This is a genomic window from Aliiglaciecola sp. NS0011-25 (assembly GCF_040370605.1).
In the GTDB taxonomy this organism is placed as follows: Bacteria; Pseudomonadota; Gammaproteobacteria; order Enterobacterales; family Alteromonadaceae; genus Aliiglaciecola; species Aliiglaciecola lipolytica_A.
In genome coordinates this window covers 57,672-115,342 of the sequence record NZ_BAABWR010000003.1, presented here as the reverse complement: position 1 = coordinate 115,342, position 57,671 = coordinate 57,672, and the positions used below count along the sequence as shown (strand labels likewise).

Genomic DNA, 57,671 nt, shown 5'->3' with positions numbered 1-57,671 from the left:
TCTTATTGCAAGATTTACCCTTAAAAAAGGCAGCAGCACTTACAGCTCAGCATTTCGGTGTTAAAAAGAATGCACTTTATCAGTACGGTTTAACCTTGAATGAGTAAAGTGAAGGCGTTTTTTTCAACGCTAATAATCATTTTCCTTGGGACTAATTTATCCTTATCTATTAGTGTCTATGGGCAGTCAGCGACCCAGTTAGAAAAACCTGCTGGAAACGAGCAAGGCGCTTGGTACGCTGATAGTCGCGGGATTATGGGCACCAACATCCATACCGAAATTTGGGCCGCCTCCCCAGAGCTAGGACATGCAGCTGTGGATGCGGTAATGCAAGAAATGCAGCGTATAAATCAATTAATGAGCCCTTATATCGATAGCAGCGAATTGTCGAAAGTGAACCGCTTAGCGGCGAACACTCCAGTAGCTGTTTCTAAAGAAATGTTTGAATTATTGCAGTTATCTTATGGGCTTTCAGAGGAAACTGATGGGGCGTTTGACATTACTTTCGCCAGCGTGGGCTATTTGTATAACTATCGGCAAAAACAACGGCCCGATGCGCAGACAATAAAAACCTTGTTGGATGCTATTAATTTTCGTCACTTGCAGCTAGACCCACATAAACAAACTGTTAAGTTTGCGCACCCTAAAGTCAAAATAGATTTGGGGGGGATTGCCAAGGGCCACGCAGTTGATAATGCATTATCTATTTTAAAAAATATGGGTATTGAGCATGCTTTAGTAACAGCCGGCGGCGATACGGGGCTGCTAGGCGATCGCAATGGCCGTCCTTGGAAAGTGGGTATTCGTGACCCTCGAAATCGGCAAAAACAAGCAGTGGTTTTGCCTCTTGAAAATATCGCAATGTCCACCTCTGGTGATTATGAAAGATATTTTGAAGAGGATGGGAAACGCTATCATCACATTCTTTCTCCGCAAAGTGGGGAATCCATCTATGAAGTGCAGAGTGTGACTATCATAGGCCCCAGAAGCACGTTGAACGATGGTTTATCCACTGCTGTGTTTGTATTAGGCGTCAAAAAAGGCATAGATTTAATCAATCACACTCGCGGCTATGAAGCGATTATTTTAGATAATCAGCGACGTCTACATTATTCCCAATCATTTGAAGCCGTTAATGTTGCGAATTGATTCTGGGGTTTTTCTAGTCGTACTAGGTACTATTTTATTCTCCAGCAAAGCAATTATGATCAAATACCTCTATCAGCTGGGTATAGGTCCATTGGAGCTGCAAACACTGCGCATGTTGTTTGTCTTACCGTTTTATTTACTTATCCTAATGTGGTCGTTAAAACAAACGGGGTGGGGAACACTCAGTGCTAAGGAATTATTAGCTTGCTGTGCCGCGGGCGTTGCTTGTTATCATTTAGGCAGTTATTTTGATTTGCTGGGATTGCAATATATTACCGCCGGGTTAGAAAGAATCATTCTATTTTGTTATCCCGCAGTGGCCATCTTATTTGGTTGGTGGTTTTTAAATGAAAAGCCGGTCACTAAAATTTGGTTAGCATTAATCTTATCTTATGCTGGAATTTTGGTGTTTTTCTATGCCGACCTCTCGTTTGGTGGAGAAAACATTTACTGGGGTAGCTTTCTGGTTTTTCTTGCGAGTATTTTAACTGCTTGGTACTTAGTGGCTACCCAGCGTTTTTCTCGACAGATTGGTAGTCAGCGCTTTGTTTGCCTGGCTATGATATCTGCTTGTATTACACTGCTCATACATTCTTATGCCGCAGGTGTGGGAGATTTGTTGCACTACTCAACTGAGCTCTATATGGGGGGGGTAATTGTGGCGATCTTTATGACCTTGATTCCATCTTTTATGATCAGTGCTGGGGTTAAAAGAATAGGGGCAAGTAAAGCGTCTATCGTTGGCGCAGTGGGGCCTTTATTTACGATTATATTATCTAACCAGCTTTTGGATGAACCTGTCACCTCTTTGCATATCACCGGTTTGGTGTTGGTAATATTAGGAATGCGGCAACTCCAAACCTAATTGCCGCTGGTAATTCCCGTGTTAAAACCGAATAACGATCAAGATAGGCGGTTTCTAAAATCTTCGTAGTTAAATTGGCGAATCAGCTCGAATTCCCCTGTGTTACGAATAATGCCAATTGCTGGGTGCTCGACGCCATTAAAGAATGTTGTTTTCACCATGGTGTAATGGATCATATCTTCAAAAATAACCCGCTCGCCTATCGCTAACTTGTGGTCGAAGCTATAGGTGTCGATAACATCACCTGCTAAACATGAGTTGCCACCTAGTTTATAATCGAAGGCTTTTTCTCCTGGCTCGCCAGCGCCTGTTACAGCAGGGCGATAAGGCATCTCTAATACATCTGGCATATGACCCGTTGCGGAAATATCCAAAATCGCAATTTGTCCTTCATTTTCGACAATATCCACAACTTCGGAAACCAAACTACCGGTTTGCCAAGCTACAGCCGAACCTGGTTCAAGAATTATATGAATATGTGGATGTCGTTGTTTAAACTGCACCAAGGTGTCAATGAGATGCTCAAGGTTATAACCTTGTTTGGTCATCAAGTGACCCCCACCGAGGTTTAACCATTGAATATCAGGTAGCCATTTTGCAAAACGTTTTTCCACTGCTAGCAACGTCCGCTCGGTGGCATAAGAGTCGCATTCACACAAATTGTGTACGTGAAACCCGTCTATGCCAGTTAAGTCTGCACCTTCCAAGTCGGCTACACGAATCCCTAAACGGGAGCCTGGTGCGCTAGGGTCGTACAATTCTGTTTCAGCTTCGCGGTGTTCTGGATTTACCCGTATTCCTGCTGAAATACCTTTAGCCAAAACTTGCTCTTTATAGCGTTGCCACTGAGTTAAACTATTGAATGAAATGTGATTCACTAAATTCAATAATTCATCCATGTCTGCCGGTTTATAAGCCGGCGAGAACGCATGGACTTCTTTACCCATTTCAAACTTGGCAAGCTTGGCTTCCCAAACTGAACTGGCGGTACAACCTTTTAAATATTTACCTACAAGATCAAAGGTTGACCACATAGCAAAACCTTTAAGAGCGAGAATAATATCGACCTCAGCTTCTCGCTGTACTCGTTCCATTATCTGCAAATTGCGTTCGAGTTTAGACTCTTCACACACATAACAAGGAGAAGGAATAGCGGGGTTTAACATTATATCGCTCAAGGTTTTGCTCCCAATTAGCGTTTAAAAGGACTTTGTTCGCACTCAATCACGTGCCAAGGTAGCCCATGTTGATTAAGCATGTCCATGAACGGGTCTGGATCAAATTGTTCCATATTCCAAACACCTTCACCTTTCCAAGTACCGTTTAACATAAGCGCTGCACCAATCATCGCTGGCACACCTGTTGTGTAAGAAACGGCTTGTGCGCCAACCTCTTCAAAACAGGCTGCGTGGTCACAGTTGTTGTAGATAAAGATGGTTTTTTCTTTACCGTCTTTAATACCTGTGATGTATGTGCCTATGCAGGTCATACCGGTATAACCTTCGGCAAGTGAACCTGGGTTTGGCAATACAGCTTTTAAGAATTCAAGAGGCACAATTTTTTGGCCTTGGAAGTCAATTGGCTCAATGCTTGTCATGCCTATACCTTCAAGCACGTTCAAGTGGTTTAAGTAAGCATCACCAAATGTCATCCAAAAACGTGCACGTTTCAAGGTTGGAAAATGTTTTACAATAGATTCCAATTCTTCGTGAAACATTAAATAAGAGGCTCTAACCCCAATATTTTGGTAATCAAGGTCTTCTCTGACACTTAATGGATCTGTTTCTTTCCATTGGCCATTTTCCCAAAAACGTCCTCGTTGAGTTATTTCGCGAATATTGATTTCTGGGTTGAAGTTAGTTGCAAAGGCTTGACCATGGTCGCCGCCATTACAATCGACAATATCCAGATAATGAATTTCATCAAAATAATGTTTAGCAGCGTAAGCGGTATAAACGTTAGTCACACCAGGATCGAAGCCACTACCTAAAAGCGCCATGATGCCTTTATCTTTAAATCGATCTTGATACGCCCACTGCCATGAATACTCAAATTTAGCTTCATCTTTAGGCTCGTAGTTGGCAGTATCTAAGTAGTTTGTTCCGGTAGCAAGACAGGCATCCATAATCGGCAGGTCTTGATAAGGTAGGGCTAGGTTGATAAGCAAATCAGGTTTAACTTTGTTGATCAAAGCTTCAACTTCTGCGGCATTATCAGCATCAACAGCATAAACTGCTTTCACACGGTCTGCGCCCACTTCAGCTTGTAAAGCTTCGCATTTGGACACGGTTCTGCTGGCCAAATAGATTTCATCGAAATGCTCTGGCATACGGGCACATTTTTTTATGGTTACTGCAGCAACGCCGCCAGCACCGATGATCAAAACACGAGACATATTAGCTTCCTTTTATCCAAGCTGAAAATTTTGCGCATGCTAACATTGCTAGCTAAAGACGCAATAGGCGAATGCAAAAATATAGACACTTTATTGATGTAATCCAAGTAGCTTATGCAACCTGTGAGGTATTTTTGTGGTAAATCCGCCACCATTGATATTGGCCGATACAAGCCATCACTAAGAAACATAAATAAAGTACGGATGTTGGATACAAATCTTTCTGCCAATAAACCCAAATGGCAACCACATCAACCACAATCCAAAAACTCCAGTTATACAGCTTTTTATGGGACATCAACCATTGAGCAACTAAACTTACACAGGTGGTAAATGCATCAAAGTAAGGTAGGCTTGCATCGGTATTGTTGGCCATAACCCATCCCCATAACAGCGTTGCAATAATCGCCAATGTCGCGATTTGCAAATAGTATCTTTGGCTTCCATGATCGACAATCACATGACCGCCGTCATCTAAATTTTTAGACCAAATCCAATATCCATATATTTGAAAGCCAACATAGATGAGATGCAGGATCATGTCGGAGTACAGTTTTACATCGTAAAAAATATAACTGTACAAACTAACCTGAATCAGGCCGAAGAAAAAACACCAAATACTGCGTTTTATGATCAGAAAGACGCATAAAAAACCGCTGACAGTCGCTATCCACTCAATCGGTGACGCGCCTGCAAAACCCGCTAGCCATTCAGTCCACTGCATGCTTATTCCTTTTTGTCATAATATTCGCTAGAGCTCGTTTCCCTTGAAGTCCGCCGGTATGCAGAGCGAGGATTTTAGATCCTGCAGGAAAATGGTTGCTCTCTACCAATTGGCGTAATCCCCAAAATAACTTACCTGAATAAATGGGTTCGATTGGGATATTATTATCTTGTTCAAATTGCTCACAAAAAGCGATAAGTTCTGGCGTCTTTTTGGCATAGCCACCAAAGTGAAAATCGGAATTAAGTTGCCAATCTGTCGATGCTTTTTGGCCATTCAATTGTTTCTTACTCTCATTCGGCAAAAACTGGTTCACTAATTCGTGTAAATAGTCATGTCCTTTTAACACACCTATGCCTAACACCCTGGTTTTGCTGTTTTGAGTTGCTTGGATTAACCCTGCCATAGTGCCACCACTGGCAACCGGCGCAACTATCAGATCAAATTCTTGGGTCAATTCTGTAACGATAGACGCAACGCCGCTCAAGGCTTGGTGTTGTGAACCACCTTCTGGAATTATCAATGAATTGGGATGGTTTTGGCGCAGGACTTCAAGGTAAGTATTGTCGGTGCGCTTCGCATAGGTGATTTTGTTGACCCACTCCAATTGTGCACCCCAACGTTCAAGGTCGTTGAGCATGGGCGTCATATTTTGTGAATAATCCCCTCTGATGACGGCTAACAAAGGGATATTTAACTTTTGGCAGCAAAAACCTAAAGCATGTAAATGATTAGAATGGCCACCTCCAAAACTGATAATTTTTGCTGGTGGTGAATGCGCAGCACTGAACAATGTTTGGCTGAGCTTGCGCCATTTATTACCCGAAATAATTGGGTGGATTAAATCGTCCCGTTTAATCCAAACTTCGACTCCATGATCATTTTTCCAGTTTAACCTAAGCTGCTGTTCTGCAGAGGGGAGCTGGATTCCAAGCTCTTGAGTTAATTTGCTAGCAGTCACTGAGGCTATATTCCCTTGCGGTTTACTGGCGTTTGAAACGCAATTCTGAGCTATAGGGCGTAAAATGTTGCACTGTCCCTGTTGCAGCTTTGTTTTGTGCTTCAATCCAATATTTTGCAGTCATCAAGTCTGGATGTAATTTTTTAAGGAGATCTTTTAAGTGGCGTTTTCCGACAATGAAATGTTCAAATTGTTCTGGAAAAACATCTTCTGGAGAAACTGACAGTGTGTCCATCGCAAAAGGGTCGTCTGATTTAGGAAGTTCTCTAAACGTACGTTGATTCATCAAACAAATTTCATCGTAATCATAGAAAATCACGCGGCCATGACGGGTAACCCCAAAGTTCTTATGCAACATATCGCCAGGAAATATATTGGCGGCGGCGATTTGTTTAATGCACAATCCCAAATCATTGATAGCATTGTAAATTTTTGTTTCATCGGTTTCAGTTTGCAAAAAAATATTTAAAGGAGTCATCTTACGTTCTATGTAGACGTGTTTGATGATAACTTCGTCTTCCTTAATTTCTATATTTTTACCTGCAACGGCTTGCAACTCTTCTAGTAAAGCCGGCTCCATTCGGTGTTTCGGCAGTCGGAAGTTAACGTATTCATGGGTATCTGCCATGCGTCCTACACGATCTGTGGTTTTGACCAAACGGTAGCATTCTCTGACTTGTTCGCGAGTGACTCTCTTACTCTCTGGAAATTCATCTTTTATAATTTTAAAGACTACTCCGTAAGACGGTAAATGGAACACTGCCATTACTAATCCGCGAATCCCAGGGGCAATGCTAAATTGGTCGTCGGTATTCTCTAAGTGCTGTAGAAAATTGCGATAAAAGACGGTTTTACCGTGTTTATAATGACCAATTGACATATACAGTTCGAAATTCTTTTTGTTAGGCATTAACTCTTGTAGAAAAGCTACTATTTCAGCTGGATACAAGGTATCTGCCATAAAGTAGGCGCGGGCAAAACCAAAGATGACGCTCAAGTCTTTATTACTGGTTAGCAAAGCATCTATCTGAAGTTCATTTTTCTCATTGATCAATAAAGCGATAACGAAGGGAAGGGTTTCATCGGGCATACAAATTCGACCGATCAAATAAGCGGCCTTTCCGCGAAAAAACACCGGCTTTAATATCTCTACCGTATGTACCGAGGCCAGTTGAGCTTTGTCTAACCGTGCTCTAAGTGCTTGATCAAGTTGCTCGATATCACTTTGTTTATTTTCATAGGGAATAGAAAATCGGTACATGGCTAAAATCGCTTCCATCATCGAGCCGACAGTGCCGCTAGTATCAAAGCTATTGACTACTTTATGTTTATCTTGCCCAGGGATATAACACCGACTAGGCAAGACGAACATAATCTCTTCATCAATTTTATTGTGTTTATACAGTCTACCGATCACCGAATTATAAAAGGTTTCGGCCAATTCATATTGGGGATGTTGCTCTAATTGAAGGGCGAAAAGGTTTTTAACTTGATGCCAGAATTGATGGGTCTGTTGGCGTGGGTTAATCAATGCATAAAGCTCAGAAATAGTATCAGCTAAACTTTGTTCATAAATAGATATGCGTTCTTTTACCGCAAGCTGGGTGGCTTGCCATTGAGCTTGCTCGAAACGTTGTTTTGCCCCAGAGGTGATTCTACAAAACCAACGGTAGTTTTTTTCAAAACCATAAAGTATCTGATAGGCCACTTTTTCTTGAATGCTTGGCATAGCTTCTGTCACAGTATAAATTTGATTAAAGTGTTATTGAAACACAAAACTATCTAATAATAAGTAAAAAAGTGAGGTGCTGAACTTTGCTGTGTTAATTTGTGATGATTCAGCTATAGGACGCAAATAGTGCAACGGAGTTTTCGTTATTGTTTTATCTGGTGATATTCAACCTGAAATGTAGGCGAAAGTAGCAAAACTCGGCTCCATTGAGTTTATCGAAAAACCGCCGGATAAAAACAAACCTCAAGAGGTGCTTTATACGTGTAGGCGTTACTAAATTGTCTTTGTTATTAAACTTCGATTTATTCTATGATTTTTCCAAACTTTTAAGTAAAGATTTGATTTGGAATACATGCTCGTCAACTTCATCATGCTCTTTTAGCGCGGCTTCGAGTTCATACACATAATCACGATTTAATCCGCTGGGCCCAGATGAATTGAATATTTGTTTTGCAATGTATTCAATACTCGCTTCACCTAAATAGGCTGCATTATCAGGGCTAGCAATGTAAATTAATCCATTTACGATCCGGTTATTTGATAAATGAATAGGGATTTCATGGCGCAGGTAGCCATTTTTCTCGCGATGATCTAATTGTTCAAAAACTTCATGGTTTACTTTAAAGGCCCTACCAAAACATCGCTCCCCTTGAACGGGAGTTAGTGTGAGTACTCTTCCAGGGCTTTCAGGTGTGCCACGGTGATCATGACTTCCTTGCCAAAAACGCCGCGCATATCCATTAATGTACGCATATTCACTGGCTATATAATCAAAGTCTACCTTGTATATGAGAGAGCCATAGCCGAATAGCCAGATTTCATCATAGTCAGCTAGATTCTGACGTTGTTTGTTAATTGCTTGGGTATCGAAAGCCATCTAAAAATACTATTCTGTTACTGTAATCTCGAAATTACCCCACACTTTACACCAGATTTTTAGTAAAAGAATCCAATCTAGACCGTACTATTTTTTCTGATTCCAATAGGCGCTAGCGTACAACTTATTTTTATCATACTGACAGTGTTCATTTAGATGAGCCTTCAATTGCCTGACAATGCTAGCCTCTGCTGCGATAAAAATAGCAGTGTCGCGCAGCTCTCTAGGCTGTGATGATAATGCTGATAAAAAGTCTTTAGTTAACTTATCAGGGGTAATAAACCAGTTAATTTTAATGCCTTCGGGGGCGTCTAACGCCTGTTTATCTGATAATTCAGGTACTTGAATCCATGCCTTGCCTTGCGCGTTCTTAGGCAATTGTTCTAATGTGCCAGCGATAGCGGGCAGGGCGGTTATATCACCAAAGAATAGATGATTAGCGGCATTTAAATCTGGATGTTTTGTGTCTCCCGGCCCTGCAATCCCTAGATAATCACCAGGCTTGGCATTAGCCGCCCAATTGCTGGCTAAACCTTGGTGATCATGGACTGCAAAATCTAATGTTAATTGAGAATTTACGCTATCAAAGTCACGCACAGTATAGGAACGCATCCATTTTTTAAAACCGATATACATACCTAGTTTAGGCATCTTTTGCGGTGAATTGGGATTCGGAAAGATTGCTTTCACATGCGCGCTTTTTTTATCGTTAGGAAAATCTACAAGTTCGTCTCCAGCTAACACGATGCGTCTCATGTGGGGAGACAAATCAATCACCGATTTCACTGTTGTCATACGCATTCTTGGACCCATGGTTTGCTCCTTTATAAATTGATAATTAAATAGATGATTCAGCTAAAAAGCGCTGAAGTTTAGGACGAATCACAAATACCATTAAGCAAGCAAAAGCTAGCCCTACTGGCAGTGCGTATAAGAAGCTTGTGATGATTAGGCTGCTGTACTGAGCGAAAGTCACATAATCATGATTGAGCAATGTTGTGATAACCGCCATTAATGACTCCATTGTGATGGCCATCAAAATCCCGTGTAACAGCTTTTTTTGTATATTCGTAAGAGCTGAAAAAAACTGCTCCACCAATTTGTTCATTGCTAAAAAAATAACGCCACCGGCAGGTAGCATCACTGCAATGGCAAACATAAATGAATTAATCCATGTGACTAAAAAATTTTGTGTTGGCTGTAAATTTGCGTATGTCATAATAGCGGTAATTGAAGCAACTAAAGTGCTGACAATAGTTAAAATCACCAATACATTTTTTAACTTAATTTGCATTTCTATACCTAATAAAATAAAGTTGATAAAGTCTACTATATTGATTTTGGTTGATATTGTCAACTATGTTGTTGGCAATGACATTCAGGTGGAAAACTAATGGAATTAAATGAAGCGCTTTTTAGCCTTTTACATACTGTGCGCAATACTATTATTGAGCAGGTTAAACAATTAGATTCAGACTTATCCCCCATGCATTTGAAGTCATTAAAGGTGATTTCAAAGATTGATGACTGCACGGGACAAAAGTTGGCCACCTTTATGGTCCGCGATAAAGCACAGATAAATCGTTTGATTAAAGAACTAGTGAATCAGGAATTGGTGATCAAAAGCTGTAATGAAAATGATGGTCGTAGTCAAATTTTATCGTTATCTAGCCGCGGTAAAAAATTCATCGACAAATTTAATAAAATCGAAAAACAAGTGTTTGACACTATGCTCAAAGATATTGAACCTGACGAAGTAGCGAACTTTATTGAGCTGGCTAAAAAGTTTAAAAGTAACTTAAAATAAATGAAGTTAAGCCAAGTCCGCATAGAACAAGACGCAGGAATGCAAAGATAATTGTCAGAATGCAAAAGGCCAGCAAATTTGAAGTGACCCCATTAAGTTGGACTCATTTCTAAGCGGCAATCAAGGCCTGATTTCGATATTGTATCGGACTAAGGCCTTTCAAATTAGCAAAGGTGTCGTTAGATTAACTTTTCAAACGACGACGGCTTGCACCTATACCTGCAAATCTATTTGAGTGTTAGGCAAATGCTCGTCAGTGCGGCATTGTTCGAAGCTGAAGTGCTATTCGGTTACTTAATATAATAATGGATACCATGCCTCCCTAAACCAGCTTCCTTGTTATTAACAAGATTGCCAAACGAATAAAGCAAAGTGATGGTAATCATTTATCAGATTATACATTTATTGTTACCTGCGAACTCGCAGGTAACAATGGCTAGAATGTAAATTCGCGCTTATTTGATGGATTTTGCGATTCTTACTAAAGAAACATCGCAATCGGCATAGTTAGCGACGCCATTAGCGGTAGAACCGATTAATGCTTGAATGCCTTTTTTAGAATGAGTTCCTAGCATAATCAAGTCTGCTTTTCTTTTGATGGCTTCATTGCATATCAATTCATAAGGTTTACCTACCTTAATAATGCGATTCTTTTTAGGAATATTGAAGTCTGCACATAATTCTTCAATTTTTGGCGATATTTTGTCCTTCAATTCTTTCTGGTAATCCTTGGGCAATAACTTGTAGGGTAATACATGCATAACAATTAATTTGCTGCCGTAAAGACCTGCCATCTCAGCTGCTTTGGCTAATACGAGTTTTCCTTCTGTGGATGCTTCGATAGCACATAGGATAGTTTTATACATAATTGCTCCTTATTTGTTATCAATGTGAAGTCTTTCTAGTTCCTTATATTACTCACAATATAACTGTAAATATATGATGTAAATCAATATTAGCTAGTATTTGGGGCAGTGCTTAGAATACAACTAAAATTCGTTCAACGATAAATACCCATTGCTGGAGAAGAGAGCCATAACGCTTCTCATCTACAGCGGACTGTACGAGGCTAATATGAATGCTGTGATTGTTCCAAATCTGGATTAAATATTAGGGTGGGTTATTTATTTGACCAAATATGGGAGAAAAGCCCTATTCAATCCATTTAATTCTACCTTAGAGTAAATAGATCAGTATAAAACAATAACAAATCTCCCATTGACGGTTGACATATAGACGTCTATACGGCAAATTGAACCCCATGAAAACAATAATAAGCACCATCGGCATGATTATGATTACCACCTCAAATGAGTTGGTCGCTGGCTAGTGCGTAAAGAAATTTAAAAAAGCCCGCGACTCAAGCGGGCTTTTTGTTATTTACAGCAAAATTATATGCCACATTCACATGGTTGAAGTGCGAAATTAAAATGCGAATCTAAAGCAGCGGAACAGAAGTAAACAGGAGCAATAAATGAAGGTGTTGAAATTTGGTGGCTCTTCAATGGCTGACGCTAAACGGTATTTGTCAGTTAAAGACATCAGCTTAGCGAGCCATGAAGAAAACGGTGCAGCAGTGGTTCTATCAGCTCCCAAAGGGGTGACAAATGCATTGTCGTTGTTGTGTGAACAAGCAAGTGCGGGAAGCGACTTTGGCGAATTGTATGCCAAATTAGAAATGACATTAAATGGTATTGCCAGCGATTTAGCAGCCCAATTGCCTGCTTTTCGTAAAGCTCGTTTGAGCGGCTTTATTGACACGATTTTAGTCGAGTTGAAACAGCATTTAGATGGCATTCAGTTATTGCGTTGTGCTCCAGACCAAATTACCGCCAAAATTTTAAGTATGGGCGAATATGTGAGTGTGAATATTTTCAGTGAAATATTGAACTCCCTTGGCCAGAAAAACCACATTATTGATCCTGTAGATTACATTGTTGCCGAAGGTGAATATTTAGATAGTATCGCCGATGTTGCAGTGAGCAAAGCGCGCTTCTCGGATTTTGTTTACGATAAATCTGAAATCTTGATTATGCCAGGTTTTGTAGCGGTAAACGCCGAAGGCGAGAAAGTGACACTTGGACGCAATGGTTCAGACTATTCCGCCGCCATTCTTGCGGCCTGCTTAGACGCGGAATGTTGTGAAATATGGACCGATGTTGATGGGGTTTACAATGCGGATCCTAATCAAGTAGATGGTGCCGTGTTACTAGACAAACTAACCTATCAAGAAGCCATGGAATTGTCTTACTTTGGCGCAAAAGTTTTGCATCCAAAAACCATTGGTCCTATTGCTCAACATCACATTCCTTGTTTAATTCGTAACACCTTAAACCCTGCTGCTCCTGGGACATTAATTGGTAAAGAGTCCAGTGAAATTTGGACAAGCGTCAAAGGTATTTCTCATCTTGATGATATGACAATGTTCAATGTCGCCGGCCCCGGTATGAAAGGCATGGTTGGTATGGCTAGTCGTGTTTTTGAAGTAATGTCTAACGCGAATATTTCCATCAGCTTGATTACCCAGTCCTCGTCCGAGTACAGCATTAGCTTCTGTATTCACAGTAAAGACGCTGAAAAGGCACAAAATTTATTGGAAGATGCTTTTGCATTGGAACTGGCGAATAATTTGTTGGATCCAATTGAAGTAAGACATGAACTTGCGATTGTTACCCTTGTGGGTGACGGCATGCGCCATTCTAAAGGTTTAGCAGCTAAGTTTTTCAGTTCATTGGCTCAGGCTAGAGTGAACAATGTCGCTATTGCTCAAGGCTCTTCTGAGCGATCAATCTCTACAGTAATTGAAAAAAATCGAGCTAAAGAGGCAGTGAAAGTTGTGCATCAGAATTTTTTCTCAAATTCCCACTCCATTGATATTTTCCTTGTGGGGTGCGGCAATGTAGGAAAAGAGTTATTGCAGCAAATGGCCCGTCAACAACAACCCTTGTTTGAACGCGGAATTAGTTTAAAAGTGTACGGTATCGCCAATAGTCGCAAGTTACTATTGCAAGCTGGCGGTATTGATTTACACAGTAGTTGGCAAGCTCAACTAGATAGTGCAGACAAGTCACTGTCTATTGAAAATTTAAGTGACTTTGTACAACAAAATAGCTTAATTAACCCTGTGATTATCGACTGTACTAGCAATGAACACATTGCCGGTCAGTACGCAGATTTCATGTCTGCCGGTTTCCACGTGGTCACTCCCAACAAAAAAGCCAATACCCGTGACATCGCTTACTATAAAAAGCTACGTTCTATGGCGCAGGAAACCAACCGCCAGTTTTTATATGAAACCACTGTAGGTGCTGGACTACCGGTCATCGACAATTTGCAAAAACTTATTTATGCAGGTGATGAATTAAAACGCTTTGAAGGTATCCTTTCTGGTTCATTGTCGTTCGTGTTTGGAAAGTTAGATGAAGGCCACAGCCTTTCGGAGGCAACCCAAATTGCTAAGCAGAATGGCTTTACTGAACCTGACCCTCGTGATGATTTGTCGGGTATGGATGTTGCCAGAAAACTATTGATCATGGCCCGTGAAGCAGATTTAGAATTAGAGTTAACGGATATTGAAATTGAATCAGTATTACCAAACAGCTTTGATGCCAGCGGTACTATTGATGAGTTTATGGCAAACTTGCCTAGTTTGGATGGGCATTATCAAAAATTGGTTGAAGATGCTAAAGCACAAGGGCAAGTTTTACGTTATGTGGGCTCAATTGAAAAAGGTCAGTGCAAGGTTGCATTAAAAGCCGTTGATAGCACCCACCCGTTGTATTCGATTAAAGAAGGTGAAAATGCCCTTGCCATACATAGTCATTATTATCAGCCTATTCCTTATGTAATTCGCGGATATGGCGCTGGTGCTACCGTGACTGCAGCAGGGGTTTTTGCTGATGTATTGCGCACCATGCCATGGAAACAGGATATCTAATCGATGAATAAAAGCATTACAGCTTACGCGCCAGCATCTATTGGCAATGTTAGTCTTGGTTTTGACTTGCTCGGGGCGGCATTAACCCCTATTGATGGCAGTCCATTGGGTGATCAGGTAGACGTAAGCTCTGCTGATACGTTTAGTTTAAAAGTAGAAGGGCGTTTTGCAGATAAATTACCTGCAGACCCCAAATCAAATATTGTTTTTGACTGCTACACTTTATTCACTGAAAAATTGCGTGAACGTGGTTTACCGACTGCCGAAGTGGCAATGGTACTGCGTAAGAATCTACCCATTGGTAGTGGTTTAGGTTCAAGTGCTAGTTCGATAGTGGCGGCGCTACACGGCCTAAATCAATTTTTTGATGAACCCTTTGATACAAACGAGTTATTATTGTTGATGGGTGAGTTGGAAGGCCAAATCAGCGGCAGCGTACATTACGACAATGTAGCACCATGTTTTGTCGGTGGATTAACCTTGATGAACAGTCAATCCGATCAAATTGCCTTGTCTTTACCGGTATTTGAAAACTGGTATTGGGTGGTCTGTTATTCAGGGATCAGTGTTTCGACCGCCGCAGCGCGAGATATTTTGCCTAAGCAAATTGCCATGGCCGAAACTATCACCTTTGGTCAGCAACTAGCTGTATTTGTAGACGCAAGCTATCGAAAAGATGAAGCGCTGGCAGCAGCGGTAATGAAAGATGTTTTAGCAGAACCTTATCGTAAGTCTTTACTGCCGAAGTTCGATGAAAGCAGAGATTTTGTAATGAGCAATGGAGGCTTAGCCTTCGGTATTTCAGGTTCAGGCCCAACTGTATTTGCAGTTTGTAATAATTTAGAGCAAGCACAAGGTATTCAACATTGGTTATCTGAAAACTATATTCAGAATGACACTGGTTTTAGTCATATTTGCCAGATTGATACGCAAGGTGCGGTTGTCTCATAAACCAGCCCTAAGATGCTGGTAAACCGATAAAATGAAGGTAGTAATCAAGTGGAATTGTTTAATTTAAAAGATGACAGCGACAAAGTAAGTTTCGCTGAAGCGGTAAAAAAAGGGTTAGGTAAAAACCAAGGACTTTACTTTCCAAAGGTTTTTCCTAAATTCGAAAATATCCAAGCAATCTTGGATATGCCATTCGTTCCCCGTTCAGTGGAAATATTGTCACAATTGATTGGCGATGAGCTTCCCAAACACGAAATTCAAAGCATTGTAGAGAAAGCTTTTTACTTTGAAGCGCCGTTGGCAAAAGTAACCGACGGTATCTATAGCCTCGAATTGTTCCATGGTCCGACACTAGCGTTTAAAGATTTTGGTGGCCGCTTTATGGCCCAAGTGCTGTCTGTGATTGCAAAAGGTGAACCTATTACTATCCTTACTGCTACCTCAGGTGATACCGGAGCTGCTGTGGCACATGCCTTTCATGGTTTAGATAATATTAATGTCGTGATTTTGTACCCTAAAGGCAAAATTAGCCTATTGCAGGAAAAACTATTCACGACACTGGGTGATAATATTCACACAGTTGCAATTGAAGATGATTTTGATGCTTGTCAGCAGTTGGTGAAAACATCATTTGATGATTTAGATGTACGCCAAGGTTTGCATTTAAATTCGGCAAACTCAATCAACATTAGCCGCTTGCTTGCGCAAGTTTGTTACTACTTTGAAGCCATTTCGCAGTTGTCAGAAGAAGAACGTGAAAACGTGGTAATTTCTGTGCCAAGCGGTAATTTTGGTAATTTAACCGCTGGTATGATTGCTAAAGTGATGGGGCTTCCAATTAAACGCTTTATTGCCGCGACTAATTCTAATGATACTGTTCCTCGTTATCTTAAAACGGGAGAATGGGATCCGAAAGCTACCGTAGCCACATTATCAAATGCAATGGATGTTAGTCAGCCTAATAACTGGCCAAGAATCGAAGCCTTAATTGAACGTGGTTTAATCGACAAAGAAATGTTGCAAGGCGATGCGGTTGATGAAGATTACACTCAAGTAGCGATGAAACAGTTGGCGCAACTTGGTTATGTGAGTGAGCCTCATGCCGCGATAGCATACAAATCGTTAACTCGTTTTATCGAGCCAGGTGAGACCGGTATATTCTTAGGGACTGCCCACCCAGCGAAATTCAGAGAAAGTGTAGAGAATGTGCTAGGACAACCTATTAGCTTGCCACAGCCATTGGCAGAATGTGCTGGTAAAGAAAGCTTCTCGGTAGAGCTGGCTAACGATTACGAGCAACTCAAGGCGCATTTGTTTAAAACATTGCAAGCGTAAATGCTTACTTGGGATGAAATAATTAAGGCTGAAAAAAAACAGCCTTACTTTCAACAGATGCAACAATTTATTGCGGCTGAACGTAAGGCGGGTAAAATCATTTACCCGCCTGCTGAGAATGTTTTCAGCGCATTCAATATTACCCCTTTTGCGGATGTTAAAGTCGTTATATTAGGTCAAGATCCCTATCATGGTCCTGGACAAGCACATGGCCTAAGTTTTTCCGTAGAATCAACCCTTAAAATCCCGCCGTCATTAAAGAATATTTACAAAGAGTTAGCGCAAGATATTGAAGGTTTTAGAATCCCAACCCATGGCAACTTGAAACAATGGGCACAGCAGGGTGTGTTACTGCTTAATACGGTATTAACGGTAGAGCAGGGCAAAGCCCACTCTCACGCAAAAATCGGCTGGGAGATCTTCACTGATAAAGTGATAAAACAACTGAATCAGAATCGGCAAGGCTTAGTGTTCTTATTGTGGGGAAGTCATGCACAAAAAAAAGGTCTGCTAGTTGAGCATGATCGTCAGCATGTTCTTAGTGCACCTCATCCATCGCCTTTGTCAGCACATAGGGGCTTCTTAGGATGCAAACACTTCTCCCAAGTGAATCAAATTCTGATACGCCAAGGCCACTCACCAATAAATTGGCAAATTGGTTAGATATCTATAGCTGCAAAAGAAAAGCCCCAACAATGTGGGGCTTTCGTTTATAAATTATAGGTTAGCTAATTCAGCTTCTAACGACATATCCATATCTTCGAGCTCTTTTCTTAGTTTATAGCGATCTTGAATCGCTTCTATTTCTCTCCACTTACGCTTTTTGCTTTTAGTTTTAGAAGGGCGGGATTCGGTGTCAATCATTGACAATAATTCTTTTGTATCCACTTTACGTCTCCATTTATTGTTTTTGGCGCAAATAAGGCTAGACAGTCAACTAGCATTTCCTACTCTAGTTTTCCTGTCCGAGTAATTATTTACCACAGGCGCTATAAAAATAAAACTATTACTTTTAGTTTTTGTTAATAAAACATGAATATTTGATGACAAAAAAGTGGAAGTTGCTGGTAAAGTGAGCGAATTGCAGTGTTTATGTTTAAAAATAGAACTCGTGTTAATAGCGGTTTGCTGCCTTTCATTGATGATAAATGGCGAGCAGCAAACCGTATTTTCAACAGGGTTGGCGATTAACTTTTATTGGCAGCCCTAAACGCAGAAATTAATTGATTTGTTGAACTATCAAAATCCAAACTGGCGTCGCTATTAACCAGTTTATCTAAAACTTGGTTACCCAGCACTTTTCCAAGCTCAACACCCCATTGGTCAAATGAGTTCACACCCCAAATCGCTCCTTGCACAAATACTTTGTGTTCATACATACACACTAGAGCACCAAGGGTCTTGGGATCTAGTTGGTCAAACAACAAAGTATTGCTCGGTTTGTTACCAGGCATAGTTTTATGGGTGGCTAATGACTGACGGGTTTGTTCATCTAAATTTGCACTTTCTAAATCGGCATAACACTCTTCATATGTTTTGCCTTGCATCAGAGCTTGGGTTTGACCAAAACAATTTGAAGCCAACATAGCGTGATGAGTGTCATCTTGATTATGTACGTTTAAAGGAAACATAAAATCAGCAGGGATAAGCACTTTCCCTTGATGAATTAATTGATGGAACGAGTGCTGGCCATTGGTTCCCTCGCTGCCCCAAATGACAGGTCCTGTGGCATAATCGATTTGCTCATTCAAACCTGCCACACATTTACCATTACTTTCCATATCCAATTGTTGAACGTAAGCTGGGAAACCACGTAAATAGTGATAGTAAGGCAGCAAAACATGACTTTGAGCGCCGTGGAAGTTGGTATACCAAATTCCAAGCAAGCCTAATAACATTGGTAGGTTTTGTTCTGGAGGAGCTTCTTTGAAGTGGCAATCCATCTCGTAAGCACCCTCAAGTAACTCACGATAATTTTGGTAGCCGATGGTTAACGCAATCGGTAAACCTATGGCTGACCAAAGTGAATAGCGGCCACCAACCCAATCCCACATCGGAAATATGTTATTTTCGTCCATCCCAAAATCTACAGCAGCCTTGACGTTAGATGAGACTGCTACAAAGTGCTTAGCAATATCGCTCTGACTGCCGCCTTGGTCAAGGAACCATTGTTTAGCCGTTAGGGTATTTTGCAATGTCTCTTGGGTCGTAAAGGATTTAGAGGACATCACAATCAAGGTGTCAGTATGATCAAGCTCAGACAACACATCTTGAATATGACAGCCATCCACATTGGCAACGTAATGTACCGAAATACCTTTATGCCAATAAGGCTTCAAGGCCTCAGACATGATTTTAGGGCCTAAAAATGAACCACCAATACCTATAGCAACAATATGTTTAATTGTTTTACCTGTATAGCCTAGGTGCGCACCAGAGTGGATTGAATGGACAAAGTCTTTAATCTTTTCTTGTGTTGCTAGAACTTCTGGCATTACATCTTCGCCATCGACTAAAACTGCTTCACCGGAAAAGTTTCTCAAAGCCGTATGCAGCACAGCTCTTTTTTCAGTGTGGTTAACAATCTTGCCTTCGAACATGGCGTCGCGCTTGGCCGTCACTTGTTGACTTTCAGCTAAACTAAACAATGCTTCAAGTATTTCTTGGTTTATTAAGTTTTTAGAATAATCTAGCTTGATGCCACAGCCTTCAAGGTAGTATTTAGCCGCTCTGGAGTGATCAGCATCGAACCAATCACGCATGTGTTGACCAGCTATTGAGCTAGCCAAATTCTCAAGGGTTTTCCATTGTTCACTTTGATTTACTAAAGACATTTATCAATTCTCTTTTATATCGGCGATTAAAGGTTGCTATATCATTTCAATTTTATATTGACCATAAGAAACACAAGTGTTCTATAGCTCAGGATAAATGAAATTACAAAAGCTCTTTCAACATAACTTCTAGTTTGTCTTGGTCTTTGGCAAAGTTGCGAATACCTTCAGCAAGCTTTTCCGTCGCCATTGGATCTTGGTTATGTTCCCATCTAAATTGACTTTCAGTTAGCTTTTCGCCAGGGGTTTTAGTGGCGCCTTTGTCTACTAATTTGGTTTCTAAGCCACCTTCAGTTTGTGAAAGTTCTTCAAGTAGATTTGGGCTAATGGTTAATCGGTCACAGCCTGCAAGCTCAATTATTTCGCCGGTATTACGGAAACTGGCACCCATAACAACAGTTTTATAACCGTGTTCTTTGTAGTACTGATAAATGTTGCTGACAGATACTACTCCTGGATCTTCATTCGCAGCGTAGCTATCTTTACCAGTGCTTGCTTTGTACCAATCAAGAATTCGTCCAACAAAAGGTGAAATCAGGAAAACCCCAGCTTCAGCACATGCTCTGGCTTGAGCAAAGCTGAATAACAACGTTAGGTTACAGTTAATACCTTCTTTTTCCAGAATTTCAGCAGCGCGAATTCCTTCCCAAGTAGAAGCAAGTTTAATTAAAACCCGCTCTTTACTCACGCCAGCTTGTTCATAAAGTCCGATTAATTTTTTCGCTTTGGCAATACTGCCTTGTGTATCGAAAGATAAGCGTGCATCTACTTCTGTTGATATACGACCTGGTACGATATTGACAATCTCTTTACCAATTTTAACCGCCAACATATCGCCAGCATCTTCTATTTGCTGTGTGACATCATCTGATTGGGTTTTTGCCCATGCAACGGAGTCTTCAATTAATGAACGATATTGCGGTAATTCAGCAGCTTTAAGTAACAAAGATGGGTTTGTAGTGGCATCAACAGGTTGATACTTTTTAATTGCTTCGATGTCACCAGTATCTGCCACGACTGTGGTGATTTCCCGTAAAGCTGCTAATTGATTTGTCATATAAACCTCTTTAGAAATGATTAATTTTGCAATCATCGATAGTCAGTTGTTATCAAGATTACGTCATGAAATATAGTAAACCTTTAGAATCACTCACAGGGTATAACTGTTGAGGTTTGGTTTCTACACTATCGGACATTGAACTATTAAAAAATAATGGCCATATTATAATAAATAAAAGTGGGCATTTATATGAGTTGTGAGTAATTACTCAAAATAGTTGTATGAACTCCTAGATTCTGACTCAGGGAGTTGCGATTAAATAAAAATTGAACTGTGAAATTTGTGCTTGTCAAAATGTTTAGTAAATACAATTAATGGTATAGTGATAGTTGCTCAGAACTTCATAATTAACGCCTATAAAAAGAAAGGATATTTGATGCTAGTTGTTGTATCACCTGCAAAGAATTTAGACTACGAAACCCCCTCTACTACACAACTTTTCTCACAGCCTGAATATTTGGCCGATTCTGAACTGTTAATCAAAGAGTGTGTCAAATTAACACCGGCAGATTTATCTAGCCTAATGCATATCAGTGACAAATTAGCAGGCTTAAATGCTGCACGGTTTAGTAGTTGGAATTTGCCATTTAACCAAGACAACGCTAAACAGGCGATTTTGGCGTTTAACGGTGATGTCTACACCGGCATTCAAGCTGAGCAATTTAGTGAAGAGGATCTTCAATATGCACAACAACATATGCGAATTTTGTCTGGTTTGTATGGCTTACTTAGACCTTTAGATCTTATGCAACCATACCGTTTGGAAATGGGGACGAAACTCAACAACAAACGAGGAAAAGATCTGTATGAATTTTGGGGTGAGAAAATAACCGCTGGAATTAATCAAGCGTTACGCCAACAAGGTGATGAAGTACTGGTTAATTTGGCCTCAAATGAATATTTTAAGTCAGTTAAGGTCAAGAGCTTGAATGGAAAACTCATTACCCCCGTTTTTAAAGATAAAAAGAACGGTGAATATAAAGTGATTAGTTTTTATGCCAAAAAAGCACGTGGATTGATGGCCCGTTATATTATCGAAAAGCGCTTATCTGATCCTGCACAAATTAAACAGTTCGATAGCGCCGGATATCAATTTAGTGCATCGTTAAGTAATGATAAACAATGGGTCTTTACCAGAGAAGAGCAGTAATACTCGAGTCGTTAAAATCCCAATGGGAAAATGATTACAAGCCCATATAACGAGTGTAAGCTACTGTTTGAAACATTAACGCCAAGGAACTATATGATTTCTGTTATTAGCAAAAGCGCCTTGATCGCTGCCAACTTGCTTTATTCTGCCAGCTTAATGGCACAATCTGCCACCATTGAGGCAGCACAAGATTCAGCGCAGCAGGTTTTTTCAGCCTGTATCTCTGATATACAGCAAAAAGCGGAGACAGCGGGAATTGATAAAACAGTCATCTCTTACGCGTTAGATGATGTGAAACAGATTGATAAAGTGCTCGAATACGACCGCAATCAACCAGAGTTTGTACAAACTTTTCCTACTTATTTAAATAAACGTGTCACCCAATGGCGAATTGATAAAGGTCGAGAAATGCTGCGTAAGCATAAAGACTTATTAAACCAATTAACTCAAGAATATGGGGTGCCTGCACACTATTTAATATCATTTTGGGGATTAGAAACTAATTTTGGTAGTTATAAAGGCAAAATGCCGATAATCGATTCATTGGCAACATTAGCCTGCGATGAGCGCCGTAGTCGATTTTTCACTCAGGAGTTACTAACGGCTCTGAAGTTAATGCAAAGAGAAAACTTAAAAAAAGACAAGATGTTGGGATCTTGGGCAGGCGCCATGGGCCACACTCAATTTATGCCTTCAGCCTATATTAATTATGCGGTAGATGGCGATAATGATGGTTTAGTAGACTTATGGGATAGTGAACCTGATGCCTTGTCATCGGCAGCTAACTTCTTAAATAAACTGGGCTGGAAAAAAGGTTTTATATGGGGAAGAGAAGTGAATCTCCCTGCTAACTTCGATTACAGTCACGCTGGTAAAGATAGTCGTAAACAATTAACCCAGTGGTCGGAATTTGGCGTTCGAAAGGTCAATGATGACAAGATCCCTAAAAGTGAAATAGATGCTTCTTTGATCTTGCCTACCGGAGCGAAAGGGCCAGCCTTCCTTGTTTACAGCAACTTTGATGTGATTATGCGCTGGAACAATTCTGAGTCTTATGCTCTTGCCGTAGGTTATCTAGCAGACCGAATCATTGGTAAGCCTGAGTGGGCGAAGTCGTTGCCTGAATTACCGAATTATCCTATTAGTCAAATGATCGAATTACAGGATGGATTAAACGAATTAGGCTTTGATGTAGGTAAAGCTGATGGGATCATGGGGCCAGCCACTCGCAAAGGAATTCGTCAATTTCAATTGGCAAACAATATGTTAGCCGACGGATACCCAGACCAAAGTGTTTTCATCAGTGTGCAAGAAGCGGTAAATAAAAGTCAAAAACTAGATGGTGTTTAACCTTAGTTGTATTAATCAATATACCGGAGTATTGCTGTACATATTTCAACCGTTATAGAACTTTAGTCTAATGACCTCAACAGCGAACGCAGCTGAAATTATTTCGAAAACATTTAATTAATTGAGGAATTAGCCATGTTGAAAATTGTTAAAACTTCTCTTCTTGTAGTTACTGCATCCTTTCTCTATAGCGGAGCAGCTCAAGCAGATATCAACGACGCATTACAGAATATTTGTACTATTGTTAAGACGGATGACAAAGGTGAATTACGCAAAAAGATGAAAAAGGTACAATCTGATTTTCGTCTTAAATTAAAAGATTATTATTCAGGCGTTACCTGCGGTGGAAATAGTCTGATTAGAACAGCTGTGTTAAATGAAGCCATTGAAACAGGAACACTTTTAGTTAAGAAAATGCCAAAAAGTGACTTAACCTCACCAGAAAATGATGGCAAAACTCTGCAATCTTGGATCGCTGAAAACGGCTTAGATTCGTCACCAATCTCAGCGGTTTTAAAAGATAGAATCTAATAAGGTTAAACAACCATTGCTTGTTAAGCCTATTATATATTTATTAATTGATAGCGTAATCACTTGCATGCAAGTCGAAAAACAGTCAACTACATGACTGTTTTTTCGTCTGAGGTAAGGTACTTACTCAGTACTTTATTTAACATCTGAGGCTTAATTGGTTTAGTTATATAATCATTCATGCCAGCAGCATATGCCATATCATAATCTGAGCTCATCGCATTTGCCGATAGTCCGCATATCACTAGATCATCAAATCCCCGCTGCCTTAACAGTTTGGTGGCTTCATAACCGTCCATTACTGGCATTTGGATATCCATTAAAACAATATCGTATTGAGGTGAATTGACGATCTTTGTAACAGCTTGATGACCATCTTCAGCCACGTCATACGTCAGGCCTAAGTTTGATAACATCTCACAAGCAACAATTTGGTTGATATGATTATCTTCCACTAATAAAACATGGCCACTGAGTTGCGCTGGAACAAGGCTTATTTCTCCCAATTCATCTTTGTTGTACTGCACTTCAACCCCTAAAGCTTGCAATACAAATAAGCTAAAATGCCTTGGCGTAAATGGATGAGAAAGTACTGGTAGATCCCACTTTTGTTGTAATAATGAAGGTAGTGTACTTGGTTGTGTATTAGTGACTAAACCAATTTTGACACCTTTTTCTTTTGCGTTTGCAATGTGTTGATTTAAGACTTTATGGGTTTTAATGTCGTCAATATCCATTAACAACAATGAATTTTCTTTGGTTTGAAAATCAAAACTATCAATTTCAGTTAATGATAAGGATACATAGTCGTTGTCTAATTTTTGCAGATACGCAAGGGGAGTTAAGCCTGAATCGTGGACAGAAACGTGCGCGATGCTAACCGCAAGCCCTAAATCCATAATGCATTTATTCTGATTTTCGGTATCTAATACTAAGTCAACTTTAAAGTGACTTCCGCGATTTACTTCGGACTCAACGGTTATCTTTCCGTCCATCAATTCAACAAGCTGTTTGACAATAGATAAACCCAAACCTGTGCCACCAAACCTTCTGCTGGTAGATTCGTCCGCTTGAGTGAATGGATTAAAAATATTGTTAAGCTGTTTTTCTTCCATGCCAATACCGGTGTCTTTTACCGATATTTTCAAACAAATTTTATTATTACCTAAAGACGCAAAGTCTATGTTGATAATGACTGAACCATTGCGGGTAAATTTGACCGCATTAGTGCATAAGTTAAGCAATACTTGGCTGATTCTCATCGGGTCACCGATAAGCTCCCGAGGCAAAAGAGGGTTCACGATGAAATGAATATTGAGGTTCTTTTCATTGCCTTTTGCAGAAATATTTGCGAGTAAATTTTCGAACATTGATTTGGGTGAAAATTTAACTTTTTCTATATCCAGTTTGCCCGCTTCAATCTTAGAAAAATCGAGAATATCATTAATTAAATTCAATAAAATATGGGTTGAATAAGCTACTTTTTCTAAGTTCGCTCTCTGCTCTTCATCCAGTTTCGATTTTAACACTATATCGACTAAGCCAATGATACCATTCATAGGAGTTCGGATTTCATGACTCATATTAGCAAGAAAGATGCTTTTGGTTGCCAACGCCCGCTCAGCTTTCTTAGTTGATATTGCCAACTCTTTGTTTAATTTTTCTTGTTGGGCATTCAATTGTTTTGATTGCTCTAAAAGCTCTTGGGTCTGTATGTTCTTTTCTTGGAATACTTGAGCTGCCGAGGCTAAATCGCCAATCTCGTTATTTCGCCGTCTTTGTATTTTTTTATTGATACCTTTGCCGCTGGCAAGCTGTTTAAATAGCTCAGTCATTTCAGATATTGGCATCATCACCCGATAGGTAAAAAACAACGCAGCTATCACAGCAAGCGCGACACTTATGGCGGCAAAAAGACTATTTCTGCTTTGTGCATCTTTTCCGCTTTGAATAATTTCTGAATTGATTCGTTGTTGGTTGTCGGTGACAAGTTGATTGAGTTCACGGGTTAAGTATAAAAATTCGTTTGCGGAACCTGCCATTACAACGTTAATTAAAAACAAATAGCCACGAGTAATTTGCGAAAGTTGTTTAAAATCAGTGCTTAACTTGCCCAGGTCGCTTTCCACGGCTATAAACATTTTTGGGTCTTGAATTGAACTGTTCAAAATATCTTTTGCTTGAGACAGCAAATCATCAAATTCTTTAATAATGACAGGATCTGGTGTTAACAAATATTCTAATGATTTTGTATGTGCCTCAGACAATAGCTGCTTAGCTGTTAACACGTCTTTGTATTGCTCTGCGGAAAGGTTTGTGTTTGTTTGATATTCTTGCAACTGCGTTTGGATAGTAATAAATCGCGTTTGAATGTCATCTTGAAATAGTCGTTCTCTGCGACTTCGCCCTTGCACAACAGTTTCGAAGTTACTTCTATATTCTTCAAGGTGGGCATGCATTCTGTTAATTCTATCGGTATAGGCTTCTGCCTGTCCATCAGATTGGATTGATGAATTTAACAATGATAGGTTGTTATTGATTTTTTCGTGAATGGAGTCAAAACGCCCGATCACAGAGTCACTCGCAGTTTGTTTAAAAATCAGTACATAACGCTGGATATCAAGAACATCTTTTTCAAGATCTCGAACAAGTCCAACCTTTTCCATTGTTTGTTGGGACAACGTTATACCAGAAAAAAACACTTCCTGATTTTTAGTGGACAAATACGATTGTGCAATTAAGAAAAGTATCAGCGCAGTTAACACTATCGTTATTTGAATTTTTAACGAATTAAACAATTACTTTAGACCTCCAAATGTCTTATGAGCTAATAAATTCGTACCATTTTTGCAGACTATAATCGTAAGTGGGCATAACCGTATTCCAAACAGCTACATTTGAGAATCGCGTTTCATAATTACCCCCGGAACGAATATCGCCTTTTTTCACTGATATATTGCCATCAGTCCCTTGCAAATCGTGCCTCGCGGCCAAACCGCGATACCAATAATCCCATTCTGCCTGACTTAAAAACTTAGCTGAACGTTGTGGGTTAGAAATATAGTAACCTTGTTTGGCGATAAAAGCCCCAGGCCAACCAGATAACCACCAATTCATATAATCATAGGCCGCATCTTTGTTACTAGCGGAAATCGCAGATGACATGCACATGACACCGTGCCAGCCCCTATAGCCTTCTTTAGGAGCGGCAAATGAGACAGGTACATTTTGTCCGTTCAATGCTGATACTGCAGGTGAGAACATACTTTCAATGTGAACTCGATCAGAGCGCATAAAATCAACTGACTCGGGAACAGACGTCCAAAAGCCGCTAAAGTGATTTTGGTGCTTTAGGTCAATTAGGTAATCAAACAATATGTCTAATTCGCGCTTAGACATTGCACCTATGTCGTTGAACGTCAGAACACCTTGGGCTTGGGCCGCTAAGGCTAAGTCAAAGATGCCAATAGTTGGCGCATTGACTATGCCTACCTTTCCTCTATTTTTGGCGTCCAACAACCAACCCCAGCTTTCGGTTTCGTATGGAACTCCTTGAGGTATTTTGTTGGTGTTGTAACCAAAAGAATCGACATTGTGTACGTATGGTAAAAAACTAATCTTATCGGTGTGATCTGTACCTAAACTGCCGTCGTCTTGTACGTGTAGAATTTTAAACGGGGCATCCCCTGCACCAATTTTAGCGCTATCAGTGATTTTACCCGTTTTGGTTAATGAGTTGATCTCATTCCAGTGCGTAATTCTGTTTTTATCTATGGCTTGGATAGCTCCCGCTGCCCAAAGCACATTGATACTATTTGACCATTGCTCGTATAAATCAAAAGAACTAGGGTCCATTGAGGCTTTTTGCATGACTGCTGCGCTGCCCCTAGCTTCAAACACTAAATCGATACCTAGGTCCTGCATGGCTTGCTCGCGCAACTCGTTTTGCAAAGTTACATGGGTACCAAGCACCTTTAATACGGTTTTCGTTCGGGCAAACACATAAGGCGCCTTGCTAAGAAGCACGGCGCTAGCACCACTTTTAGCTAACGTTTTTAGGGTATTGCGTTTGGTTTTATCCAAAAGCTTGGGATTATTTTCCATGGAAACTAGTCGTTTAGTTTTAATACCTAAACGTTAGAGTAATTTGGCAGGTTTTACCATTAAACAATGGTATAAAAATACAACTAAATTCGTTTATTTATTACTGTTCTTCACGATAAAGCTTTTGTTCAAATTTTAGTGTTTGCTGTACTTTATTCTGTTGTAAAGAAATATTGAAGCGGTAATGATCTTCATGCTCGAAGGGCATCGAAGCCAAATAATATATGGCTTCTCCCTCGACTACCGGTTTAAAAGTAAGTTCTATAGTGGTGCCCAGCAGGTTTCTTGCGGTACCGCTAATATCTACTTTTTGAGCCTGTTTGTTTTGTCTATTAATAACAGAAATATTAATTAGCGTATTATTTGGGCTACGAACAATCCCATTCGCCCGAGCGATTTCGGGCGTCAAAAAAGTAGTATTAAAGGCGATGTAATGCACATCCCAATCACCCAAAACCTTTTTCTGTTCTGCCGATGCAAAACTAGCAAACACTATTAGTGAAATACAAATAACCCGATAAAACATTTTATCTTCCTAAAATAGTCGCATGATAAAAAGCAAAAAGATGATTAATATCATAGGTGATAAATCAAGCCCACCGATAGGCGGTATGATGCGTCTTATGGGGGCAATCATAGGTTCAGTTAATTGCTGGAATAAGAATTCAAGAGGGTTGTTGCCTTGACTTACCCAACTTAAGATCGCGCGAATAATTAACACATATATTATTAATTGAACCCCTTCAACAAGCAGCATTACCAAGGCATTTTTTAATATCCAAAAAACATTGGTTAACATGAAACCATTAATCGCAGCAATCACCCATATGTTGGCCAACGCAATGACCAACGCAAATACAAAAGTCGCGGTATCGAATCTGCCAATAGATGGAATAACTCTGCGTAATGGACCTATTATTGGATGTGTCACTTTGACAATGAATTGACTCAAAGGGTTATAAAAGTCAGCTTGGGCTAATTGTAGCCAAAGTCTTAACATGACGACCATCAAGTAGAGCTTAAAAATTGTTTCAACCAAAAAAGCCACGGCTTCCATAAATATTGATACCTTTAAAATTGTTTAGACATTTGTTGGGCACGACTAATTGCAGCATCCATCGCTGTTGCGACAATTGACGGCAAATCACTAGCTTGAAAGCTCTCGATAGCTTGATTAGTTGTACCACCTTTTGAAGTAACTTGGGCTCTAAGCTCGCCAATTTCAAGGTGATCATTGTGACAAACCATTTCAGCTGCGCCCAACATTGCTTGTTGGACTAGTTTTCTGCTGTCTTGTTGGCTCATTCCCAAAGACACAGCATGATTCTGCATTGATTCTAAGAATAAGAAAAAATAGGCTGGGCTGCTGCCTGCTGTGGCAATAACGATATCTATGTCGGATTCTTTGGATACCCACAATGTTTCACCAACACTGCCCATCATCTGATCTACAAACTCTTTTAAATCAGCGGCAAGGGTATCGGGTGCATACAAACCTGTCATGCCTTTACTTAATAGGCTAGGTGTATTTGGCATCGTTCTAACCAAATCGTAATTACCGCCAAGCATTTCCAGCAAACGTGCGTGACTTATTCCCGCCGCAATGGACACAAATAGCTTGCCGTTTAAATCTAGTTTGCTGGCTAAATCTTGGCAAACTGTTTCCATCAGTTGAGGTTTAACCGCAAGCACTATGACACTGGCTTGTTTAACGGCATCTTGGTTGTCTTGGGTGATATTCACCCCTAATTCAGACTTTAAACTTTCTAATTTGCCGATAGATGGATTACTGGCAATGATTTTCTTTGGATCATATCCCGATTTTACCAGACCGGAGATAATCGAACGTGTCATGTTACCTGCGCCAATAAACGCAATGGTTTTTTCACTCATAAATTATTGTCTCTTAGGTTGTGTAATTGCGGGCACCAAATATGGCTGTTCCTACCCGTACCATAGTACTTCCATTTAGCACTGCTGGTTCTATATCTGCACTCATGCCCATGGATAATGTGTCAACTGATTCATAAGAGTGTTGTAAGTCGACGAAAAGTTGGTGCATGTGTTGATAGGTGTTAACCAGTTCTTGTGCAGATTGTGAAGCTTTGGGAATTGTCATTAATCCTCTAAGCGTTAAGTTTGGTAGTGTATCAATTAGCGCGGCTAGTGTCTCAATTTCATTAGGTAAAACCCCAGCTTTACTTTCTTCAGCGTTGATATTTACCTGAATTAACACATTTAATTTTTTGTGCGCACTACGGTGATTATTTAAGCGTTTCGCGATTTTTTCTCGATCGACACTTTGCACCCAGTCGAAATTCTCTGCTACGGGTTTACTTTTATTTGATTGAATGGGGCCAATAAAGTGCCATTCGATATCTTTAAGCTCTTGCAATTCCTGAACTTTTTCGACACCCTCTTGCACATAGTTTTCGCCGAATGATCGGTGTCCTGCTTCATACGCAAGGACGATATCAGATACCGGTTTTGTTTTACTCACTGCTAGTATTTGCACTGAATTTGGCGCACGATTAGCTTTATTTAATGCCATAGTTAGGCTTTTATGTGCGCTTTTGAGACGTTCTGCTATTGTTTCCATGAGCCACTATTTAGACGGAGAATCGTATTTTGGATATTACCGAACTTTTAGCTTTTAGTGTTAAGAATAATGCATCAGATTTACATCTATCAGCGGGGTTGCCACCGATAATACGTGTAGACGGTGAAATTCGCCGTTTAAATGTGCCGGAATTGGATCATAAACAGGTACATGCGTTGATTTACGAAATCATGAACGATAAACAACGTAAAGAATACGAAGAAAATTTGGAAGTGGATTTTTCTTTTGAAGTAAAAGATTTATCTCGATTTCGTGTCAATGCCTTTGTGCAAAACCGAGGCGCAGCGGCGGTACTAAGGACTATCCCGAGTAAAGTACTCACTTTGGATGATTTGGGCGCTCCGGCTATTTTCAAAGATATTATTAATCAGCCTACAGGTATAGTGTTGGTTACCGGGGCAACAGGTTCGGGGAAAAGTACGACCTTGGCGGCGATGATAGATCACATCAATACTAGTAAAAGAGAGCACATTCTAACCATTGAAGATCCCATTGAATTTGTCCATCAAAACAAACTTTGTGTACTCAACCAACGTGAAGTGCATCGGGATACTCACAGTTTTAATAATGCGCTGCGATCTGCATTACGGGAAGATCCCGATGTGATACTGGTGGGTGAATTGCGGGACTTAGAAACCATTCGCTTGGCGATCTCCGCTGCCGAAACAGGCCATTTGGTATTTGCAACTTTACATACCAACTCAGCACCTAAGACCATAGACAGAATCATTGACGTATTTCCGGCTGAAGAAAAGTCGATGGTACGCTCCATGCTCTCAGAGTCTTTGCGAGCTGTAATTTCTCAAACATTGTTGAAGAAGGTGGGCGGCGGCCGAATTGCAGCTCATGAGATTATGATAGGGATTCCAGCAATTCGTAATTTGATCCGTGAAGATAAGGTTCCGCAAATGTATTCGGTAATTCAAACCGGTCAGGCCCATGGAATGCAAACCATGGATCAATGTTTACAACGTCTCGTTGCTCAAGGCGTGATAACCGCCCAAGATGCGGCGTCTAAATCTGTTGATAAACAACCAAAAATTGGTTTCTAGGAGTATCCGATGGACTTAAATCCTTATCTGAGAAAAATGGCAGAACAAGGTGCATCAGACTTGTTTATTACAGTTGGCTTTCCCATTAGTGCAAAAATAAATGGGCAAATGACGCCGATCAATGATGAGCGTTTAAGTGAAGAAGCCGCACTTGCACTGGTTCATAACGTTATGAGCGAGAAACAGCAGGACGAATTTAATAACAGTAAAGAGTGTAACTTTGCGATTGCTAGAGATGGCATTGGACGTTTTCGTTGCAGTGCCTTTTGGCAGCGGGATATGGCCGGCATGGTGGTTCGCCGCATCGTTACGCAAATTCCCAAAGCCGATGAGCTGGGCCTACCAGAGATACTTAAAGACGTCATAATGTCCAAGCGAGGACTGTTGTTGTTTGTTGGTGCTACAGGTACCGGTAAATCAACATCCTTAGCTGCATTGATGGGACATCGTAATCAAAACTCAAGAGGCCACATACTGACCATTGAGGACCCTATCGAATTTGTCCATGAACATGCAGGCTGTGTGGTGACACAACGGGAAGTGGGCATAGACACTCGTTCGTTCGACGATGCGCTTAAAAGTTCATTGCGACAAGCGCCGGATGTGATTTTGATTGGCGAAATTCGATCTATGGAAACCATGGAATATGCCATGTCATTTGCCGATACCGGGCACTTATGTGTGGCGACTTTACACGCCAACAATGCCAATCAGGCGATTGAACGTATTATGCACTTAGCACCACCAGAGCAGCATGAAAAATTGCGTTTCGATTTGAGTTTAAATTTGCGAGCCATTGTTGCACAACAGCTTGTTCCTACGATTGACGGTAAAGGGCGGGTTGCGGCCATCGAAATTTTACTTAACTCGCCATTAGTGACAGATTTAATTCAGCGCAATGAAATTGGTTCGCTCAAAGAAGCAATGAAAAAAGGCAAAGAAATGGGGATGCAAAGCTTTGATATGGCTTTGTATGAATTATATAAACAAGAACGCATTAGCATGGAACAGGCTATCCATCATGCTGATTCACCAAATGACCTGCGTTTAATGATTAAACTGGATACGGAAGAGGGGACAGGTTTAGGTTCACTGTCTAATGTTTCCATTGATATGGATTAGCCTGAATGAAAAAAATTTATTGGCACAATGATCGTTTTCGTATCTACCAGATTAAACAGCTATTAGATGATAATCACATTCCCAATTTTATTAAGAATGAGTTTGCAATTGGCGCAATCGGGGAATTATCGCCATTAGATGCTATGCCTGAAGTTTGGTTAACTGATGATGCATGGCAACACAAGGCGAATAAATTAATTGAGGAATTCGACGTACAACCTGCAGAGGCAAAAAATTGGGTATGTGAGAAATGCAATGAAGAAAATGAAGGAAGCTTTTCACTGTGTTGGAATTGTGGCAATAGTATCACTGCCACGGCAAACACATTATAATTTTACTGTGACATAAAACTTTCTAAGATCAAGCATGCAGAAGCGCTATCTACCTTGCCTTTAGTGAGCTTTTTAAACCCTCCCATTTCAAACAATCGTGCTTTTGCATCTACAGTGGTTAGACGCTCGTCAAGAGTTTGCACTGGGACTTTAAATTTTGCGTGTAGCCTGTTCGCAAACTTTTGCGCCCTAAACGTCATCTCTTGTTTGCTACCGTCCATATTTAAAGGCAGCCCAACGACCACTAAATGGGGTTGCCATTGTTCATAGACTTTATTTACCAGCTCCCAATCAGGAATACCATCACGGGCATGAATTGCCTCTAACGGCGAAGCTGTACCGGTAATTTCTTGGCCAATAGCAACACCAATACTTTTGGTTCCAAAATCAAAACCCAATAAGGTTTTAGAGGTGCTTGTCATAATTTTAAACGCCTTTTAAGCATGACCCGCATCCGGACCCAGTTGCCAAACGTCTATGCCAAGTTTGCGAACAGCTTCTTCCCATTTTTTGTGGATAGGGACGTCGAATAATAATTCCTCATCCGCTTCCACTATCAACCATGAATTGTTTTGCACTTCTTCTTCAAGTTGCCCCGCAGTCCAACCGGCGTAACCTAGGGTCACTAAGGATTTAGCTGGGGCTTTTTCATTACCAAGCGCCGATAGTATATCTTTGGAGGTGGTGATCATGATTTCCGATGTGAGTTGTAAACTTGAACTCCAACCTGGTTGGGTTGTGTGCAAGATAAAACCACGGTCTTGACTCACAGGACCGCCAGCCAAAACAATTTCATCTGCTTTTTCTGCCAATACTATGGCGTCTTTATCTGCTTGGGTGATTAATTCTTGTAAGCTCATACCGATCGGCTGATTAATCACCAAACCCATAGCGCCTTTGTCATTGTGTTCACAAATGTAAGTTAGAGAACGGGCAAAATACGGATCATCTAAACTTGGCATTGCGACCAATAAATGATGTTCAAAGCTTTGCATTACTTTCACCTAAACGTTTTTCAATAGCATCGAATAACATACCTGTAATATTGACATCATATGCGGCTTCAATTTCTTGAACACAAGTGGGGCTGGTGACATTAATTTCGGTAATTCGGTCGCCTATGACATCAAGGCCTACAAAGATTAAGCCTTTTTCAACCAGCAACGGAGCTATCTTTTCGGCTATTTGTTTATCCGATTCAGACAAGGGTTGTGGTCTTCCTGTTCCGCCAGCGGCTAAATTTCCGCGGGTTTCGCCCTTAGTCGGTAAGCGAGCAAGACAATAGGGAACAACCTGTCCATCAATAATCAGTATTCGTTTGTCACCGTCTTTTATTTCTGGCATGTAGCGCTGAAACATCGCATAAGTGGAACCATTGTTAGTCAAGGTTTCCATGATCACACCCAAGTTCGTGCCATCTGGGGTGACGCGAAAAATAGATGTACCACCCATACCATCTAATGGTTTACAAATGATGTCCTGATGCTTTTTATGGAATTCACGGATCAACGCTGAATTGCGGGTGACCAATGTATCTGGAATTAAATCTGGGAACCATGAAGTAAACAACTTCTCATTAAAGTCACGTAAACTAGAGGAGCGATTAACGACTAAAGTGCCAGCTTGTTCAGCTAAAGAAAATATATGTGTTGAGTACAGAAATTCACTATCAAAAGGCGGATCTTTGCGCATTAAAATAACATCAAGTTCTGCCAAGTTGAGATTCTTTGATTCACCTAATTCAAACCACTTTTGTGGGTCTTTGATGACTTTCAAAGGCCGCATTTGTGCCATGGGAACACCGTTATCAATGTACAGGTCAGACATTTCCATATAGGTAATCTCATACCCGCGTTTTTGGGCATCCAAAAGCATCGCAAAACTGGTGTCTTTTTTGATATTTATGCTTTCAATCGGATCCATTACGATCCCGAGTTTAATAGCCAATATTGATCCTTGCTGATTGTTAATATTTCATCATACCTAAGATCTTGTGCTACGACTAAAAATTTCAAGGGAAAGGCAACCTAAAAAATACAGATCTTTTAGAATTGCCAATATATTTACAATCGCAGTTCACTAACCTGCAAAAATAAGTGCTGTTAATGATGTTAATAGTTGGCTGTATTTATTTTTGCTTTATTGGCAGTGGGCAAACAAATCAGTACTAAAATAACGCTCTGCAGTATCGGCGAACAAGGTCACAATTCTTTTGCCTTTATTTTCTGCTAGTGCAGCTAATCTCATGGCTGCACATACTGCGGCACCTGATGAAATGCCTACTGGAATTCCTTCAACTCTGGCTAACATTCTGGCGTATTCAACGGCATCATCGTCACTGATAGTCTGTATGTCATCAATTACGCTTACATCTAAAATATCCGGGATATGACCAGAGCTAAGTCCTTGAATTTTATGCACGCCACTTTTCCCTTCACTTAACACCGGACAAGCGCTGGGTTCCACTGCAACAATTTGGATGTTCGAATTAAGTTGTTTGAGGGCTTTGGCAATACCAGTAATAGTGCCTCCTGTGCCTACACCGGCAACAAATATATCAATATTTCCGCCGCTGTCTCGCCAAATTTCCTGAGCAGTGGTATTAAAGTGGGTGTCCACATTGGCTTGATTTGAAAATTGATTTAACGACACCGCGTTTGGCTGCTGGCTAACCAATAATGCCGCATGGTCAATGGCACCTTTAGTACCTAGCGCTTTAGGTGTGGTAATAACTTCTGCGCCATATAAACGGATTAACTTTCTACGTTCGATCGACATGTGTTCTGGAATAACAATAGTTAATGGAATTTGTCGGATTGCGCAAATCCACGCACATGCCACCCCGTTATTACCCGATGTTGCTTCAATGATGTGGGTATCTGCTGTGAACTCATCCGAGGCCATTAACGCATCTATCATCGCCAAAGCTGGACGATCTTTGACAGAGCCAGCAGGATTAAAATATTCCACCTTGGCAACCAGATCACATTCGAGCCCGGCATTTTCAATAATGCGTGACAATCTAACTAACGGCGTATTGCCAATCGTTTGGGTAATATCGCCATGTATGTTTTCGGTTAAAGTCGCTTGCGGTTGAATGATGTTTTGTCTTGCCAACATAATCGTTATATCCATTGTGATTTTTAATTAGTTTGACATGCAAAAAAAGTAAAAAATTCTAAAATATTTCACTTATTTACCTTATATTAGAATTTAATTCTAATTTGTAAGGTAATTAACATTGTGGATGCTATAGATAAGCGCATTTTGCGATTAATGCAACAAGACGTAACTCTTTCAGTAAGTCATATAGCTGAACAGGTCGGTTTGAGCAATACACCCTGTTGGAGACGTATTCAGTTACTTGAAAAACAAGGTGTAATCAACCGACGTGTGGCCTTGTTGAACAGTGAAAAAGTTGGGTTAAACGTCACCGCATTTGTGCAAGTAAAAGCCGGAAAACATGATGATAAATGGCTCAAAATGTTTGCTGTACATGCTAGTAATTTAGAAGAGGTGGTTGAGTTTTATCGTATGAGTGGGGAATACGATTATATGCTCAAAGTGATGGTTAAGGATCTAAAAGCATTTGATGTTTTTTACAAAAAGTTGGTCTCTGGTATCGATTTATCTGACGTCACTTCAAGTTTTGCAATGGAACAAATTAAATATACGACTACCTTACCTATTGTTTAAGCATCGAGTTACTTTGTTTGTAACTCATGTTTTGTTGTTCAAACATGCCTTAGTGAAAAGCTTAATCAGCTTAAATCATCCAGATTGTGATGATTTGTAATAGCATTATGAAATTTATGTAAACCTGAATCGAGCAAATGAGTGGTAATCTAGCAGCAAGTTAGTCGCTCTAAATGTTCGTTTAAATGAGCATTGACAGCGCTTAGATTAAACGCACATGGATGCAATTATGAATCGTTTTTTAAACCGCGCGAGCCCGAGCATTTTTGCTTCGCTAGTCATACTGATGATGACAATGAATGGTTGCGAAGGTAACAGCTCCTCAGCCACTCATGCCGACGATAAATCTCCTGATTTTCGCGTGCAATTTGACACCGAACTAGTAACACAAATATACACAGCAGATCCTTCAGCACATGTGTTTGAAGACGCTATCTATGTTTACCCCTCCCACGATATCGAATCAGGAATTGAAAGAAGCGCTGATGGTGCTAGGTTTGCTATGCGAGATTATAGAGTTATCTCTATTAACCCCAAAGGCGAGGTAACCCTACACGAGGAAGCATTGTCATTAGACTCCATTGCTTGGGCGAAAAAGCAGCTATGGGCACCAGATGCAGCCTATAAAAATGGAAAGTATTATCTTTATTTTCCGGCTAAGGATGAGCAGGATATATTTAGAGTGGGCGTAGCCATGAGTGATACTCCCAGCGGCCCTTTTATTGCTCAAGCCGAACCAATCAAAGATGTTTACAGTATTGATCCTGCGGTATTTGCTGATACTGATGGCAGCTATTACCTTTACGTGGGAGGTATTTGGGGAGGCCAACTGCAACGATGGCAAATGGGCCATTATTCGCCCCACGACACATATCCAAACGATGATGAGCCAGCGCTAATGCCTAAAGTGGCTAAGCTATCCAACGATATGCTGAGTATCGAAGGCCAACTGCAAGATGTTGTATTACTGAATAAAGATGGCAGTCCGCTCAAAGCAGGAGATAACCAGAAACGATTCTTTGAGGCGGCGTGGGTGCATAAATACCAAGGCAAATATTACTTTTCTTATTCAACAGGTGATACTCATAAAATAGCCTATGCGGTGGGCGACAATCCCATGGGACCCTTTGTTTACCAAGGAGTTGTTTTAAATCCAGTTGTGGGTTGGACCAATCATCACTCGATTGTGGAATATGCGGGTCAATGGTATTTGTTTTATCACGATAGCAAATTATCGAAAGGACAAACCCATTTGCGTAGCGTAAAAATGACTAAGCTTACGCATTTAGCTGACGGCAGCATAGAAACCATTGAACCTTATCCGATTAATTAATCTAGTAATGGCTTTATCTTAATTATTTTTTATTTCCAAAATTAGAGCCTTATCTATACTCTATCGATTAACAATTCTTTAACAGTGTTATGTGATTGAAAGGCAATAGGATAATTTTCGGCTGCCGAGTAAAAATCAATTAAAACAATCAGGAGCTTCCGTTGGTACAAGAAAAAGAAAATATGTTGTTCATCATTATGGTGAGTTGTGTGGCGACTATAGGCGGCTTTTTATTTGGTTTCGACAGCGGGGTGATAAACGGTACCGTTGATGGATTACAAAGCGCATTCAATTCAGACAGCGTTGGCACTGGTTTTAACGTCGCCAGTATGTTGCTGGGTTGTGCAATTGGCGCATTTTCTGCTGGACGATTAGCGGATTTGTTTGGGCGAAAAACAATTTTAATTTTGGCTGCTATATTCTTCATTATCAGTGCTTGGGGTTCTGGAATCGCAGATACTTCTGGTGAGTTCATTGTTTATCGCATTTTAGGCGGTTTGGCTGTGGGCGCAGCGTCGGTTATGGCTCCCGCCTACATCAGTGAAATTGCACCAGCAAGATTCCGCGGCATGCTCACAACCATTCAACAGGTTGCTATCATCAGTGGCTTGTTTGCGGCATTCGTTAGTAACTACTTACTTGCAGATTTGGCCGGTGTATCCACAGCCGATTTATGGATGGGATTCAGTGCATGGCGTTGGATGTTTTGGATTGAATTAGTGCCCGCATTTTTATTTCTGGGAAGTTTATTACTAATTCCAGAAAGCCCACGTTTTTTAGTGATAAAAAAGCAATTACCTAAAGCCAAAGAGGTGCTTATCCGCCTATATGGTGCAGGTGCAGGAGAACAAAAGTTAATTGAAATTGAGGCGTCTTTGGCTGATGACCATCAACCTAAATTATCTGACTTAATGGATAGAAGTTCAGGAAAAGTAAGAAAAATTGTATGGGTAGGTATTGGTTTAGCTGTATTTCAACAGCTGGTCGGCATCAATGTGGTTTTTTATTATGGCGCAGTATTGTGGCAAGCCGTTGGATTTTCCGAATCAGACGCGTTACTGATTAATATTATCAGTGGGGCAGTAAGTATCGCAGCTTGTGTTATTACTATGTTGTTAATTGACAAAATCGGACGCAAGCCTTTATTAACTTTAGGATCTATGGGCATGACATTGACTTTAGGGTTGATAGTTTTTTGTTTCGCAACTGCAGATTTCGATGCTAACGGCAATTTAGATTTAGGCAGCTTAGGAACCTTGGCGCTGGTGTCTGCTAATGCATATGTGTTCTTCTTTAACCTCTCATGGGGACCGGTAATGTGGGTAATGTTGGGAGAAATGTTCCCTAATCAAATTCGCGGCTCTGGTTTGGCGGTTGCTGGACTATTTCAATGGGGCGCTAACTTTGCCATAACCATGACCTTCCCAATTATGTTGACTAGTATTGGCTTAGCGGGCGCTTATGGTTTTTACGCCGTATGTGCGCTGATATCTGTACTGTTTGTGATTAAATTAGTACATGAAACCAAAGGTACTGAATTGGAAGACATGGTTGGATAAGAACTGACTTTTGATTTTGTAGGGTGCAATTAGTTTGCACCCTTTTTGTTTTTAGAGACTTCAAAGAGGATAGATATTATGCGCGTTAAAAATTGCGTAAACATAGTTGCCGTATTGGTTGTGACATTCGTGTTTTGCATGTCCGCATAAGCCAAACAATTTAAACTTTTAGTGTTTAGCAAAACGGCTGGTTTTCATCATACTTCAGTGAATCAAGCAATAAATGCGCTAACTAAAATGTCTGAAAAGCATCATTTTGATATGGATTGGCACGAAGATGCTAATGTATTTAATCAAAAAGATCTTGCTCAGTATGATGTTGTCATGTTTTTACTTACCACCGGTGACATTCTAAATTCGTCACAACAGCAAGCATTTGAACAATTTATCCAATCTGGCAAGGGATATGTGGGTGTGCATAGCGCCAGTGACACTGAATACGATTGGCCATGGTATGGGAAGTTAGTGGGCCGACAGTTTGTGATTCATCCGCTTATTCAGACCGCTGAGTTGGCGGTGATTGATCGCACTTTTCCAGGCTTGGAGATGATGCCTGATGTGTCATTATGGACAGATGAGTGGTATCAGTTTGGTCCAGAGTTAAGTAGCAACTTGAATTATATTTTGCAGGTAGACGAATCAACTTACTCTCCACAAGCCGATTGGGGAAGAGTTAAAGGCGATGGAATGGGGAAGTTTCATCCCATTGCTTGGTATCAGGAAATGGATGGTGGTCGTGCTTTTTATACCAGCTTAGGACATTTGCCAGCAGTCTATGAAAATAGTGCGTTTCTGGAGCACTTGTTTGGCGGGATTTACTGGGCATCTACTGGTAAAGGTATTCGTCAATAAGTTGGCTGCTAAGCCCATAGTCGATAAATAAAATGATGAGTTAAGCATTCTGCGCACATAAAAAAGGCCTCGAATTAAGAGGCCTTGTTGATCATTGAGGTGTAATCAGTAGAACATTATTGATTAACCATAAAGCACACGATTCACTTTATTTTCTAGTAATTCTTGCTGTCCACTTTGATGTTTTGGATCCAAAGAGTTATCAACCGCAAACTTGGCTAATGACTCCAACGAGTGCTCGCCACCGATAATTTCTTTACCTAAGTTCTTGTTCCAGCCTGCATAACGTTCTTTGACTTTAGCGGACAAGAAATCATTATTTATAATTTCAGCTGCTTTTTTCAAACCCAACGCCATGTGATCCATGCCGCCAATATGTCCGTGGAATAAATCTATAGGATCAGAACTTTGTCTACGCAATTTGGTATCGAAATTCAAACCGCCTGTGGTAAAACCTCCGGCTTTAAGCACTTCATACATAATCAGTGACAATTCTTCTACTGCATTAGGGAATTGATCTGTATCCCAACCATTTTGAGCGTCACCACGGTTTGCGTCTATGCTTCCAAAGATACCTAAGGATACAGCTGTGGCAATTTCATGATGGAAAGAGTGACCGGCTAAGGTTGCGTGGTTCGCTTCGATATTCATCTTGAACTCTTGCTCTAAACCATACTGTTTTAAGAAGCCGTAAACCGTTGCACTGTCATAATCATACTGATGCTTCGTTGGCTCTTGTGGTTTAGGTTCAATTAACAAGGCCCCTTTAAATCCGATTTTATGTTTATGCTCAACTACCATTTGCATAAATCGACCGAGTTGGGCGCGCTCTTGACGTAAATCGGTGTTTAATAGGGTTTCATAACCTTCACGGCCGCCCCATAAAACGTAGTTTTCACCGCCAAGTCGCTTAGTTGCATTCATGGCATGAAAGACTTGAGTTGCACCGTAGGAGAACACTTCTGGATTCGGGTTTGTTGCCCCGCCAGCAGCGTACCTCGGGTTACTGAACAAGTTAGCTGTGCCCCATAATAACTTGACGCCTGATTCTTCTTGCTTGGCTTCTAACACATCCACCATTTGCGCAAAGTTTTCAGTATATTCTTTGATAGAGTTACCTTCTGGGGAAACGTCTATATCGTGAAAGCAATAGAAAGGAACATTCAGTTTGTTAAAAAACTCAAATGCAACGTCAGCTTTTTGTTTCGCGCGCGCCATGGGGTCACCAGGTTTTAACCATGGACGACCAAAGGTACCTTGACCAAAAACATCAGCACCATCCCAACAGAAGTTATGCCAGTAACACGCTGCAAAACGCAGGTGATCTTTCATGCTTTTACCTAGAATGATCTGGTCAGGGTTATAGTGATGAAACGCCAGTGGATTGTCTGAGTCCACTCCTTCATATTTTATCTTTTCAATGTTTTCGAAATATTGGGACATTAGGGTCTCCTGCTAAAAATTAAATAATTACTGCTGCGAATATAGAGTGAATAGTGGATGTTTATTACGCATCTAACAATTACGAATTGTGCTTAGACTTTTGTGCTTTTTGCTCAAAGTTGTCTTAACAAGCTAGATGCGCGCAAACATTTAAAATAGTTCCTTAAGAACTGGGTAAAGTTTCTTAAACTTATCTCGTCGGGGTTTATAAATGGCTACCATGTCTGGATTCGGCTGGTGGATTTCGACAATCTCAGGTTCAGGACATACATCTTCTAATGTCAGTTCAGGGTGGACGGCCATTTTTGCTAGTCTTGCCGCACCTAATGCTGGACCGACATCACCGCCTTTACGAAATGTAATCTTTGTATTTAATACATCGGCCAATAGTTGACGCCAATACGGGCTTTTTGCGCCACCGCCAATTAAGGTGATTTCAGTCGCCTGAGCGCCAGAAGCATGCACTGCCTCCACACCATCTGCAAAAGCGAAACTCACACCTTCTAAAATGGCGTGAGTGAAACTGGCTTGATTACTTTCATTGGTTAAACCAAAAAAGGTACCTTGTGCATGGGGATTATTGTGAGGTGTTCTTTCTCCGCTCAAATAGGGCAGAAAAATGGGTGCTTGTGTTACATCAAATGCACTTGAGTCAGACTCCAATTCAGCTAGTAAGTCGACCACATTTGATTTTACAACGTCCTCGGCAAACCATTGTAAGCAGCTAGCGGCACTTAACATTACTGACATTAAGTGCCAGGTATTTGGTATGGCATGACAAAAACTATGCACCGCCATTTGAGGGTTGGCTTTAAATCCTTCTGATACTAAAAAGTACACTCCAGATGTACCTAGAGAAATCATTGCTTGGCCAGGTTTTACCAAACCCACTCCCACTGCGCCGGCAGCATTATCACCACCGCCTGCGATTACAGGTACAGATTGCATATTCCAACGCTCTGCTAAATGCGCACTTAAGTGTCCAGTAATCCCGTTACCTTCATATAATTTGGGCATTTGTTCGATGCTTAAACCACAGGCCGCTAACATATCTTGATGCCAGTCACGAGCCTCAACATCTAGCCACATAGTTCCTGCTGCATCGGACATATCAGAGGCAAAATCTCCGGTTAACTGGAAGCGTAAATAGTCTTTAGGTAATAGTACTTTAGCAATCTTGGCGAACTGCTCAGGTTCATTTTGCTGAACCCACAATAGTTTGGGGGCAGTAAAGCCGGGCATCATCAAATTACCGGTAATTTGGTGGCAATTTGGGATTTTACTTTCCAGTTCTTCGCATTGGGCTTGGCAGCGCCCGTCATTCCATAAAATGGCTGGACGAATGATATTATTTTCGCTATCTAATAAGGTCGCACCATGCATTTGTCCAGATAAGCCAATACTTTTAATTTGCTGCATCTGGTTACGCTTAGCTAATTTTTGCATAGCAGCGTCACAGGCTGACCACCAATGTTGCGGGTCCTGCTCTGACCATAAAGGTTTAGGACGAGAAACCTGAAGAGCTTCTGATTCACTATCTATAATATTGCCGATTTCGTCCATTAAAATAATTTTAATGCCCGAAGTGCCTAAATCAACGCCAAGGTACATATTGGTCTCAGTACGTTTAAAAAATGTCTGTGCATCTTTTACGACAGCCCAATTTGTATCAATTATGTTATTTAATTATTAAATTTCGTAATCTGTTGTCTAGGTTCTTTTTACCAAATTTGCTATTAATATAAGCTCAATCAACAAAAACGTAATAAAACTTTTTGTGTAAAAGAGGTGTTTGATGTTTAAGGCAAAGCACAGTATTTCATTACTTTTCAATGCGAACAAAGTATATGACCGTCAGGTAATTGAAGGCATAGGCCATTATTTACAGTCATCTAAAGTCGATTGGGATGTTTATCTAGAAGAAGATTTTTTGGCCAGAATTGACAATATTAATGATTGGGTTGGTGATGGGATTATCGCTGATTTTGATGCGCCAACAATTCAAAAAGCCGTTGAAGGTATCAACATTCCGATTATTGGTGTGGGCGGTTCTTACGAAAATGAGAATGATTATCCCAATGTTCCTTATGTTGCTACCGATAATTTGGCTGTGGTGAAATGTGCCTATGAACATTTAAAACAAAAGGGCTTAGAGCGTTTCGCATTTTACGGTTTTCCACCTGATGATAACCATCGTTGGGCCACCGAGCGAGAAAAAGCGGTGATTAAACTGTGTAAAGAAGATGGCTTCGATTGCGCTATTTATCGTGGACATCCTACTCGTCCAGAAACTTGGCAATATTCTATGAATAGATTATCTGATTGGTTGCAAAGCTTGCCTAATCCAGTCGGTGTTATTTCGGTAACTGATGCACGCGCTCGACATTTACTCCAAGCTTGTGATCATACGGGTAAGTTGGTACCAGACCAGATTTCGATTGTCGGCATAGATGATGACGATATTGCTCGTAATTTGAGTCGAATTAGTTTGAGTTCGGTGACCCAAGGCTGCTTCGAAATGGGCTTTCAAGCTGCCAAATTATTGCATCGTCGTTTAGATAATCCGAATCTTAAAAATAAGATTGTGATGGTTCCTCCTGTCGGTGTTGCGCAAAGACAATCTACCGACTTTAAAGCGTTAAAAGACCCCCATGTGATCCAAGCGATGCATTTTATTCGACAAAATGCTTGTAGAGGTATCAAAGTTGATCAAGTACTTGATTATGTTGGTATTTCTCGCTCAAATTTAGAAACTCGTTTTTATGAAGAACGTGGTCATAGTATTCACAATGAAATCCATAATGAGAAACTGGAAAAAGCGTGCTCTATGTTAAAATCTGGAGAAAATCAAACCTCAGAAATCGCGGCTATGTGCGGCTATCCGTCTCTACAATATATGTACGCTGTGTTCCGCAAACACTTTGATCAAACTCCAAAAGAATACAGGGAGCAACACGCCCAGCAAAGCGCAATTTAATCCTGTAGGGAAGCGGTATTGCCATAATTTTTTGATAGTAAAAATATTGCCAGACCGCCGATTACCCCTGGAGCAACCCAAAAGATGATTTGCGCATCTCCTAAATGGCTAAAAATATGTCGACCGCCAAATGCAATAAACGCAGTATAGGCACCAATTCCTGAGCCGATCATGGCGCTTAAATGCTCGATTATCCATTGCTTTTGAGAATGTTGTTGCTTTAGGCAAAAACGCAGCATGCTAAAACCTATTCCACAGCCCAATATTCCAAAAATAATATGCAAGGTTGTGTGATTCAACAAACCGTTAACGGTCGTTATACCACCACCTATTATAAGTAATACAAGTGGCATAATATGACTGAACCTGCGCAGCGCTTCAGGGTTGTTTTTGTGCTTTAAAACCGCTTCGCCTTGGCGAATACTGCTATAAGTAATTAAACTCAAGTACAACAGAAATCCCCAAAAAATACGTAAACTGGCCGTGAAGTTTTGCGGATCAGTTTCTTCTGTCATTAAATGGCCTTTTATTGCTAGTGGATCATAGATCACCAGTATTGCCATGAGTGCACCTGAACAAGCAACGGCATACATCGTCCAACTATAGTAGCGACCAAATTTTTTGTGATTAAGACTTCCTTTTATCGAGACTAGGGGAATCCAAAATACAATGAGTGCCATAGTTCCTAAAATGATATGCGCTGAAAATAAAATACTGTGTAAAGATGCCATTTCAATCTCCAATAAGCCAATATGCTAAATTCAAATAGTCGATAAACTATCTGATTTAATTTGAATCCAGTTTAGGTATTCTTGATTTTTTGTTTAGTGCCAAAAGTCACAATCTAAAACATGACTTTTGGCCTATAGTGTTCAACTCAAAGATTGTTCATACTCAAGGTATCGAATGGCGTCAGTATCTGGGTTATCACAACCCTATCGTGGTTACTAAATGCAAAACTTTAGACAATTTTTTAATATTGAAAGTCTCTCAGCCGTTTTTCCATGGGCAGTGGTAAGTGGCATTGTGATGTTTTTAATGCTGAGTTCAGGAAATTATTCCGCTCAAATAATGCTTGTTACCGGCGTCGCATTAATTATTTACATAGTGACTTTTATGGTTGCGATATCCGAAAACAATTATCGCAATGACATGGCTTATCGCCTGATTTTAATAGCTGTTCAATATATCGCTATTGTATCTCTCGCATTTTTGACTCCTTTCACCTTTGTGGCGATTTTGGTTACCATTTGGAGTGCTCAATTACCCTATTTTATGCCATTCAAACAAACCTTGGTTACGTCGCCCATTTGGTCGGCACCCTTTTGGTTAATAATGTATTTTTATTGGCAAGTGGATTCGGCAATGCTATCTGCGTTGTTATTTTGGACGTTTAATATTTTTGCCCTTGTCATGGTAAATGCAAACATTAAAGAGAAACGCGCAACCGAACAGGCGATGGAGCTTAATCGTGAATTAATGGCAACTCAAAGGTTGTTAGGAGAGGCATCAAAACAAGCGGAGCGAGTACGTATTGCTCGTAATATTCATGATTTACTAGGACACCATTTGACTGCATTGACGATTAATTTACAGGTGGCTTCTCGGATTTCAGATGGCGAAGCTCAGGTTAAAATTCAACAATGCCATGGTTTAGCTAAACTATTATTAAGTGATGTTCGCGAAGCCGTTTCTGAAATTCGTGAAAAGTCGCATATTGAATTAAGTCAGGCCCTTCATGCGCTATTAGATGATGTACCTAACCTGCGAATTACACTAGATATTGAAGCTAATTTGAATATATCCGATGTTAATGTAGCAGAAGCCATTTTACGCAGTGTGCAAGAGTCTGTTACCAATACGTTGCGTCACAGTAATGCTAAGCATTTCAATATTCAATTAACCCACAAAAATAATACTGTTCAGCTGACAATGTATGACGACGGTAGGCAAAAACAGCAAAATAAAATACAAGAGGGTAATGGTTTGATTGGGATGCGCGAAAGAATCGTTAACCTTGGAGGAACTATCGATACTGCACTAACGGCAACAGGGTTTCGCACAAAAATAGAATTACCGGAGCTAACATGAGTATTAATGTGATGGTTGTAGACGACCAAACCTTGGTCCGTGAAGGGATTAAAAGCCTTTTGTCGCTAGCGCCGGAGATCAACATTGTGGCAGAAGCAGCCGATGGCAAAAGTGCATTGAATATCATTGCAACACACAAGCCCGATGTCGTACTCATGGATGTTCGGATGCCAATCATGAATGGTATTGAAACGGTTGAAGCCTTAAATCTGAAGGCACCAGCAGAAATTCCACCAGTGATTATGCTCACAACTTTTGATGAGCATCAGCTTGTTATCCAAGCTATTCAAGCGGGGGCGAAAGGGTATTTACTGAAGGATGTATCGTTAGAAACCTTGGTCGAGGCTATTGTTAAAGTACATAGCGGAGAAACATTAATTCAACCTGGCCTTACGCAGCGTGTATTAAAAAGTCTGCAAGGTAAAGAAACTGCGTTTGAAAGCTCTATCGCCCCGATTCCTCTTAGTGCTAAAGAAGTTGAAATATTGCGATTAATTGCTGCTGGTTGCAGTAATCGTGAAATCTCCGAGTTGATGTTTAAATCTGAAGGTACGGTTAAAAATCAGGTTTCGAATGTATTAGATAAATTAGGCGTGCGCGATCGCACTCGTGCTGTTTTAAAAGCTATCGAGCTCGGGTTTATCTAAACTAACCGGAAAGGTAACCGTGAATTCGACGCCTTTTCCAATTTTAGATTTACAATCAATGTGCCCAGCTAATACTTTAACCACAATGTCGTAACATATGTGCATACCCAAACCAGAACCGCCATTGTGCCGAGCGCTGGTAAAAAATGGTTTGTATAAGTTTTCAATCGTATATTCTGACATCCCACAACCGTTATCTTTGTATATTAGCTCTAACATCGGTTGACCTATCGCTTGCTCGATAACCCTTATTTTAAAGAAGATATGACCAATTTGCTTTGCGTCAAAACCGTGCTGCACAGAGTTCATGATCAGATTTATCAGTAATTGGCTAATCGCACCGGGATTACTATAGACTTCCAATTCAGGATCTATGTCAAAACAAAATTTTTGATTGGAGCGCTTTAAGCGTGGTTTCAAGGTCAATAAAATTTCATTTACGTAACTAATAAGATTAATTTTACGAGCTTCTTGACTGTGCTGGTCTAAGGAAAGTTGTTTGAAGGTTTTAATTAACTGAGTAGAGCGAATCAAATTGCGTTCAACAATATCAACACTCTCTTCGGTAGCGGCAAAAAATTGTTTTAACTCGGACCGTTTCAGTTGTTCTTGTTGAAAGGCTTGTGTTGTCTTGCTCAGAATACTGCGCAAGTAGGAAATCGCTGTGATAGCAACACCTGTTGGTGTATTGATCTCATGCGTTAGACTCGACATCATGGTTCCCAAAGCCGCCATATTTTCTAATTCGACTAACTGGTTTTGTACCTCGTTGCGCTGGTCTAACGCCTTTTTCAACATATGATTGGTATTGGTTAATTCTTGTGTTCGTTCTTCAACTCGTCTTTCTAATTCGGCATTGGTTTCTTTCAGTTGTTGAATGTTGTTAGCTCGTTCAAGAATAATTGAGACAATTTGAGCCTCGTAGGTCAAGGAGTCTATATCGTCTTGTTCAGGGACTCCCGAGGTCGGAAAAAACATAGAAAATGTGCCAAACACTTCGCCATTAGGGGAAATGATGGGTTGTGACCAACAGCAGCGTATACCGCAAGCAATGGCGACATTTTGTAATTCATGCCAGTGGGGATCTTGAATAATATCTTCACTTACGGCTAATTCTCTTTTGCCTATTGCTACAGCACAAGTTGTTGCAGCAGGAAATACCTTTTGATTTTTTAAAGCCTCCAGAAGCGGCAGTGGTAAACTTGGCCCAACGAATGGGTTTAGCACAGTGCGTGAGCTATCTAACAAGCTAATCAAACATTTAAGCCCTGTCGTTGCAGATTCTAGACTTGATACTAATTCGCTTAGGACTTCTTCGAGGGGATTACCATTAACCAACATGTCTAACGCATTTATGCGACCGGACTCAATCGCATTATGTCGCTTCAAATGCGTGTAATTGCTTGCACCGCGAATGTTGATAACCTTGTGAGATTTCATATTAATGATTGCTTTATTCTTAATCCGTTAGTAGCAATTTTAAACAATGTAGCATAAAAGCCGCTGCTGTCTACGCTAAATTTGCTCGTTAAAGGTCACCGTGAATAGCTTGCAAGGCCGCTATAGCGGCAATCGCTGCGGTTTCCGTTCTCAACACTCGAGGACCCATTTGCACTGTTTGAAAGCCAACTTGCTCAGTGGCATAGATTTCAGACTCGGTAAATCCACCTTCTGGTCCTATCAATAATTTAACTCCACTGGAGGGGATTGATAAGTGTTTAATACTCTTTTCAGCTCTGGGATGTAAGGTTAATCGAAGCTGTGTGGTGGATTGTTTTGTCCATTCATGAATCGATGTGCATGGATGTAATGTGGGAATTTGATTTCTACCACATTGTTCACAGGCTGAAATAATTAACTTTTGCCATTGCTGGCATTTTTTTTCCCAGCGTTCAGCTGATAATTTCACGCCACATCTTTCGGTGATCAATGGCGTAATTTCAGTGACACCGAGTTCAACTGCTTTTTGAATTGCCATATCCATTCTGTCGCCTCGTGAGACACCTTGACCTAAATGAATATTTAATGTGGATTCGACGTTGATAGACAGTTTTGCGTCAATTAACACCTTTGCTTGACGTTTTTTGGCAGTCACTAGTTCAGCGCTATATTCGTTGCCATCGCCATTAAACAGCACTAATGGGTGACCTTCGTTTAGACGCAGAACACTGACTATATGGTTTGCAGCATCAGGGGTGAGATCAATAATCTGATCAACAATGAGTAAGTCGGGGTGATAAATTCTTGGAATTCGCATGGGATTACAACAGCAGTTAACAATGCACTATATGGTATATCAAGTAGAAGGTATCTCAACTAAAGAATTACCGACCATTGGCAAACAACCAAGTAAGTCTATTTAATTAATAAGCAAAGCCAGTGATTTTCAAATCAAATGCGGTGATTTTGTCACCGCATTTGAATTAATCAATCATAGAGAAGAATAAATCTTGGCTATTGTTAGTTGGCATTTAACGTTTTAGTTGAAGTCATTCTATTGTGGGAGCTATCAGTAGATTCCTGCTGATTATTAATAGAAGCATTCTTGCGCGCAAACGCAGTGTGCTCACCCGTATCTTTAGCAAGGCAAAAGACCAATAGAATTATCAAACTAACGAAGATAAGAGAGAGAATTAACATTTTCAATTCCTTTAAAAATATTACTAAGAACCCTTAATTAAGGGGCGAATAGCATAGCACTTCTATTAACTAAAGTAGAGTTTAAAATGCTTAAAAAATAAACATTAGTAAAACCCTAACAAATTCAGGTATTTGTAAATAACCAACATTTTTAAAAGGAGTTCAGCTACCTGTTCTTAATATTAAACAGTGATAAAAATTTTGTTTTAATACAAAAATATGTTGAACAAATTCTGAAATAAAATCCAAGATATTGAATGTCGAAGCCTTCAAATCCGAGGGATAAAGTAACTTTGATTTTTGACAATTCAATGACAAACACTCTAAATGATTAAAAGAATTAAGCGAATTAAACTTTAGTCTATGACGCTAAATTGCGACATATACATTAGTCTAATTTGACAAAAAAAGGGTGCATATCTTGTTGTTTCCTTTATTATTTCGTCGTCCCACTAATTACCAAGTAGTGATGTTAGCCAAATAAATGAAAAGGCTTTCTTTTGGTGTAGGACTATCGCTATTCAAAGAATTAAAAAATGTTCGGGAGAAACAAAAAATGCTTGAAGATATAAATGTATCAGAGTTAGTTGAAACTTATGTAATTCCTTGGGGGCTGAACATATTGTTCGCCGTCATCATTTACATTATCGGTAAAATGGTTGTTGGAATTCTTGTCAATGTGTTTGGCAAAGTTATGGCTCGCTCTAAATATGACGACATGCTTGTCGACTTTTTAAAGGCCATAGTTAACGCTATTTTAATGTTGTTTGTTATTGTTGCCTCATTAGACCAACTAGGTGTAGATACTACGTCCTTAGTTGCAATTTTAGGTGCTGCAGGTTTGGCAATTGGTTTGTCACTACAAGGTTCTTTACAGAATTTTGCTGCAGGTGTGATGTTGCTTGTTTTCCGCCCATTTACTCGCGGAAATTTCATCGAAGCAGCTGGTACTGCTGGTGTAGTTAAAGATATCACTATCTTCACTACAGTAATGACAACGCCTGATAACAAAGAAATTATTGTTCCAAACGGTGCTATCTATAGCGGTAACATTGTAAACGTATCAGCAAAAGAAACTCGTCGAGTGGATATGGTTGTTGGTATCGGTTACGACGCTGATCTTAAGAAAGCTAAAGAAGTGCTTATTGAAATGGTTAATGCTGATGAGCGTATCCTAAAAGATCCTGCGCCTACAGTTGCTGTTTCAGAATTGGCAGATAGCAGTGTTAACTTTATCGTTCGTCCTTGGGTAGCTTCTGCTGACTACTGGGCTGTTAAATTTGACTTCACTGAAGCGGTTAAACTTCGCTTTGACCAAGAAGGCATTAGCATTCCATTCCCACAAATGGATGTGCATTTACATAAAACAGAAGAGTAATCTTCCGTTAAATATAAAAAATGCCCCTAATTAGGGGTATTTTTTTAACTAAAATTAACTCGATACGAATAGTTACATTTACGGGAAATTACATTTTACAGTTCGGTTTATCGGTTGCTTGATTCGCCAATGCTTGTGCAGCCGACATATTGGCCGTAAGGGTTTCAATCCGCGTTGTGGGGGAGGGGTGAGTAGACATAAATTCTGAAGTCCGTTGTCCATCACTTGCCTTGTCCATATTCTTCCATAATTCAACCGACTGAGTAGGGTCAAACCCAGCTCTTGCCATTAACTCTAAGCCTATTAGATCGGCTTCAGTCTCGTGGGTGCGGCTAAATGGCAGTTGTACACCGACTTGAACTCCTAAACCAATACCAGCCATAATCATGTTACTATTTGCCACTTGTTTAGCATTTAAGATTTGATTGGTCGCCTCTAAACCTATGCCGATTAGCGCCGAATTGGACATTCTTTCATTTCCATGTTCAGCAATAACATGGCCAACTTCATGACCGATAACAGCGGCCAATTGATCTTGATTTTGAGCCACTTTAAGTAGCCCTGTGTAAACACCAATCTTTCCCCCTGGCAACGCGAAGGCGTTAACTTGATCGTCTTCAAAAACTACCAGCTCCCATTGGCCATCAAAGACACTGCTAGGCACATGTTTGGTTATGAAGCCTGCAACACAAGAAACATATTGATTATCTACTCCTTGTTGCGAGACTTTCTGTTCTATTTTCATACCATCGAAAGCTTGCGCTCCCATATCCGCTAATTGATCTTTAGAGTAGAGCTTTAATTGGGACCTGCCTGTGGGAGAGGTAGAACAAGCCGTTAGTAATACTGCGCTAATGGTAGCTGCTAGACATGTTTTGGAGATGTGTTTAAACATAAATGATTTCCGATTTCCCGTTAACTGCACTAATTCTTAATTGTTAAGCTTCAATTCAGTTTTAGATCAGTATGCTGGTAATAATTAATTAACAAGATGTGTATCTATGAAAATGACATTCATAAAATTAGCGGCACTGAGTTTGCCATTTTTAGTATCATCTTGCGCATCTCATCATACGCGAAATTCTGAACGTAACCAATTTGTCACTGAGCTATATGCCAATGTCGATCAAATATACGATGTTAAATTTGAATCTCATGCTGGCGAGGCCGCTGCGAGTTGGGGGCTTTGGGGCGCATTGAATAATGTTTACGGAAGCGACAGGCAGATTCTTGCAGGTGCACTAATTGGTGCTTTCTTCGGTGGATTGCTCACCAGTATTGAAGAGGGCCCTAGTAGAGGGTTCGAGTACCATCTCACCGCAACTGACGGTGAGTATTTAGTTGTGGTTTTAGATTACTTCCCAGCTGATGAGGGGGAATGCGTACGAGTTCGGATGGCCAATAAAGTGCATATGATTTTGGTGAATTCTGATTATTGTCAAATTATTGATTAACAATATCTGTTAAAACAAAAATAGCGTCTAAAAGACGCTATTTTGAGTTTAACTAATCATCATATGATGTCTAATTAATTTATAGTGCAGCCTTCAATTGCTCAGCTTTATCTGTCGCTTCCCAAGGAAACTCTTCGCGGCCAAAGTGACCGTAAGCAGCTGTCGCTTGATAGATAGGACGTTCAAGATCGAGCATTTTTATTAGGCCATAAGGACGAAGGTCAAAATTAGCTCTTACTAAATCGGTGAGTTTTTGATCTGAGATAACACCAGTACCAAAAGTTTCAATGCTAATTGATGTTGGTTCGGCTACGCCAATTGCATAAGAAACTTGGATTTCACAACGTTTAGCTAACCCTGCTGCAACTATATTCTTAGCCACATAACGACCGGCGTAAGCCGCTGAACGATCAACTTTAGAGGGATCTTTTCCTGAGAAACAGCCACCACCATGACGGGCCATGCCGCCATAAGTGTCGACTATTATTTTACGACCAGTCAATCCACAGTCACCCATTGGACCACCAATAACAAATCGACCTGTTGGGTTAATTAAAAATTTTGTTTTGGCAGACAACCACTTTTCAGGCAGCACGGGTTTGATAATTTCTTCCATAACGGCTTCTTGCAAATCAGCAGTACTGATTGAGTCACAATGTTGAGTTGACAATACAACTGCGTCTATGCCGACAGGTTGATTATTTTCATAGATAAAAGTGACTTGGCTTTTGGCATCAGGGCGCAACCAAGGCAACGAGTTGTTTTTTCTGACTTCTGCCTGACGTTTTACCAGACGATGGGAATAAGTAATTGGCGCAGGCATTAAAACATCGGTTTCATCACTGGCATAGCCAAACATCAAGCCTTGATCTCCCGCACCTTGCTCTTCTGGACGACTACGATCAACACCTTGATTAATATCTGGTGACTGTTTACCTATGGCGTTGAGCACTGCACATGAATCTGCGTCAAAACCCATATCTGAGTGGGTATAGCCAATTTCGCGAACGGTTTTGCGTGTCAATTCTTCAATGTCTACCCAAGCCGAGGTGGTCACTTCACCACCCACAAGTACCATTCCGGTTTTGACAAACGTCTCACAAGCCACACGGGCTTTAGGGTCTTGGGTTAAAATGGCATCTAACACTGCATCAGAGATTTGATCTGCAATTTTGTCTGGGTGCCCCTCAGAAACAGACTCTGAAGTAAAAAGATGTGATGTCATGTGTTTTTCCTTTCTTGAATTCGCTTAATAGATTCACGCCAAAAGTGATTTCTTATCGGCAATAGTTGCATTCTAATCATTATTTTCTAAAATACCAGTCTTTCCGTCTAGACGTCCAAATGGCTATATGTTCAGAATGGTTTCCACTTGTATGTACGTGAATTACCAGAAAAGGAATAGAACATAACCAAAAAAAGCATAATCAATAATGAATAAGCGTTGCAGTTCGGCGATGGCTGGTGGAAAATGTTCAACCCCAAAATGAATACAAGCAAATTAATCAATGTCATAGCCAATTTAGTTAGGCGTTGAGCATGCTTTTAGGCAATTATTTATAGCAGGAGACACCATGCCTTCACGTCGAGAACTAGCCAATGCCATTCGCGCTTTATCAATGGATGCGGTACAACAAGCTAATTCAGGTCACCCCGGAGCACCAATGGGAATGGCTGATATTGCACAAGTATTGTGGAGTGATTTTATGCACCACAATCCAGCTAACCCGAAATGGGCTAACCGTGACCGCTTCGTGTTGTCTAATGGTCATGGCTCGATGTTGATCTATTCTTTGTTGCATCTAACCGGTTACGACTTGCCAATTGAAGAATTAAAAAACTTTCGTCAATTGCATTCAAGAACTCCAGGTCACCCAGAGTATGGCTACGCACCTGGAGTTGAAACCACTACCGGTCCTTTAGGACAAGGTATTAGTAACGCTGTTGGTATGGCAATCGCTGAAAAAATGTTAGCAGCACAATTTAATCAACCTGAGTTTGATATTGTTGATCATTTCACCTATTGCTTTTTAGGTGATGGTTGTTTGATGGAAGGGGTTTCTCATGAAACTTGTTCACTTGCTGGAACTTTAGGTTTAGGTAAGTTGATCGCCTTTTGGGATGACAACGGTATTTCCATTGATGGTGAAGTAGAAGGTTGGTTTACTGACGATACTCCTGCTCGTTTTGAGTCTTATGGTTGGCACGTTATTGCTGACGTGGATGGACACGATCCTGAAGCCATCAATGCTGCAATCAAAGCTGCTAAAGCAGAAACTTCTAAACCCACCATGATTTGTTGTAAAACAGTCATCGGATTTGGTTCACCTAATAAATCAGGTAGCCACGATAGTCATGGTTCACCTTTAGGTCTTGATGAAGTTGAAGCAACCCGCAAAGAACTTAACTGGAACCATGCCCCTTTCGTTATTCCTGAAGATATCTACGCACAATGGGATGCGAAACAAACAGGTTTAGAGCTTGAGCAACAGTGGAATGGAAAGTTTGCTAAATACGCAGAAGCATATCCAGAGTTAGCCAGTGAGTTTACCCGTCGTTTAAATGGTGACTTACCTGCTGATTTCAGCGATAAAGCCGCCGCATATATTAAACAAACCCAAGAAAAAGCTGAAAACGTTGCGAGTCGTAAGTCTTCGCAAAATGCAATTGAAGCCTTTGCCAGTTTACTACCTGAAGTGGTTGGTGGTTCAGCCGATTTAGCCGGATCTAACCTAACATTGTGGTCTGGTTCAAAAGGTATTACCGCCGATGATGCCAGTGGCAACTATATTTTCTACGGCGTACGTGAATTTGGTATGAGCGCGATCATGAATGGTATTGGGCTGCATGGCGGCTTCAGAACTTATGGCGCAACCTTTTTAATGTTCATGGAATACGCTCGTAATGCTGTGCGTATGTCTGCGTTGATGGGAATTCCTAATATTTTCGTTTATACCCATGATTCCATTGGACAAGGGGAAGATGGTCCAACTCATCAACCTATTGAGCAAGTAGCGAATTTGCGTCTAACTCCAAATCTAACGACGTGGAGACCTTGTGATGGAGCTGAAACAGCTGTGGCTTGGAAAGCGGCAATTGAGCGCAAAGATGGACCATCAGCACTGGTATTCAGCCGTCAGGGTTTACCTGCACAATCTCGCAACGAGCAGCAACTTGCTGATATCGCCAAAGGTGGATATGTTTTGCTGGATTGTGATACGACACCTGAAATCATCTTGATTGCCACAGGCTCTGAAATCGCTATCACGGTTGAAGCTGCGCAAAAATTAACTGCGCAAGGTAAGGCTGTACGTGTAGTATCTATGCCTAGCACCAATGTCTTTGATGCCCAAGATGCTGATTATCGTGAGTCTGTATTACCTCGCAGCGTGACAAAACGTGTTGCTGTTGAAGCGGCTCATGTGGATTTTTGGCACAAATATGTTGGATTCGATGGCAAAATCGTTGGTATGACTACCTTTGGTGAGTCTGCCCCTGGTGGCGCGTTGCTGAAATACTTTGGTTTTACCGCAGATGCTATCGTAGAGGCGGCGAATTCATTATAATCGAGCGCAAAATAAACTAGCGTTACTAACCTAAGGTTTTTAGTGTTGGTAACCTAATTACTAGAAAAGGGCACACTTGTAACAGAGCGTGCCCATTTATGTATTAAGAGTGACATGATACGAATTGCAATAAATGGCTTTGGTCGCATAGGTCGAAACGTATTGCGGGCTTTGTACGAAACAGCTCGACACGAACAAATCAAAATTGTTGCAATTAATGAGATTGCTAATCCTGAAGGCATTGCTCATTTATTAAAATACGACACAGCTCACGGTCGTTTTGGATTTCCGGTTTCCCTGAATGGGGATTGTTTGAATGTGGCCGGTGATACGATTCAATTGCTACAGTTCGCTACTTTAGACAAGCTACCCTGGGCCGAGCTCGATGTGGATTTAGTCTTAGAGTGCACAGGCGTTCACAACGATAGAGCGGATGCGGAAATTCATATTGCCCAAGGCGCTAAAAAAGTACTTTTTTCCCACCCATCGACACCAGACATGGATGCTACTGTTATTTACGGTATCAATGATGACTTGTTGCAAAGTGATGATCGCATTGTTTCCAATGGCTCTTGTACTACAAATTGCATCGTGCCGGTAATTCAAGTTCTTGATAAAGCATTTGATGTGTTAAGCGGCACAGTCACAACCATTCATTCTTCTATGCATGATCAACAAGTGATTGATGCGTATCATCCAGATTTGCGCCGAACACGAGCTGCTAGCCAATCGATTATTCCCGTAGATACCCGATTAGCTGCTGGTATTGAACGGGTGTTGCCAAAATTTGCAGGAAAATTTGAAGCGATCGCTGTCAGAGTGCCTACAATTAATGTCACAGCGATGGACTTGAGTGTGACAGTAGATAAAAAAGTGTCAATAAATGACATTAATCAGGTGTTGAAACAAGCAGGTCAGGGCAGATTAAATGGAATATTGAGTTACACTGAAGAGCCTTTGGTATCAATAGACTTCAATCATGATCCACATTCTTGTATTGTGGATGGCACACAAACCAGAGTGAGTCACAAACAACTTGTGAAAACACTGGTATGGTGTGATAACGAGTGGGGTTTTGCGAATCGAATGTTAGACACTGCGCAAGCTATGTTTCGTATTTGAACTATAAATGTAATTAAAAATAAAT

The 57,671-nt window shown here is 40.5% G+C and carries 55 protein-coding genes (1 of these 55 only partly in view); 25 read left to right on the top strand and 30 right to left on the bottom strand.

Translation table 11 applies throughout. From position 1 onward, the window contains the following. The 3 genes in view from rsmI to ABWV72_RS03620 are tightly spaced (each overlapping or abutting the next) and all read left to right on the top strand, a layout consistent with a single transcriptional unit that may run on beyond the window. Window positions 1-107 carry the 3' end of a 16S rRNA (cytidine(1402)-2'-O)-methyltransferase gene (gene rsmI / locus ABWV72_RS03630; RefSeq protein WP_216046910.1) on the top strand. Its footprint begins 733 nt before the window's first position, so the window shows 107 of its 840 coding nt (coding positions 734-840); its start codon lies beyond the left edge, outside the window; the stop codon is at window positions 105-107. Then, window positions 100-1,149, top strand: coding sequence for an FAD:protein FMN transferase (locus ABWV72_RS03625; protein ID WP_353368770.1), 1,050 nt, complete (start codon window positions 100-102; stop codon window positions 1,147-1,149). Before rsmI ends, ABWV72_RS03625 begins: the two co-directional genes overlap by 8 nt. Then, window positions 1,136-2,014, top strand: coding sequence for a DMT family transporter (locus ABWV72_RS03620; protein ID WP_353368768.1), 879 nt, complete (start codon window positions 1,136-1,138; stop codon window positions 2,012-2,014). Before ABWV72_RS03625 ends, ABWV72_RS03620 begins: the two co-directional genes overlap by 14 nt. A 38-nt stretch (window positions 2,015-2,052) precedes the next feature. Here ABWV72_RS03620 and nspC read toward each other — a convergent pair whose 3' ends face one another. The 8 genes from nspC to ABWV72_RS03580 all read right to left on the bottom strand — a co-directional run bounded on the left by nspC (window position 2,053) and on the right by ABWV72_RS03580 (window position 9,997). Next, entirely contained in the window at window positions 2,053-3,192 is a 1,140-nt protein-coding gene (gene nspC, locus ABWV72_RS03615) for a carboxynorspermidine decarboxylase (protein ID WP_342806976.1), read from the bottom strand. 14 nt (window positions 3,193-3,206) lie between these two features. After that, the gene (locus tag ABWV72_RS03610; RefSeq protein WP_216046907.1) at window positions 3,207-4,409 is read right to left on the bottom strand and encodes a saccharopine dehydrogenase family protein; all 1,203 of its coding nucleotides are present in this window, start codon (window positions 4,407-4,409) and stop codon (window positions 3,207-3,209) included. 112 nt (window positions 4,410-4,521) lie between these two features. Next, window positions 4,522-5,133: a nicotinamide riboside transporter PnuC gene (gene pnuC, locus ABWV72_RS03605; protein WP_216046906.1), complete on the bottom strand. Its 612-nt coding sequence runs from the start codon at window positions 5,131-5,133 to the stop codon at window positions 4,522-4,524. Next, on the bottom strand, window positions 5,120-6,094 hold the full coding sequence (locus ABWV72_RS03600; RefSeq protein ID WP_353368765.1) for a 1-aminocyclopropane-1-carboxylate deaminase/D-cysteine desulfhydrase: 975 nt from the start codon (window positions 6,092-6,094) through the stop codon (window positions 5,120-5,122). The genes pnuC and ABWV72_RS03600 overlap by 14 nt, the downstream gene beginning before the upstream one ends. A gap of 22 nt (window positions 6,095-6,116) precedes the next feature. Further along, the gene (aceK, locus tag ABWV72_RS03595) at window positions 6,117-7,823 is read right to left on the bottom strand and encodes a bifunctional isocitrate dehydrogenase kinase/phosphatase (RefSeq protein WP_303500524.1); all 1,707 of its coding nucleotides are present in this window, start codon (window positions 7,821-7,823) and stop codon (window positions 6,117-6,119) included. 310 nt (window positions 7,824-8,133) lie between these two features. Continuing rightward, window positions 8,134-8,703 (bottom strand): gamma-glutamylcyclotransferase, encoded by a 570-nt coding sequence (locus tag ABWV72_RS03590; RefSeq protein WP_353368763.1) that lies wholly within the window; start codon window positions 8,701-8,703, stop codon window positions 8,134-8,136. Window positions 8,704-8,790: 87 nt separating this feature from the next. Continuing rightward, on the bottom strand, window positions 8,791-9,516 hold the full coding sequence (locus tag ABWV72_RS03585; RefSeq protein ID WP_216046902.1) for a siderophore-interacting protein: 726 nt from the start codon (window positions 9,514-9,516) through the stop codon (window positions 8,791-8,793). A gap of 25 nt (window positions 9,517-9,541) precedes the next feature. Next, window positions 9,542-9,997 (bottom strand): DUF2798 domain-containing protein, encoded by a 456-nt coding sequence (locus ABWV72_RS03580; RefSeq protein ID WP_353368760.1) that lies wholly within the window; start codon window positions 9,995-9,997, stop codon window positions 9,542-9,544. A 99-nt stretch (window positions 9,998-10,096) separates the two neighbouring features. Here ABWV72_RS03580 and ABWV72_RS03575 point away from each other — a divergent pair, with 99 nt between their 5' ends. Next, the gene (locus ABWV72_RS03575; RefSeq protein WP_353368758.1) at window positions 10,097-10,510 is read left to right on the top strand and encodes a MarR family winged helix-turn-helix transcriptional regulator; all 414 of its coding nucleotides are present in this window, start codon (window positions 10,097-10,099) and stop codon (window positions 10,508-10,510) included. A gap of 455 nt (window positions 10,511-10,965) precedes the next feature. On the opposite strand, the gene ABWV72_RS03570 is transcribed toward ABWV72_RS03575, so the two are convergent. Continuing rightward, the gene (locus ABWV72_RS03570; RefSeq protein ID WP_216046899.1) at window positions 10,966-11,376 is read right to left on the bottom strand and encodes a universal stress protein; all 411 of its coding nucleotides are present in this window, start codon (window positions 11,374-11,376) and stop codon (window positions 10,966-10,968) included. Between the two features lie 608 nt (window positions 11,377-11,984). On the opposite strand from ABWV72_RS03570, the gene thrA reads away from it, so the two are divergent. From thrA to ung, 4 genes are read left to right on the top strand one after another with little or no spacing between them, the layout of a single operon-like run. Next, window positions 11,985-14,447, top strand: coding sequence for a bifunctional aspartate kinase/homoserine dehydrogenase I (gene thrA / locus ABWV72_RS03565; RefSeq protein ID WP_353368755.1), 2,463 nt, complete (start codon window positions 11,985-11,987; stop codon window positions 14,445-14,447). Window positions 14,448-14,450: 3 nt separating this feature from the next. Beyond that, window positions 14,451-15,398, top strand: coding sequence for a homoserine kinase (gene thrB / locus ABWV72_RS03560; RefSeq protein WP_353368753.1), 948 nt, complete (start codon window positions 14,451-14,453; stop codon window positions 15,396-15,398). A gap of 48 nt (window positions 15,399-15,446) precedes the next feature. Then, a complete protein-coding gene (gene thrC, locus ABWV72_RS03555; RefSeq protein WP_216046896.1) occupies window positions 15,447-16,733 on the top strand; it encodes a threonine synthase in 1,287 nt (428 codons plus the stop codon). Beyond that, window positions 16,734-17,396: a uracil-DNA glycosylase gene (ung, locus tag ABWV72_RS03550; RefSeq protein WP_216046895.1), complete on the top strand. Its 663-nt coding sequence runs from the start codon at window positions 16,734-16,736 to the stop codon at window positions 17,394-17,396. Window positions 17,397-17,450: 54 nt separating this feature from the next. Here ung and ABWV72_RS03545 read toward each other — a convergent pair whose 3' ends face one another. From ABWV72_RS03545 to tal, 3 genes are all read right to left on the bottom strand, one after another. Further along, entirely contained in the window at window positions 17,451-17,621 is a 171-nt protein-coding gene (locus ABWV72_RS03545; protein ID WP_216046894.1) for a DUF3545 family protein, read from the bottom strand. Window positions 17,622-17,920: 299 nt separating this feature from the next. Continuing rightward, a complete protein-coding gene (gene pgi, locus ABWV72_RS03540) occupies window positions 17,921-19,567 on the bottom strand; it encodes a glucose-6-phosphate isomerase (RefSeq protein ID WP_216046893.1) in 1,647 nt (548 codons plus the stop codon). A 103-nt stretch (window positions 19,568-19,670) separates the two neighbouring features. Further along, on the bottom strand, window positions 19,671-20,624 hold the full coding sequence (gene tal / locus ABWV72_RS03535) for a transaldolase (protein ID WP_342806992.1): 954 nt from the start codon (window positions 20,622-20,624) through the stop codon (window positions 19,671-19,673). Between the two features lie 379 nt (window positions 20,625-21,003). On the opposite strand from tal, the gene yaaA reads away from it, so the two are divergent. From yaaA to ABWV72_RS03520, 3 genes are all read left to right on the top strand, one after another. Further along, window positions 21,004-21,777 carry a peroxide stress protein YaaA gene (yaaA, locus tag ABWV72_RS03530; protein WP_353368749.1) on the top strand — a complete coding sequence of 258 codons (774 nt, stop codon included), beginning with the start codon at window positions 21,004-21,006 and terminating at the stop codon, window positions 21,775-21,777. A gap of 93 nt (window positions 21,778-21,870) precedes the next feature. After that, window positions 21,871-23,127: a lytic murein transglycosylase gene (locus ABWV72_RS03525; RefSeq protein ID WP_353368747.1), complete on the top strand. Its 1,257-nt coding sequence runs from the start codon at window positions 21,871-21,873 to the stop codon at window positions 23,125-23,127. A gap of 135 nt (window positions 23,128-23,262) precedes the next feature. Next, window positions 23,263-23,658 (top strand): DUF3718 domain-containing protein, encoded by a 396-nt coding sequence (locus ABWV72_RS03520; protein WP_342806996.1) that lies wholly within the window; start codon window positions 23,263-23,265, stop codon window positions 23,656-23,658. 89 nt (window positions 23,659-23,747) lie between these two features. Here the strand turns inward: ABWV72_RS03520 and ABWV72_RS03515 are convergent, their stop codons facing one another. From ABWV72_RS03515 to ABWV72_RS03490, 6 genes are all read right to left on the bottom strand, one after another. Continuing rightward, the gene (locus ABWV72_RS03515; RefSeq protein ID WP_353368745.1) at window positions 23,748-26,339 is read right to left on the bottom strand and encodes an ATP-binding protein; all 2,592 of its coding nucleotides are present in this window, start codon (window positions 26,337-26,339) and stop codon (window positions 23,748-23,750) included. Window positions 26,340-26,478: 139 nt separating this feature from the next. Further along, a complete protein-coding gene (locus ABWV72_RS03510; RefSeq protein WP_353368743.1) occupies window positions 26,479-27,762 on the bottom strand; it encodes an ABC transporter substrate-binding protein in 1,284 nt (427 codons plus the stop codon). 100 nt (window positions 27,763-27,862) lie between these two features. Continuing rightward, window positions 27,863-28,288, bottom strand: coding sequence for a DUF4426 domain-containing protein (locus ABWV72_RS03505; RefSeq protein WP_342807002.1), 426 nt, complete (start codon window positions 28,286-28,288; stop codon window positions 27,863-27,865). A 9-nt stretch (window positions 28,289-28,297) separates the two neighbouring features. After that, on the bottom strand, window positions 28,298-28,819 hold the full coding sequence (locus ABWV72_RS03500) for a YggT family protein (protein WP_216046885.1): 522 nt from the start codon (window positions 28,817-28,819) through the stop codon (window positions 28,298-28,300). A gap of 14 nt (window positions 28,820-28,833) precedes the next feature. Beyond that, on the bottom strand, window positions 28,834-29,655 hold the full coding sequence (gene proC / locus ABWV72_RS03495; RefSeq protein ID WP_353368740.1) for a pyrroline-5-carboxylate reductase: 822 nt from the start codon (window positions 29,653-29,655) through the stop codon (window positions 28,834-28,836). Window positions 29,656-29,668: 13 nt separating this feature from the next. Beyond that, the gene (locus ABWV72_RS03490) at window positions 29,669-30,361 is read right to left on the bottom strand and encodes a YggS family pyridoxal phosphate-dependent enzyme (RefSeq protein WP_216046883.1); all 693 of its coding nucleotides are present in this window, start codon (window positions 30,359-30,361) and stop codon (window positions 29,669-29,671) included. Window positions 30,362-30,390: 29 nt separating this feature from the next. Here ABWV72_RS03490 and ABWV72_RS03485 point away from each other — a divergent pair, with 29 nt between their 5' ends. Genes ABWV72_RS03485 through ABWV72_RS03475 form a run of 3 tightly spaced genes read left to right on the top strand, consistent with a single transcriptional unit; the run spans window position 30,391 to window position 32,888 of the window. Continuing rightward, window positions 30,391-31,434 carry a type IV pilus twitching motility protein PilT gene (locus ABWV72_RS03485; RefSeq protein WP_353368737.1) on the top strand — a complete coding sequence of 348 codons (1,044 nt, stop codon included), beginning with the start codon at window positions 30,391-30,393 and terminating at the stop codon, window positions 31,432-31,434. Between the two features lie 9 nt (window positions 31,435-31,443). Further along, window positions 31,444-32,556: a PilT/PilU family type 4a pilus ATPase gene (locus ABWV72_RS03480; protein WP_216046881.1), complete on the top strand. Its 1,113-nt coding sequence runs from the start codon at window positions 31,444-31,446 to the stop codon at window positions 32,554-32,556. Between the two features lie 5 nt (window positions 32,557-32,561). Beyond that, a complete protein-coding gene (locus tag ABWV72_RS03475; RefSeq protein WP_216046880.1) occupies window positions 32,562-32,888 on the top strand; it encodes a putative signal transducing protein in 327 nt (108 codons plus the stop codon). 2 nt (window positions 32,889-32,890) lie between these two features. Here the strand turns inward: ABWV72_RS03475 and ruvX are convergent, their stop codons facing one another. The 4 genes from ruvX to cysK form a co-directional block, all read right to left on the bottom strand. After that, window positions 32,891-33,310 (bottom strand): Holliday junction resolvase RuvX, encoded by a 420-nt coding sequence (gene ruvX, locus ABWV72_RS03470; RefSeq protein WP_216046879.1) that lies wholly within the window; start codon window positions 33,308-33,310, stop codon window positions 32,891-32,893. Between the two features lie 15 nt (window positions 33,311-33,325). Continuing rightward, window positions 33,326-33,883, bottom strand: a complete 558-nt coding sequence (locus ABWV72_RS03465; protein ID WP_216046878.1) for a YqgE/AlgH family protein — start codon at window positions 33,881-33,883, stop codon at window positions 33,326-33,328. After that, a complete protein-coding gene (gshB, locus tag ABWV72_RS03460; protein WP_303500534.1) occupies window positions 33,870-34,835 on the bottom strand; it encodes a glutathione synthase in 966 nt (321 codons plus the stop codon). Before gshB ends, ABWV72_RS03465 begins: the two co-directional genes overlap by 14 nt. Before the next feature lie 192 nt (window positions 34,836-35,027). Further along, complete coding sequence (cysK, locus tag ABWV72_RS03455; RefSeq protein WP_216046957.1) at window positions 35,028-36,008, bottom strand: cysteine synthase A; 981 nt, start codon at window positions 36,006-36,008, stop codon at window positions 35,028-35,030. 123 nt (window positions 36,009-36,131) lie between these two features. On the opposite strand from cysK, the gene ABWV72_RS03450 reads away from it, so the two are divergent. From ABWV72_RS03450 to ABWV72_RS03435, 4 genes are all read left to right on the top strand, one after another. Beyond that, a complete protein-coding gene (locus tag ABWV72_RS03450) occupies window positions 36,132-36,584 on the top strand; it encodes an Lrp/AsnC family transcriptional regulator (RefSeq protein ID WP_303500535.1) in 453 nt (150 codons plus the stop codon). 229 nt (window positions 36,585-36,813) lie between these two features. Next, window positions 36,814-37,917 (top strand): glycoside hydrolase family 43 protein, encoded by a 1,104-nt coding sequence (locus tag ABWV72_RS03445; protein ID WP_353368733.1) that lies wholly within the window; start codon window positions 36,814-36,816, stop codon window positions 37,915-37,917. A gap of 161 nt (window positions 37,918-38,078) precedes the next feature. Continuing rightward, window positions 38,079-39,476, top strand: a complete 1,398-nt coding sequence (locus ABWV72_RS03440) for a sugar porter family MFS transporter (RefSeq protein ID WP_353368731.1) — start codon at window positions 38,079-38,081, stop codon at window positions 39,474-39,476. 171 nt (window positions 39,477-39,647) lie between these two features. Continuing rightward, window positions 39,648-40,328, top strand: coding sequence for a ThuA domain-containing protein (locus tag ABWV72_RS03435; protein WP_353368729.1), 681 nt, complete (start codon window positions 39,648-39,650; stop codon window positions 40,326-40,328). A gap of 123 nt (window positions 40,329-40,451) precedes the next feature. Here ABWV72_RS03435 and xylA read toward each other — a convergent pair whose 3' ends face one another. Together xylA and xylB are read right to left on the bottom strand one after the other, a co-directional pair. Then, window positions 40,452-41,771: a xylose isomerase gene (gene xylA / locus ABWV72_RS03430; protein ID WP_342807010.1), complete on the bottom strand. Its 1,320-nt coding sequence runs from the start codon at window positions 41,769-41,771 to the stop codon at window positions 40,452-40,454. Window positions 41,772-41,921: 150 nt separating this feature from the next. Beyond that, window positions 41,922-43,382 (bottom strand): xylulokinase, encoded by a 1,461-nt coding sequence (gene xylB / locus ABWV72_RS03425; protein WP_342807012.1) that lies wholly within the window; start codon window positions 43,380-43,382, stop codon window positions 41,922-41,924. Between the two features lie 184 nt (window positions 43,383-43,566). Between xylB and ABWV72_RS03420 the strand changes: the two genes are divergently transcribed. Further along, window positions 43,567-44,748: a XylR family transcriptional regulator gene (locus ABWV72_RS03420; RefSeq protein WP_353368726.1), complete on the top strand. Its 1,182-nt coding sequence runs from the start codon at window positions 43,567-43,569 to the stop codon at window positions 44,746-44,748. Here ABWV72_RS03420 and ABWV72_RS03415 read toward each other — a convergent pair. Continuing rightward, on the bottom strand, window positions 44,745-45,479 hold the full coding sequence (locus ABWV72_RS03415; RefSeq protein ID WP_353368724.1) for a hypothetical protein: 735 nt from the start codon (window positions 45,477-45,479) through the stop codon (window positions 44,745-44,747). The two genes, ABWV72_RS03420 and ABWV72_RS03415, sit on opposite strands and share 4 nt — an antisense overlap. 220 nt (window positions 45,480-45,699) lie before the next feature. Between ABWV72_RS03415 and ABWV72_RS03410 the strand changes: the two genes are divergently transcribed. Next, window positions 45,700-46,839, top strand: coding sequence for a histidine kinase (locus ABWV72_RS03410; RefSeq protein ID WP_353368722.1), 1,140 nt, complete (start codon window positions 45,700-45,702; stop codon window positions 46,837-46,839). Beyond that, window positions 46,836-47,486: a response regulator gene (locus ABWV72_RS03405; protein WP_353368720.1), complete on the top strand. Its 651-nt coding sequence runs from the start codon at window positions 46,836-46,838 to the stop codon at window positions 47,484-47,486. Before ABWV72_RS03410 ends, ABWV72_RS03405 begins: the two co-directional genes overlap by 4 nt. Here the strand turns inward: ABWV72_RS03405 and ABWV72_RS03400 are convergent. The 3 genes from ABWV72_RS03400 to ABWV72_RS03390 form a co-directional block, all read right to left on the bottom strand. Continuing rightward, window positions 47,457-48,926 (bottom strand): ATP-binding protein, encoded by a 1,470-nt coding sequence (locus tag ABWV72_RS03400; RefSeq protein WP_353368718.1) that lies wholly within the window; start codon window positions 48,924-48,926, stop codon window positions 47,457-47,459. The genes ABWV72_RS03405 and ABWV72_RS03400 overlap by 30 nt on opposite strands. A gap of 88 nt (window positions 48,927-49,014) precedes the next feature. Next, complete coding sequence (locus tag ABWV72_RS03395) at window positions 49,015-49,743, bottom strand: 16S rRNA (uracil(1498)-N(3))-methyltransferase (RefSeq protein WP_216046867.1); 729 nt, start codon at window positions 49,741-49,743, stop codon at window positions 49,015-49,017. 203 nt (window positions 49,744-49,946) lie between these two features. Next, window positions 49,947-50,126: a hypothetical protein gene (locus ABWV72_RS03390; protein ID WP_303500542.1), complete on the bottom strand. Its 180-nt coding sequence runs from the start codon at window positions 50,124-50,126 to the stop codon at window positions 49,947-49,949. Window positions 50,127-50,682: 556 nt separating this feature from the next. Between ABWV72_RS03390 and ABWV72_RS03385 the strand changes: the two genes are divergently transcribed. Then, window positions 50,683-51,504 carry a mechanosensitive ion channel family protein gene (locus ABWV72_RS03385; RefSeq protein WP_216046866.1) on the top strand — a complete coding sequence of 274 codons (822 nt, stop codon included), beginning with the start codon at window positions 50,683-50,685 and terminating at the stop codon, window positions 51,502-51,504. 88 nt (window positions 51,505-51,592) lie between these two features. On the opposite strand, the gene ABWV72_RS03380 is transcribed toward ABWV72_RS03385, so the two are convergent. Further along, entirely contained in the window at window positions 51,593-52,399 is an 807-nt protein-coding gene (locus tag ABWV72_RS03380) for a M48 family metallopeptidase (RefSeq protein WP_216046865.1), read from the bottom strand. A gap of 106 nt (window positions 52,400-52,505) precedes the next feature. Between ABWV72_RS03380 and ABWV72_RS03375 the strand changes: the two genes are divergently transcribed. Further along, a complete protein-coding gene (locus tag ABWV72_RS03375) occupies window positions 52,506-52,958 on the top strand; it encodes a hypothetical protein (protein WP_216046864.1) in 453 nt (150 codons plus the stop codon). Window positions 52,959-53,037: 79 nt separating this feature from the next. Here the strand turns inward: ABWV72_RS03375 and metK are convergent, their stop codons facing one another. Further along, a complete protein-coding gene (gene metK / locus ABWV72_RS03370; protein ID WP_216046863.1) occupies window positions 53,038-54,183 on the bottom strand; it encodes a methionine adenosyltransferase in 1,146 nt (381 codons plus the stop codon). A gap of 349 nt (window positions 54,184-54,532) precedes the next feature. Here metK and tkt point away from each other — a divergent pair, with 349 nt between their 5' ends. Beyond that, on the top strand, window positions 54,533-56,524 hold the full coding sequence (tkt, locus tag ABWV72_RS03365) for a transketolase (RefSeq protein ID WP_216046862.1): 1,992 nt from the start codon (window positions 54,533-54,535) through the stop codon (window positions 56,522-56,524). A 114-nt stretch (window positions 56,525-56,638) separates the two neighbouring features. Beyond that, window positions 56,639-57,646, top strand: coding sequence for an erythrose-4-phosphate dehydrogenase (epd, locus tag ABWV72_RS03360; RefSeq protein WP_216046861.1), 1,008 nt, complete (start codon window positions 56,639-56,641; stop codon window positions 57,644-57,646). Window positions 57,647-57,671: the final 25 nt, after the last annotated feature.

Coding starts and splice junctions, on each gene's coding strand:
- ABWV72_RS03625 (WP_353368770.1), top strand. CDS start 100: ATGAGTAAAGTGAAGGCGTTTTTTTCAACGCTAATAATCATTTTCCTT.
- ABWV72_RS03620 (WP_353368768.1), top strand. CDS start 1,136: ATGTTGCGAATTGATTCTGGGGTTTTTCTAGTCGTACTAGGTACTATT.
- ABWV72_RS03610 (WP_216046907.1), bottom strand. CDS start 4,409: ATGTCTCGTGTTTTGATCATCGGTGCTGGCGGCGTTGCTGCAGTAACC.
- pnuC (WP_216046906.1), bottom strand. CDS start 5,133: ATGCAGTGGACTGAATGGCTAGCGGGTTTTGCAGGCGCGTCACCGATT.
- aceK (WP_303500524.1), bottom strand. CDS start 7,823: ATGCCAAGCATTCAAGAAAAAGTGGCCTATCAGATACTTTATGGTTTT.
- ABWV72_RS03590 (WP_353368763.1), bottom strand. CDS start 8,703: ATGGCTTTCGATACCCAAGCAATTAACAAACAACGTCAGAATCTAGCT.
- ABWV72_RS03585 (WP_216046902.1), bottom strand. CDS start 9,516: ATGGGTCCAAGAATGCGTATGACAACAGTGAAATCGGTGATTGATTTG.
- ABWV72_RS03580 (WP_353368760.1), bottom strand. CDS start 9,997: ATGCAAATTAAGTTAAAAAATGTATTGGTGATTTTAACTATTGTCAGC.
- ABWV72_RS03575 (WP_353368758.1), top strand. CDS start 10,097: ATGGAATTAAATGAAGCGCTTTTTAGCCTTTTACATACTGTGCGCAAT.
- ABWV72_RS03570 (WP_216046899.1), bottom strand. CDS start 11,376: ATGTATAAAACTATCCTATGTGCTATCGAAGCATCCACAGAAGGAAAA.
- thrA (WP_353368755.1), top strand. CDS start 11,985: ATGAAGGTGTTGAAATTTGGTGGCTCTTCAATGGCTGACGCTAAACGG.
- thrB (WP_353368753.1), top strand. CDS start 14,451: ATGAATAAAAGCATTACAGCTTACGCGCCAGCATCTATTGGCAATGTT.
- ung (WP_216046895.1), top strand. CDS start 16,734: ATGCTTACTTGGGATGAAATAATTAAGGCTGAAAAAAAACAGCCTTAC.
- pgi (WP_216046893.1), bottom strand. CDS start 19,567: ATGTCTTTAGTAAATCAAAGTGAACAATGGAAAACCCTTGAGAATTTG.
- tal (WP_342806992.1), bottom strand. CDS start 20,624: ATGACAAATCAATTAGCAGCTTTACGGGAAATCACCACAGTCGTGGCA.
- yaaA (WP_353368749.1), top strand. CDS start 21,004: ATGCTAGTTGTTGTATCACCTGCAAAGAATTTAGACTACGAAACCCCC.
- ABWV72_RS03525 (WP_353368747.1), top strand. CDS start 21,871: ATGATTTCTGTTATTAGCAAAAGCGCCTTGATCGCTGCCAACTTGCTT.
- ABWV72_RS03520 (WP_342806996.1), top strand. CDS start 23,263: ATGTTGAAAATTGTTAAAACTTCTCTTCTTGTAGTTACTGCATCCTTT.
- ABWV72_RS03510 (WP_353368743.1), bottom strand. CDS start 27,762: ATGGAAAATAATCCCAAGCTTTTGGATAAAACCAAACGCAATACCCTA.
- ABWV72_RS03505 (WP_342807002.1), bottom strand. CDS start 28,288: ATGTTTTATCGGGTTATTTGTATTTCACTAATAGTGTTTGCTAGTTTT.
- ABWV72_RS03500 (WP_216046885.1), bottom strand. CDS start 28,819: ATGGAAGCCGTGGCTTTTTTGGTTGAAACAATTTTTAAGCTCTACTTG.
- proC (WP_353368740.1), bottom strand. CDS start 29,655: ATGAGTGAAAAAACCATTGCGTTTATTGGCGCAGGTAACATGACACGT.
- ABWV72_RS03490 (WP_216046883.1), bottom strand. CDS start 30,361: ATGGAAACAATAGCAGAACGTCTCAAAAGCGCACATAAAAGCCTAACT.
- ABWV72_RS03480 (WP_216046881.1), top strand. CDS start 31,444: ATGGACTTAAATCCTTATCTGAGAAAAATGGCAGAACAAGGTGCATCA.
- ABWV72_RS03475 (WP_216046880.1), top strand. CDS start 32,562: ATGAAAAAAATTTATTGGCACAATGATCGTTTTCGTATCTACCAGATT.
- ruvX (WP_216046879.1), bottom strand. CDS start 33,310: ATGACAAGCACCTCTAAAACCTTATTGGGTTTTGATTTTGGAACCAAA.
- ABWV72_RS03465 (WP_216046878.1), bottom strand. CDS start 33,883: ATGCAAAGCTTTGAACATCATTTATTGGTCGCAATGCCAAGTTTAGAT.
- cysK (WP_216046957.1), bottom strand. CDS start 36,008: ATGTTGGCAAGACAAAACATCATTCAACCGCAAGCGACTTTAACCGAA.
- ABWV72_RS03445 (WP_353368733.1), top strand. CDS start 36,814: ATGAATCGTTTTTTAAACCGCGCGAGCCCGAGCATTTTTGCTTCGCTA.
- xylA (WP_342807010.1), bottom strand. CDS start 41,771: ATGTCCCAATATTTCGAAAACATTGAAAAGATAAAATATGAAGGAGTG.
- xylB (WP_342807012.1), bottom strand. CDS start 43,382: ATGTACCTTGGCGTTGATTTAGGCACTTCGGGCATTAAAATTATTTTA.
- ABWV72_RS03420 (WP_353368726.1), top strand. CDS start 43,567: ATGTTTAAGGCAAAGCACAGTATTTCATTACTTTTCAATGCGAACAAA.
- ABWV72_RS03415 (WP_353368724.1), bottom strand. CDS start 45,479: ATGGCATCTTTACACAGTATTTTATTTTCAGCGCATATCATTTTAGGA.
- ABWV72_RS03410 (WP_353368722.1), top strand. CDS start 45,700: ATGCAAAACTTTAGACAATTTTTTAATATTGAAAGTCTCTCAGCCGTT.
- ABWV72_RS03405 (WP_353368720.1), top strand. CDS start 46,836: ATGAGTATTAATGTGATGGTTGTAGACGACCAAACCTTGGTCCGTGAA.
- ABWV72_RS03400 (WP_353368718.1), bottom strand. CDS start 48,926: ATGAAATCTCACAAGGTTATCAACATTCGCGGTGCAAGCAATTACACG.
- ABWV72_RS03395 (WP_216046867.1), bottom strand. CDS start 49,743: ATGCGAATTCCAAGAATTTATCACCCCGACTTACTCATTGTTGATCAG.
- ABWV72_RS03390 (WP_303500542.1), bottom strand. CDS start 50,126: ATGTTAATTCTCTCTCTTATCTTCGTTAGTTTGATAATTCTATTGGTC.
- ABWV72_RS03385 (WP_216046866.1), top strand. CDS start 50,683: ATGCTTGAAGATATAAATGTATCAGAGTTAGTTGAAACTTATGTAATT.
- ABWV72_RS03380 (WP_216046865.1), bottom strand. CDS start 52,399: ATGTTTAAACACATCTCCAAAACATGTCTAGCAGCTACCATTAGCGCA.
- ABWV72_RS03375 (WP_216046864.1), top strand. CDS start 52,506: ATGAAAATGACATTCATAAAATTAGCGGCACTGAGTTTGCCATTTTTA.
- metK (WP_216046863.1), bottom strand. CDS start 54,183: ATGACATCACATCTTTTTACTTCAGAGTCTGTTTCTGAGGGGCACCCA.
- tkt (WP_216046862.1), top strand. CDS start 54,533: ATGCCTTCACGTCGAGAACTAGCCAATGCCATTCGCGCTTTATCAATG.
- epd (WP_216046861.1), top strand. CDS start 56,639: ATGATACGAATTGCAATAAATGGCTTTGGTCGCATAGGTCGAAACGTA.